This window comes from Pseudoalteromonas sp. G5_S1_14_S5, from assembly GCF_054968605.1.
In genome coordinates, this window is the sequence record NZ_JBQKUM010000033.1 from 1 (window position 1) to 54,158 (window position 54,158).

General features: G+C 40.9%; 39 protein-coding genes and 2 pseudogenes. 18 read left to right on the forward strand and 23 right to left on the reverse strand.

The features are described 5' to 3' along the window. The 4 genes from ACTRWI_RS11520 to ACTRWI_RS11535 all read left to right on the forward strand — a co-directional run. The coding region (locus tag ACTRWI_RS11520; RefSeq protein ID WP_499131489.1) for a PQQ-dependent sugar dehydrogenase at nucleotides 1-1,184 on the forward strand (1,184 nt) is incomplete at its 5' end. A 444-nt stretch (nucleotides 1,185-1,628) separates the two neighbouring features. Continuing rightward, on the forward strand, nucleotides 1,629-1,838 hold the full coding sequence (locus tag ACTRWI_RS11525) for a cold-shock protein (protein ID WP_004737278.1): 210 nt from the start codon (nucleotides 1,629-1,631) through the stop codon (nucleotides 1,836-1,838). A 117-nt stretch (nucleotides 1,839-1,955) separates the two neighbouring features. Beyond that, nucleotides 1,956-2,495 (forward strand): YaeQ family protein, encoded by a 540-nt coding sequence (locus ACTRWI_RS11530; RefSeq protein ID WP_008216241.1) that lies wholly within the window; start codon nucleotides 1,956-1,958, stop codon nucleotides 2,493-2,495. After that, nucleotides 2,488-3,087 (forward strand): hypothetical protein, encoded by a 600-nt coding sequence (locus tag ACTRWI_RS11535; RefSeq protein WP_499131499.1) that lies wholly within the window; start codon nucleotides 2,488-2,490, stop codon nucleotides 3,085-3,087. The genes ACTRWI_RS11530 and ACTRWI_RS11535 overlap by 8 nt, the downstream gene beginning before the upstream one ends. Nucleotides 3,088-3,339: 252 nt before the next feature. On the opposite strand, the gene folE is transcribed toward ACTRWI_RS11535, so the two are convergent. Next, nucleotides 3,340-3,993, reverse strand: a complete 654-nt coding sequence (gene folE, locus ACTRWI_RS11540; protein ID WP_004737232.1) for a GTP cyclohydrolase I FolE — start codon at nucleotides 3,991-3,993, stop codon at nucleotides 3,340-3,342. A 215-nt stretch (nucleotides 3,994-4,208) separates the two neighbouring features. Here folE and moeA point away from each other — a divergent pair, with 215 nt between their 5' ends. The 5 genes from moeA to ACTRWI_RS11565 all read left to right on the forward strand — a co-directional run bounded on the left by moeA (nucleotide 4,209) and on the right by ACTRWI_RS11565 (nucleotide 10,248). Next, a complete protein-coding gene (gene moeA / locus ACTRWI_RS11545; RefSeq protein ID WP_499131504.1) occupies nucleotides 4,209-5,444 on the forward strand; it encodes a molybdopterin molybdotransferase MoeA in 1,236 nt (411 codons plus the stop codon). A gap of 9 nt (nucleotides 5,445-5,453) precedes the next feature. Next, on the forward strand, nucleotides 5,454-6,206 hold the full coding sequence (moeB, locus tag ACTRWI_RS11550; protein WP_499131506.1) for a molybdopterin-synthase adenylyltransferase MoeB: 753 nt from the start codon (nucleotides 5,454-5,456) through the stop codon (nucleotides 6,204-6,206). Nucleotides 6,207-6,406: 200 nt separating this feature from the next. Then, nucleotides 6,407-6,721: a hypothetical protein gene (locus ACTRWI_RS11555; protein ID WP_499131508.1), complete on the forward strand. Its 315-nt coding sequence runs from the start codon at nucleotides 6,407-6,409 to the stop codon at nucleotides 6,719-6,721. 56 nt (nucleotides 6,722-6,777) lie between these two features. Then, entirely contained in the window at nucleotides 6,778-7,626 is an 849-nt protein-coding gene (locus ACTRWI_RS11560; protein ID WP_499131510.1) for a sulfurtransferase, read from the forward strand. 321 nt (nucleotides 7,627-7,947) lie between these two features. Continuing rightward, nucleotides 7,948-10,248 (forward strand): bifunctional diguanylate cyclase/phosphodiesterase, encoded by a 2,301-nt coding sequence (locus tag ACTRWI_RS11565; protein WP_499131512.1) that lies wholly within the window; start codon nucleotides 7,948-7,950, stop codon nucleotides 10,246-10,248. Between the two features lie 79 nt (nucleotides 10,249-10,327). Here the strand turns inward: ACTRWI_RS11565 and ACTRWI_RS11570 are convergent, their stop codons facing one another. Continuing rightward, entirely contained in the window at nucleotides 10,328-11,332 is a 1,005-nt protein-coding gene (locus tag ACTRWI_RS11570; protein ID WP_499131514.1) for a sugar-binding transcriptional regulator, read from the reverse strand. Nucleotides 11,333-11,790: 458 nt separating this feature from the next. Between ACTRWI_RS11570 and tal the strand changes: the two genes are divergently transcribed. Both tal and tkt read left to right on the forward strand, forming a co-directional pair. Beyond that, nucleotides 11,791-12,741 (forward strand): transaldolase, encoded by a 951-nt coding sequence (gene tal, locus ACTRWI_RS11575; RefSeq protein ID WP_499131516.1) that lies wholly within the window; start codon nucleotides 11,791-11,793, stop codon nucleotides 12,739-12,741. Between the two features lie 78 nt (nucleotides 12,742-12,819). After that, entirely contained in the window at nucleotides 12,820-14,826 is a 2,007-nt protein-coding gene (gene tkt, locus ACTRWI_RS11580) for a transketolase (protein ID WP_499131517.1), read from the forward strand. Between the two features lie 802 nt (nucleotides 14,827-15,628). Here the strand turns inward: tkt and ACTRWI_RS11585 are convergent. From ACTRWI_RS11585 to ACTRWI_RS11605, 5 genes and pseudogenes are all read right to left on the reverse strand, one after another. Then, on the reverse strand, nucleotides 15,629-17,062 hold the full coding sequence (locus ACTRWI_RS11585; RefSeq protein ID WP_499131519.1) for a sodium-dependent transporter: 1,434 nt from the start codon (nucleotides 17,060-17,062) through the stop codon (nucleotides 15,629-15,631). Nucleotides 17,063-17,287: 225 nt separating this feature from the next. Beyond that, on the reverse strand, nucleotides 17,288-17,905 hold the full coding sequence (locus ACTRWI_RS11590) for a peroxiredoxin (protein WP_499131520.1): 618 nt from the start codon (nucleotides 17,903-17,905) through the stop codon (nucleotides 17,288-17,290). Beyond that, nucleotides 17,899-18,396, reverse strand: a complete 498-nt coding sequence (tpx, locus tag ACTRWI_RS11595; protein ID WP_499131521.1) for a thiol peroxidase — start codon at nucleotides 18,394-18,396, stop codon at nucleotides 17,899-17,901. The genes ACTRWI_RS11590 and tpx overlap by 7 nt, the downstream gene beginning before the upstream one ends. 215 nt (nucleotides 18,397-18,611) lie before the next feature. Further along, nucleotides 18,612-18,743, reverse strand: a pseudogene (locus tag ACTRWI_RS11600) (cysteine synthase A); the annotation flags it as partial. Nucleotides 18,744-18,799: 56 nt separating this feature from the next. Then, entirely contained in the window at nucleotides 18,800-19,489 is a 690-nt protein-coding gene (locus ACTRWI_RS11605) for an EAL domain-containing protein (protein WP_499131523.1), read from the reverse strand. 231 nt (nucleotides 19,490-19,720) lie between these two features. On the opposite strand from ACTRWI_RS11605, the gene ACTRWI_RS11610 reads away from it, so the two are divergent. Together ACTRWI_RS11610 and ACTRWI_RS11615 are read left to right on the forward strand one after the other, a co-directional pair. Further along, a complete protein-coding gene (locus ACTRWI_RS11610) occupies nucleotides 19,721-20,452 on the forward strand; it encodes a response regulator transcription factor (RefSeq protein WP_499131525.1) in 732 nt (243 codons plus the stop codon). Next, complete coding sequence (locus ACTRWI_RS11615; RefSeq protein WP_499131526.1) at nucleotides 20,449-21,648, forward strand: sensor histidine kinase; 1,200 nt, start codon at nucleotides 20,449-20,451, stop codon at nucleotides 21,646-21,648. Before ACTRWI_RS11610 ends, ACTRWI_RS11615 begins: the two co-directional genes overlap by 4 nt. A gap of 859 nt (nucleotides 21,649-22,507) precedes the next feature. Here ACTRWI_RS11615 and ACTRWI_RS11620 read toward each other — a convergent pair. From ACTRWI_RS11620 to ACTRWI_RS11665, 10 genes are all read right to left on the reverse strand, one after another. Next, nucleotides 22,508-23,734: a type II secretion system F family protein gene (locus ACTRWI_RS11620; protein WP_499131528.1), complete on the reverse strand. Its 1,227-nt coding sequence runs from the start codon at nucleotides 23,732-23,734 to the stop codon at nucleotides 22,508-22,510. Between the two features lie 183 nt (nucleotides 23,735-23,917). Continuing rightward, on the reverse strand, nucleotides 23,918-25,042 hold the full coding sequence (locus ACTRWI_RS11625; protein ID WP_499131530.1) for a hypothetical protein: 1,125 nt from the start codon (nucleotides 25,040-25,042) through the stop codon (nucleotides 23,918-23,920). After that, on the reverse strand, nucleotides 25,026-25,715 hold the full coding sequence (locus ACTRWI_RS11630) for a type II secretion system protein (RefSeq protein WP_499131532.1): 690 nt from the start codon (nucleotides 25,713-25,715) through the stop codon (nucleotides 25,026-25,028). Before ACTRWI_RS11630 ends, ACTRWI_RS11625 begins: the two co-directional genes overlap by 17 nt. A 10-nt stretch (nucleotides 25,716-25,725) precedes the next feature. Beyond that, on the reverse strand, nucleotides 25,726-27,258 hold the full coding sequence (locus ACTRWI_RS11635; RefSeq protein ID WP_499131534.1) for a hypothetical protein: 1,533 nt from the start codon (nucleotides 27,256-27,258) through the stop codon (nucleotides 25,726-25,728). Nucleotide 27,259: 1 nt separating this feature from the next. Beyond that, entirely contained in the window at nucleotides 27,260-28,423 is a 1,164-nt protein-coding gene (locus ACTRWI_RS11640; protein ID WP_499131535.1) for a hypothetical protein, read from the reverse strand. Between the two features lie 12 nt (nucleotides 28,424-28,435). Beyond that, nucleotides 28,436-29,809, reverse strand: a complete 1,374-nt coding sequence (locus ACTRWI_RS11645; RefSeq protein WP_499131537.1) for a GspE/PulE family protein — start codon at nucleotides 29,807-29,809, stop codon at nucleotides 28,436-28,438. A gap of 106 nt (nucleotides 29,810-29,915) precedes the next feature. After that, entirely contained in the window at nucleotides 29,916-30,347 is a 432-nt protein-coding gene (locus ACTRWI_RS11650; protein WP_499131538.1) for a hypothetical protein, read from the reverse strand. A gap of 39 nt (nucleotides 30,348-30,386) precedes the next feature. Beyond that, a complete protein-coding gene (locus ACTRWI_RS11655) occupies nucleotides 30,387-31,385 on the reverse strand; it encodes a pilus assembly FimT family protein (protein ID WP_499131540.1) in 999 nt (332 codons plus the stop codon). 1,594 nt (nucleotides 31,386-32,979) lie between these two features. Continuing rightward, nucleotides 32,980-34,542: a methyl-accepting chemotaxis protein gene (locus ACTRWI_RS11660; protein ID WP_499131542.1), complete on the reverse strand. Its 1,563-nt coding sequence runs from the start codon at nucleotides 34,540-34,542 to the stop codon at nucleotides 32,980-32,982. A 276-nt stretch (nucleotides 34,543-34,818) separates the two neighbouring features. Beyond that, nucleotides 34,819-35,028: an Lrp/AsnC ligand binding domain-containing protein gene (locus tag ACTRWI_RS11665; RefSeq protein ID WP_499131544.1), complete on the reverse strand. Its 210-nt coding sequence runs from the start codon at nucleotides 35,026-35,028 to the stop codon at nucleotides 34,819-34,821. A 50-nt stretch (nucleotides 35,029-35,078) separates the two neighbouring features. Here ACTRWI_RS11665 and ACTRWI_RS11670 point away from each other — a divergent pair, with 50 nt between their 5' ends. The 3 genes from ACTRWI_RS11670 (at nucleotide 35,079) to ACTRWI_RS11680 (ending at nucleotide 39,173) form a co-directional block, all read left to right on the forward strand. Then, a complete protein-coding gene (locus ACTRWI_RS11670; protein WP_499131546.1) occupies nucleotides 35,079-35,576 on the forward strand; it encodes a hypothetical protein in 498 nt (165 codons plus the stop codon). A 503-nt stretch (nucleotides 35,577-36,079) separates the two neighbouring features. After that, on the forward strand, nucleotides 36,080-36,379 hold the full coding sequence (locus tag ACTRWI_RS11675) for a hypothetical protein (RefSeq protein ID WP_499131549.1): 300 nt from the start codon (nucleotides 36,080-36,082) through the stop codon (nucleotides 36,377-36,379). Nucleotides 36,380-36,416: 37 nt separating this feature from the next. Beyond that, nucleotides 36,417-39,173 carry an immune inhibitor A domain-containing protein gene (locus ACTRWI_RS11680; RefSeq protein ID WP_499131551.1) on the forward strand — a complete coding sequence of 919 codons (2,757 nt, stop codon included), beginning with the start codon at nucleotides 36,417-36,419 and terminating at the stop codon, nucleotides 39,171-39,173. 248 nt (nucleotides 39,174-39,421) lie between these two features. On the opposite strand, the gene ACTRWI_RS11685 is transcribed toward ACTRWI_RS11680, so the two are convergent. Then, nucleotides 39,422-40,597, reverse strand: coding sequence for an MFS transporter (locus tag ACTRWI_RS11685; protein ID WP_499131553.1), 1,176 nt, complete (start codon nucleotides 40,595-40,597; stop codon nucleotides 39,422-39,424). A gap of 235 nt (nucleotides 40,598-40,832) precedes the next feature. Here ACTRWI_RS11685 and ACTRWI_RS11690 point away from each other — a divergent pair. After that, nucleotides 40,833-41,723 (forward strand): annotated as a pseudogene (locus ACTRWI_RS11690) (LysR family transcriptional regulator). A 71-nt stretch (nucleotides 41,724-41,794) separates the two neighbouring features. Here ACTRWI_RS11690 and ACTRWI_RS11695 read toward each other — a convergent pair. The 5 genes from ACTRWI_RS11695 to ACTRWI_RS11715 all read right to left on the reverse strand — a co-directional run bounded on the left by ACTRWI_RS11695 (nucleotide 41,795) and on the right by ACTRWI_RS11715 (nucleotide 51,750). Further along, on the reverse strand, nucleotides 41,795-46,696 hold the full coding sequence (locus ACTRWI_RS11695; RefSeq protein WP_499131556.1) for an ATP-binding protein: 4,902 nt from the start codon (nucleotides 46,694-46,696) through the stop codon (nucleotides 41,795-41,797). A gap of 25 nt (nucleotides 46,697-46,721) precedes the next feature. After that, nucleotides 46,722-47,747 (reverse strand): HD-GYP domain-containing protein, encoded by a 1,026-nt coding sequence (locus tag ACTRWI_RS11700; RefSeq protein ID WP_499131558.1) that lies wholly within the window; start codon nucleotides 47,745-47,747, stop codon nucleotides 46,722-46,724. Between the two features lie 1,679 nt (nucleotides 47,748-49,426). Next, nucleotides 49,427-50,020: a hypothetical protein gene (locus tag ACTRWI_RS11705; RefSeq protein WP_499131560.1), complete on the reverse strand. Its 594-nt coding sequence runs from the start codon at nucleotides 50,018-50,020 to the stop codon at nucleotides 49,427-49,429. A gap of 307 nt (nucleotides 50,021-50,327) precedes the next feature. Then, nucleotides 50,328-50,987 (reverse strand): potassium channel family protein, encoded by a 660-nt coding sequence (locus ACTRWI_RS11710; protein ID WP_499131562.1) that lies wholly within the window; start codon nucleotides 50,985-50,987, stop codon nucleotides 50,328-50,330. Nucleotides 50,988-51,369: 382 nt separating this feature from the next. After that, nucleotides 51,370-51,750, reverse strand: a complete 381-nt coding sequence (locus tag ACTRWI_RS11715) for a thiamine phosphate synthase (protein WP_499131563.1) — start codon at nucleotides 51,748-51,750, stop codon at nucleotides 51,370-51,372. Nucleotides 51,751-52,074: 324 nt separating this feature from the next. Here ACTRWI_RS11715 and ACTRWI_RS11720 point away from each other — a divergent pair, with 324 nt between their 5' ends. Next, complete coding sequence (locus tag ACTRWI_RS11720; RefSeq protein WP_499131565.1) at nucleotides 52,075-54,018, forward strand: HAMP domain-containing methyl-accepting chemotaxis protein; 1,944 nt, start codon at nucleotides 52,075-52,077, stop codon at nucleotides 54,016-54,018. Nucleotides 54,019-54,158: the final 140 nt, after the last annotated feature.

A 54,158-nucleotide genomic window follows, 5' to 3' on the forward strand; every position in this document is an offset into this window, starting at 1 on the left:
GTGTGAATAGTCACTTTTCACATACCTTAACTTTCCGCCTGTCGCTGACGCACGCTAGACTAACACTAGATCGCAACAATGAAGGGACTTCAATGAACACTTATCACCGTATTCTCACTTCAGCTTTGGCACTTGCTGTGTCTAGTCCCCTTACCTCAACAACGGCTTTTGCGTGGCAAGCTGAGAAGATCACCGATGGGCTCGTGATTCCATGGGGACTCGCCTATGTTGACGAAGGATCCATGCTAGTCACCGAAAAAGAAGGTGTGATCAAACATGTTGATTTAAAAACGGGTGATCAGAGCACACTTTTTAGACTTCCTAATGTGTGGGCAAAAGGTCAAGGCGGAGCGTTAGATATCACCTTCTCGCTCTTTGAAGAAAACAAACTCTATGTTACTTACAGCAAAAACATCGAGGGCGAAGGTGTAACTACACTCGCTTCTGCTGATTACAAAAATGGTGAAGTGTCTTATTGGCAAGATATATTCGTTTCAGAATCGAGAACCGTCACTGGACGTCACTTTGGCAGTCGCATTACCTTCGATGATAGCCACCTCTACTTTTCGATTGGCGACCGTGGAGAGCGAGATAACGGTCAAAATACCTTAACCCATGCAGGCTCGATATTGCGCTTGAATGCAGACGGAAGCACACCAAGCGACAACCCATTTGTAAACGACGACAAAGTTCTCAACGAGATCTGGAGCTATGGCCACCGAAATCCGCAAGGACTGTTCTACGACTTCCCTACCAAAAAGTTATGGTCGATTGAGCATGGCCCGCGTGGAGGTGATGAAATTAACCTAATAAAAGCGGGAGCCAACTACGGGTGGCCTGTCACATCTCATGGCAAAGAGTATTGGGGGCCAATCAGCGTTGGGGATTCAGAAACCAAAGAAGGCATCGAAGCGCCTAAAAAGGTCTACATTCCTTCCATCGCCCCCGGCAGCTTAGTTGTTTACCAAGGGGATAAGTTCCCAGAGCTCAAAGGAAAACTATTAGCAGGCGCACTTAAACTTACCCATATCAATGTGGTAACGGTCAATGAGCAAGGTGATGCGACTGATGAGCAACGTATTCTAGAAAACCTAGGCGAAAGAATCAGAGACATCGAAACCTCACCAGATGGGGATATTTTCTTTAGCACTGACAATGGCAACCTCTATCGCCTAAAAAGGTAGCAACACCATTAAAACAACCAGCACATATATGAGATGATTTTATAAATAAAGCCGTTAAAAATGGGGCTTCAGGTCAATTTAGCGGCTTTCTTTTCCAAAAGCAGAATATGTAAAAACAGTGCAACCACTCTAATTTTGTCATCAAACTTACCTATGTTTTTCACAAAAACGACAAGAAATCACCATACAACTGTAACTACATGATATTTAAGGAATGCAAAGTTTGACTACCACCAAGTTTCTGCAACCTTTTACTATGGATTCGATTGACTATCCCCTGATTTGATTTAGACTCAATTTCGGCTAGAAAGAAAGTTCTTTGTATATAAACATTTCGTTGGATTACTAGTAACCCCGTTGTGTTGTACGCAATAGCAATAAACTTTTCCACGCTATCAGTGCCACAATTGGCTCACTATAAAAATTAATTTTAGGGATAACATCATGTCTAACACAGTTACTGGTACAGTAAAATGGTTCAACGAAACTAAAGGCTTCGGTTTCATTCAACAAGAAAACGGTCCAGACGTATTTGCACACTTCTCTGCAATCACTGGCGAGGGTTTCAAAACTCTTGCTGAAGGTCAAAAAGTTGAGTTCGTAGTATCTCAAGGTCAAAAAGGCCCACAAGCTGACAGCATCAAAGTACTTTAATTTGGTATTTTAAAACTTTCTAAAAATAGCCAGCCTCTGCTGGCTATTTTTTTACCCGCTATTCAGAGATTTAAGGTAATATTCCCCTTCACTACTTTTACCTAAGACACCGCACCAATGGCTCTCAAACCCACAATCTATAAGTTTCGTATCTCTTTAACTGATATGAACCGCGACTATTACGACTCTTTTAATCTAACGATTGCACAGCATCCTTCTGAAACAGAACAGCGTATGATGGCTCGTATCATGGCGTTTTGTATCAATGCGTCACCGGAGCTTCAATTTACTAAAGGGTTGTCGACTATCGAAGAACCTGATTTGTGGCAGAAGTCTTTAGATGACCAGATCCTTGAGTGGATCGATGTGGGCGAACCTGATGCAGAACGTGTTAAGAAAGCCACTCGCCTGTCAAAATCTGTTCGTGTGTTCAGCTTCAACACTAAATCAAACGTTTGGTGGGAGCAGAACAAAGGTAAATTCGGTTACCTTAAAGCCCAAATTGTTCGTCTGGACAATGATGGTATAGAACAACTGGCTGCAATGACAGAGCGCACCATGGACCTTTCAGTTATGCTGACAGGTAACTCTGCATTCGTGAATAGCGATACACAATCAGCAGAAATTACGTGGGAAGAGCTACAGAGTAATGACTGAGCTTCCAACCAGTAATCAGCGAAAGCTTGAAGAAAACCAACAAGCTAAAACCAAACTTCACGTTTGCTTGAAAGAGTCAGGTTTAGATTCAGTAACTGCGATTGCAATAGGCTTTGAGAAAGAGCTCTCGTCTTTTATCGATGAAAATCACGCTCTGTTTAAACACGCTTGTGAGAATAAGCCTGATAATTCAGCACGTCAGACAATGCTTGGTCTACTGACCAAAGAACATATCGATGCCAGCTATCGTTTTGAGAGTAATAAAGACGCTAGTGAAGCGATGCAAAGTGTCTTCGACAATACGGTAGGCAGCGAGCATGGTGACAAGTTTCAAAACTCTGACTCTCAGCAGTTAAAGTTGGTGACGCATTTATGGTTGTTCATTCAAGGACGACTAGGTATGGATTACAGCCTAGCCAATGATCACGCAGCAGCGACCGCCAAACTGCTGTCTCGCTTATCAAAAAGCACCGACGATGAAATCCGTGTTGAGTTCATGGCGAGTTTCTATGATGGCTTGAACATCTATCAAACAGAGAATAAGCCGTCTGGTTTTATTCATAGTTTAAAGCGATTGTTTAACCTGTCGTAAACAATCCACCAGCTAAAATCAAATTTGCGCTTTGCAGTATGTAGAGCGCATCTATTCCCAACCACCTTTCCCACTATTACCTCTAAGCATGAGGTTCCCTATTACGCTCTTCCCTCGCTTTAGAGAATGACGACATTCACAGCCATTACAATTAACTTTATTACTGGTACAAAAAAGCCCCGCTGAGAGCGAGGCTTAGAATCTTGGTTACCGACTACTGAAACTAAATCGTGCTTACCACATCATAGGCGATTAACGTAGACCGTGTAAGAACTCGTGACGTGTCGCTGGGTTAGATTTGAAGATACCGCCCAGTGCTGTGGTAGTAGTTTCGCTGGTTGCATCCATCACGCCGCGCGATTTCACGCAGTAGTGAACCGCATCCATGGTTACTGCAACATCTTCTGTTTCAAGCAAAGTTTGCAAAGCGACAAGAATTTGCTGAGTCATACGTTCTTGAACTTGTGGACGCTGCGCAAAGAAACGTACGATACGATTGATCTTAGACAGGCCAATGATTTTACCACGAGGGATGTAAGCAACCGCAGTCTTACCATCAATCGTCACTAAATGGTGTTCACAAGTACTGGTCACGGTAATGTCTTTTACACGTACCATTTCACGAACGCCCATCTTGTTTTCAATTACGGTAATTTTAGGGAAATTTGCATAATCTAAACCAGAGAAAATCTCATCCACATACATTTTGGCAATGCGGTGTGGTGTCTCTTCCAGGCTATCATCCGTAAGATCAAGTTCGAGTAGAGTCAGAATCTCACGCATATGGTGTTCGATTCGTTCCTTTTTCTCTTCTCGGCTAACCTGGTTAGGACTCATTGGCGTCTCTAAACCGCGGCTTGCTAGCGCATCTTTAACCAACTTCGCTGATTCGCTAAGACCTGACATTGAACTTCCTCTTTTGTTACCCCTTCTGGATGGCAAACAAGGATACTCGGAATTTTGAATAAATACACCCATATTTTAAGGGAGGTCATTATTTACGGGGGTTAAACTGTGCTAAAGTGACTTCAATTTCGTTGACGAAAAGCGTGTTTTAATCATTATTGAACCACCATTGCCAACCACAAAATCAAAACAATAACGATCAAAGGATTTCAATTATGGGCTGTTGCGACGCTCCGGGCTTAATGCCAATTGAAGAAGCACTAGATAAGCTGCTGTCACCAATTAAACCTATTCAAACGACTCTAACTCTGCCATTAGCAGATGCATTAGGCTACGTTCTTGCTGAAGACATACTCTCCCCTATTTTTGTACCTCCTTTTGATAACTCGGCAATGGACGGTTACGCACTGCGTTTAGCAGATCTAGAGAACGGTAAAGTACTACCATTAGCAGGTAAATCTTTTGCAGGTCAGCCATTTGAAGGCGAATGGCCAAGTAATACCTGTGTTCGTATTATGACAGGCGCGAAAATCCCAGAAGGTTGTGACGCTGTCATCATGCAAGAAAATACTCGCGAAACCGATGCGGGCATTGAAATTAAGCAAGACGACATCAAATTGAACAATAACATTCGCCCTACGGGTGATGACATCAAGCAAGGTGACATCGTTCTTAGCCGCGGTGAGCGTTTAACGCCTCGTGATATTCCAATGATCGCCTCACTAGGCGTGAGCCATGTGACTGTTGCACACAAACCGAAGGTCGCTTTCTTCTCTACTGGCGATGAGCTAAAGCCTTTAGGTCAGCCTCTTGAAGATGGGCAGATCTACGACAGCAACCGCTATGGAATTAAACCGCTGATTGAAGCGTTTGGTTGCGAAGCGATTGACCTTGGCATCATTCCTGATTGTCCTGCAACGCTTAAAGAAACCTTTGTGAAAGCACAAGAATTGGCAGACGTAGTGGTCACTTCTGGCGGCGTAAGTGTCGGCGAAGCGGATTACACCAAAGACATTCTTGAAGAGCTAGGAGAAATCGGCTTTTGGAAACTAGCGATCAAACCAGGCAAACCATTCGCGTTTGGTGAATTAGACAACGCTTGGTTCTGTGGCCTTCCGGGTAACCCAGTGTCTACAATGATGACCATGTACGTGTTAGTTCAACCTATGCTGGCTAAACTTGCCGGTCACACTGCGTGGACAGCACCAGAATCTATTCCAGCCACAACTAAGTCGGCATTTAAAAAAGGCTCTGGCCGTACTGATTATCAACGCGGCATCTACTCGATTGAAAACGGTCAGTTTGTGGTTGAAACAACAGGTAACCAAAGTTCAGGTGCTTTCCGCTCAATGAGCCTAGCGAACTGCTTTGTGGTATTGGAGCGTGAACGTGGCCGTGTAGAAGTCGGCGAAACAGTTCAGATTCAACTGTTTAACTCTACGCTTTACTAACGAGGCTTAATGATGGAAATACTTTCTGACGCAGAGATGCTTCGCTATAACCGCCAAATCATCCTTAAACAGTTTGATTTTGAGGGTCAAGAAGCACTAAAACAGGGTTCGATACTGGTGTTAGGTGCCGGTGGACTGGGCTGCGCTTCAGCTCAATACCTTGCCACCGCTGGTGTTGGAAAGCTAACGCTTATTGATGACGATGTTGTTGAGCTTTCAAACTTACAGCGCCAAGTACTTCACACCGATGCTGACATTGGTAAGAAAAAGGTCGTTTCAGCCGCAGAATCCTTGCAGGTTTTAAACCCACACCTAAAAGTAGAGACCGTCGATTACAGGCTCGATGACAAAGCACTGACGAAACTCATTGAATCTCACTCATTGGTGATCGATGCCAGCGATAACGTTGAGACGCGTAATCAACTTAACCGCTTATGCTACGCATCTAAAACGCCTTTAGTTTCTGGTGCTGCGATTCGCATGGAAGGTCAGATTAGCGTATTCACTTATCAAGATGACAATGCACCTTGCTACCAGTGTTTGAGTGCTCTGTTCGGCAACGCTGCACTTAGCTGTGTCGAAGCTGGTGTGATGGCTCCTGTTGTCGGTATGGTGGGCGCAGCTCAAGCATTGGAAGCGATCAAAGTTATCGCAAAGTTTGGACAGCCAAAACAAGGTAAGCTTCTGATTCTCGACGCTATGTCGCACAGTTGGCGTGAAATGAACTTAATGAAGATGCCGAGTTGTTCGGTGTGTGGTTAAACTCACCACGAGTAAGATAGCTATTTTATAACTCTTCAAGCCCTGACCACTGTCTGGGCTTTTTTAGTTTCCGTTAACCCGCGATGAACCTTTTTATATCGCTCCAAACCAATAACAGTGAAAATTATCTGATTAGAGTTCATTCACTTTACTTCGAATCTAACTTATATTTTCAAGATAACCTTCAAACACTTACTCTCATGAAACAGTTAAAAATAGATCTATTTATCTTAATGTGCGGTGTAGGTGTATTAGTTGCCCTTACCCATTTTCCGCTGACGTCACAGACGGGGCAACGTGTTGAAGCCAAAGTGATTGCGAATACACTCACCCAGTCATTAGATGGACACAGGCGTTATCTTACTGTTCAAACTCAAGACAACAGTGTATTTCGCGTATCCATTGCACCGACCACGGACTGCCCTATTGATTCTATAGTCTCGCTTGATACATTAAGTAACCAAATCACCGGACAAAGCAGCTATCAGTTTATCCACTGTAGAGCCGCACCTTAGTCGCCGATATAACAACAGCTATAGTTATAATTACAACAAGAATGGATACAATAAGAATGAATCAGCCACTCATTTCACCAGAACAACTTCAACAACGTTTGTTAGAGCAAGACAACGTCATCATCCTAGACGCAAGCATCGAATTTCAAATTCCAAGTGAGTCTGAAAAGATCAAAGGACAAATGATTCCTGGAGCAATTCGTTTCGACTACGATAAAGACTTCAGCAACAAACATACCCTACTTCCTCACATGTTCCCTTCCGAAAAACACTTCAACACTCGTGCACGTGAAATCGGTATCAACCAAGACAGCACGATTGTTGTATACGACAACTCGGGGACTTTCGCCTCGCCGCGCGCTTGGTGGATGTTTATGGCGATGGGACATCAGGATGTTTACATCTTAGATGGCGGCTTACCAGCATGGATTGATGCGGGTTACGCAACAGACACATCGTACAGAGCTGAAGTCACGTCGGGCAATTTCGAAGGCAACATTCAAGACAACTACTTTGTGGATGCCAAGCAAGTCCTAAGCTATTCAGAGAGCAAAAGTGCCAATATTCTAGATGCACGATCTCAAGCTCGTTTCGATTCAGAAGTGCCTGAGCCAAGAGCAGGATTACGCAGCGGGCATATTCCAAACTCAGTTTGTCTACCATTCGCACAAGTGCTGAACAACGGTAAGTTGAAACCACAAAGCGAGCTTGTAGAAATATTTTCTAAGTTGGACTTAGCGCCAACTCAACCGATGTTCTTTAGCTGTGGTTCAGGTGTGACTGCCTGCATCATTTTATTAGCCGCAAAATTGGCGGGATACTCGGGTGAAATGGGAGTTTACGATGGCTCATGGACAGAATGGGGCGCGAACGAAAGACTGCCTATCGCCGTAACAAACCAGTAATTCAACTTAGCTCACTGCCACTATTAAAATATGCTCCGTATGCATAATGAGCTTACTCCTAACATGGGTAAGCTCTTTGTTATTATATCGTAAAAGTTCTCGGCTAAACTCCCAGCAATGAACCAACAATAAACTTCGATTAATCAAGCACTAACCATTATTGTTGATATAAATGTTAATTTTTTACTCAAGAATCCCAGTATGTAGTCGTTATACTATTTAGTCATTATCGATGTTTCTTACAAACTTAATACATCATATTGACGCTCAATAGTTTGTCTCGTGCACTCTGTTCAAAGTCGTAACCAATAAAGGCATTCAATGGCGCTATTTAAGAAAAATATCTGGTCGCTGTACGCTCTACTCGTACTTCTCACCTTGATACTTTTCACTGTGCTAGGTGTAACAAAATGGCAAGCAAATAGAGAAGACTTCATCCAACAGCAGCATATTCAAGTCGAACTGTTTTCGAGCTCGGTCAGTTCATTACTCACAAGCCAAGAGACACTCCTAGAAGTCGTTGGGCACCAATTGGCCCAACAGTCTGACTTCACTCGTACCGCCGCAATCCAAATTCGACCAATATTGGATAAACTGCTTGAAACTCATCCAGCGATTGCTGCATTTGGTCTGCTTAACACTCAGGGCGACTACTTGTCTGTTAGCTCAAACCTCAAACTGGCAGACCAAGACAACTTACTTGCGCTTCCACAAACTCGAGACTCCTTTCTAGAAGCGCTTTCAAGTGACAAGATGGTTCTAGGGCGTACCTATTTTCAAAAGTCCTTAGATAGCCTAGTCATTCCGTTAAGCAAATCGATTTCAGTGGATGGTAAAAACATTGATGCCGTAATGACTGCCGGGTTGCGCTTAGATAGCACCATAGTATTTGAGAACAATGCGCATGCCGGTAGTTTCAATACACTCACCTTGCTCAGACAAGACCACTATCGTCAGTACTTTTCGAGTGACATCGAGTCTCTTGATGCTTACCTAAAACCAGTAGACAGCGAACTGCTACAGCGCGTGAGCAAAAACTTTTCAGAGCAAGTCAGCGCGACTGTGAATGAAGCAAAAACGGGAAAAGAGACCTACTCATTTTTTGTCAGTGATAATAAATTCCACTCTCTACTGAGCGCTAAGTACCTACCAGATTATGAGTTTTGGGTTGTTGTTCACACCGACCTTGCACACGTTGATACCGTCTTTATTGAAGAATTTGGCATTCTTTTCATTATTTTTATTTTGATCCAGTGTGGCTTCTACATTTTGGTTAAGTCTATCACCAAGAATGAGCAGCGTGCTCGAAGCCAACTGATCTACCAAGCGAACCACGACCCTCTCACTACCCTGCCAAACCGTTTATACATGCGTAAGAACATCGATAAATGGGTGGCAAGCGAGTCAGAGCAATTCTCACTGCTGTTCATCGATATCGATAACTTTAAATGCGTCAACGATACGCACGGGCATGATTTTGGTGACAAGGTTCTTAAACAAATAGCGTTGCGTTTAATGCGATTCCGCTCTCGATTGAGTCTCTTGGTGCGTGAATCGAGCGACGAGTTTCTGTTTTTAACTCCAATAACCAGTGAGTCTGAAATTAAACGACTCGCAGAGCGTATCATTGAGGTGCTTTCTCAACCCTATGAAGTACAAAACTCTCAGTTCCTTTTGGGTTGTAGCATCGGTATTGCACGTTTCCCTGAACATGGTAAAGATCTTGATAGCCTGCTTCGCTCTGCCGACATCTCAATGTACAAAGCCAAACAGCAACAAAACTCATACAGCATTTTCAATACCGCAATGCAAGATGGTCACCTCTACAAGATGAAGGTCGAACAAAGGCTGCGTATTGCTATCGAGAAGCAAACACTATTCATGGCTTTCCAGCCTTTAGTGCGAACAGATGAGAGTATTGACGGTGTTGAGGCTCTTGTGCGCTGGGTTGATGACGAGTTAGGTTTTGTTCCACCCGATGTGTTTATCCCCGTCGCTGAGAACACTGGCTTAATGCATAAACTCGGCACGTTCATTATCGAATCCAGTATTATGCAAATCGCTCATTTGCATAGAACTACCGAGCAAGAGATCGGGTTATCGATCAACATCTCGGTGCGCCAGTTCTCGCATAAATCGTTCTCTGAACACCTGTTAGCCACGCTTGAGAAATACCAATTATCACCAAGCTATTTGACGCTAGAGATCACTGAAAGCTTGTTCATTGAAGATGTAACATTAGTGAAACCGATTTTTGAGGGCCTCAAAGAGAATCACATTAAGATCTCTTTGGATGATTTCGGTACTGGCTATTCATCATTGAGTATGTTGAAAGCACTGCCTATCGACGAGCTTAAAATCGATAAAAGCTTCATTGAGAATATCGCAGTAGACCAGCAATCGCTAACCATGGTACAAAACATCATTGCTATTGGTAAGAACTTCGGAATGGTGGTGTTAGCAGAAGGTGTCGAATCTAGCGAGCACTTTGCAATCTTAAAGGCTTGTGGCTGTGATTTGATGCAAGGCTACTACTTCTCACGCCCTATCCCATACGAAGAGCTGTTCGAATATCTTGCTCCCGAAGAGTCTAATCAAACACAACTCGATCCTGTGCTTTAGTGGTGCAATGATTCCAAGATTTATCAATACGAAAAAGGAGCCAATATTGGCTCCCTTTTGTCTTGACGACAGACTTGCTCTAACGGCTTTCACTGAACTCAGCATGCTTCATCTGCTCATCTAAGTTCAGCACGGTTAGTGCATTACTTACGCTGGTTGCTATAACATCAACCACGCCGGTTCTTAATGCACCTAACAACGCGAGCGGTTTACTGTTTTCGGCAGCAATCGCAATCACCTCAGCTATTGGGCGAAACTCTTCTAAACCCAAGCCAATTACTCGATCACTCATTACTGTGTTTGCTGCTTTACCGTGTACGTCGAAAAAGTCATAACCTGCGAAGTCACCTACCACACCTTGTAATAAACGAGATTGAACCACTTCGCCGGCGGTAAACCAACCTAGGTCAACCATGTAGCTGTTTTCACTCATGTCACCAATACCCACTAATGCCACATCTGCCTTTCGAGCGAGATCGAGTGTTTGCTTAACTGTGCTGTTTTCCATAAAGGCAGTTTTTTGAGCTTTGTTCTCTGCATAAGCTGGAGCATACAGAGTTTCCGACGAACCACCGTATTTTTTTGCTAGCTGACGGCAGATGTGGTCGGCATTGAACATACCACCTCTTGGGTGAATGCCTCCGATACCACACACGAACTTACAATCACGTGGTGTAATTACACCTGTGTGGTGTGCAACAGACGATACGTTACGACCTTGACCGACGGTTACAACCATACCGTTTTTTAATGTACTGGTTAGATAGTTAGATACTAAGCCGGCAACTTGAAGACGTTGCTGTTCTTCATTCGGTTGATCCAGAGCGACAAGAGCACGCTTAACACCAAAGCGTTCAATTAAGCGTTGCTCGATCTTGGCGCTGAATACAGGGTGGTATTTCACCGTTATCTCAACAATACCTTCATCACGGGCTTGCTTGAGCATACGACCAACCTTTGCACGAGAGATAGAGAACTTTTTCGAGATCTCTTCTTGGGTGGCACCATCCTGATAATAAGCAACCGCGACTTCAGTCAGGAGATCAGTGTTGTCTTCGGAAACATCTTGGATATTCTTGCTCATATATCACTCAACCTATATTTAACAATTATTTTACCGACTTAAAGAACAAATGTCCGAAGACTAAGCAAGTGATACACAAGTTTACACATTGAACATATGTAACAGCAAGGAACATTTGTTCAATGTGTTAGCCATGGTTTTATTGTTGTTTAATTCACCTTGCTCAGCGTATTAAACGTTTGCTTGTATCGCCCATGATTACTAGAGCGAAATATATTTGACTGAAGTCACCATACCGCACTATTTATCGTTGACTTTGGTGCTAGATCGGATAAATATGGCTTCATCATTTACTCATTGAGCGATCAAATGTTCTGTACAAATGTTCGTTCAAAGAAAAATTTAAATTAATGTAAGTTTGGCTCACTGGAAACTCCACTGAGAACTTCATTAGTTAGCTTGCAAATGCCCACATCTCTCTTCTCACGAGATGAAATGCGATAGATAGGATGATCAAAATGAGCAACAAATTAGAGCAACTTCGTGAACTAACGACAGTAGTAGCAGACACTGGTGAAATCGATGCAATCAAAAAGTACCAGCCAGAAGATGCAACAACTAACCCTTCTCTGATTCTTAAAGCGGCTCAAATCGAAGAGTATGCGCCACTTATCGATGCTTCAATCGAATACGCTAAAGCACAAAGCGCTGATAAAGCACAACAAGTACAAGACACTTGTGACATGCTTGCAGTAAACATCGGTAAAGAAATCCTGAAAACAATTCCTGGCCGTATTTCTACAGAGGTTGATGCTCGTCTTTCTTACGACACTGAAGGCAGCGTAGCTAAAGCTCGTCAGCTAGTAAAAATGTACAACGATGCTGGCATCACGAATGATCGCATCCTAATCAAGCTGGCGTCTACTTGGGAAGGTATCCGTGCTGCTGAAATCCTAGAGAAAGAAGGCATCAACTGTAACCTAACGCTTCTATTCTCTTTCGCACAAGCTCGTGCATGTGCTGAAGCTGGCGTATTCCTAATCTCTCCATTTGTTGGTCGTATCATGGATTGGTACAAAGCGAAAGAAGGTCGCGACTTCGAAGCATCTGAAGATCCAGGCGTAATCTCAGTAACTGACATCTACAACTACTACAAAGAGCACGGCTACAACACGGTTGTTATGGGCGCAAGCTTCCGTAACATCGGCGAGATCTTAGAACTTGCTGGTTGTGACCGTCTAACTATCGCTCCTGCTCTTCTGGCTGAACTAGAAGCTGCTGAAGGTGAAGTTGTAGAGAAACTAGTTGACTCTAAAGGCTCTAAAGAGCGCCCAGCTCCAATGACTCACGCTGAGTTCCTATGGGAGCACAACCTAGACGCAATGGCAGTTGAGAAAGTTGCAGAAGGTATCCGCAACTTCGCAGTTGACCAAGGTAAACTAGAAGACATGATCGCAGCTAAGCTGTAATCACATAGAATTAAAAAAGGGGAACGTTTGCGTTCCCCTTTCAATTTCCAATCCAATATTTAAACACTGGTAGTTATTATGGAACGTTCTTCTTTATCTAAAAAACAGCTAGCTAATGCTATTCGTGCTCTGAGCATGGACGGCGTACAACAAGCAAACTCTGGCCACCCAGGCGCACCTATGGGTATGGCTGACATCGCTGAAGTTCTTTGGCGTGATCACCTAAACCACAACCCGTCTAACCCAGAGTGGGCTGACCGCGACCGTTTCGTTCTTTCAAACGGCCATGGCTCTATGCTGATTTACTCTCTGCTTCACCTAGCAGGCTACGAGCTATCAATCGAAGACCTTAAGAACTTCCGTCAACTGCACTCTAAGACGCCAGGTCACCCAGAGTACGGTTACGCACCGGGTATCGAAACCACAACTGGTCCACTAGGCCAAGGTATCACTAACGCTGTTGGTATGGCGCTTGCTGAGAAAACTCTAGCGGCACAATTCAACAAAGAAGGCCACGACATCGTTGACCACTTCACTTATGCATTCATGGGTGACGGCTGTCTGATGGAAGGTATCTCTCACGAAGCATGTTCTCTAGCAGGTACGCTGGGGCTTGGTAAGCTTATCGCTTTCTGGGATGACAACGGCATCTCTATCGATGGTGAAGTTGAAGGTTGGTTCTCTGACGATACTCCTAAGCGTTTTGAAGCTTACGGCTGGCACGTAATCCCAGCAGTAGATGGCCACAACGCTGAAGCAATCAACGCAGCTATCGAAGCGGCTAAAGCGGACCCTCGCCCTACTCTAATCTGTACTAAAACTATCATCGGTTTTGGTTCTCCAAACAAATCTGGTTCACACGACTGTCACGGTGCACCACTAGGCGCTGAAGAAATTGCAGCTACACGTAAAGAACTTGGTTGGGAGCACGGTCCTTTTGAAATTCCGTCGGAAGTTTACGCAGAATGGGATGCGAAAGAAGCAGGCGCAGCTAAGGAAGCAGCGTGGAACGAGAAACTTGCAGCTTATGAAGCAGCACACCCTGAGCTGGCAGCTGAATTCAAACGCCGCGTAAACGGTGAACTTCCTGCACAGTGGGAAGAGAAAGCAAACGCAATCATTGCTGATCTTCAAGCTAACCCAGCAAACATTGCATCACGTAAAGCATCGCAAAACGCACTAGAAGCGTTCGGTGCTATGCTTCCTGAATTCCTAGGCGGCTCTGCTGACCTTGCACCTTCTAACCTAACTATGTGGTCTGGTTCTAAGTCTGTTTCTGCTGAAGATCCAGCAGGTAACTACATCCACTACGGTGTACGTGAATTCGGTATGACAGCGATTATGAACGGTATCGCTCTGCACGGTGGTTTCGTACCATACGGCGCAACGTTCCTAATGTTCATGGAATACGCTCGTAACGCAATGCGTATGGCTGCTCTGATGAAAGTTCAGAACATCCAAGTTTACACGCACGACTCTATCGGTCTTGGCGAAGATGGCCCAACTCACCAACCAGTTGAGCAAATGGCTTCTCTACGTCTAACTCCAAACATGAGCACATGGCGTCCATGTGACCAAGTTGAGTCTGCAGTCGCATGGAAACTGGCTATCGAACGTAAAGACGGCCCAACGTCTCTAATCTTCTCTCGTCAAAATCTTGCACAGCAAGAGCGTAGCGAAGAGCAAGTAGCTAACATTTCGAAGGGTGGTTACATCCTAAAAGATTGTGAAGGTAAGCCAGAGCTAATCCTTATCGCTACAGGTTCTGAAGTTGAGCTAGCGGTTAACGCTGCAGCTGAACTAACAGCTGAAGGTAAGAAGGTACGTGTAGTATCTATGCCTGCAACTGACGCATTCGACAAGCAAGACGCTGAGTACCGTGAATCTGTACTTCCATCTGACGTAACAGCTCGTATCGCTGTAGAAGCTGGCATCGCTGACTTCTGGTACAAGTACGTAGGCTTCGGTGGCAAGATCATCGGTATGACAACATTCGGCGAATCTGCACCAGCAGGTGAGCTATTCAAGATGTTCGGTTTCACTACTGAAAACGTAGTAAACACAGCGAAAGAGCTTCTAGCTTAATCTTGATTCAGTTGTCTCACCTTGAAATAGGTTGATGCATACCAAAAGCCCTACATTTCCATGTGGGGCTTTTTTGTATCTCAGCTTTCACCGTTAAAACGTAAACCTTGCCCCCAAACGAAGTGTATTCTGGTTTAGGTTTTTACTATAAGTGTGTTCATACCCAGCATCGACCGCGAGCCAAGAAAGAACGTCAACCAAGCTCACAATCCCGAAGTTGTTTAAGCCATGCTTATGCGTGTCAGAATAGCTATAAAATGCTTGCAACGACCAACGCTCGTTAATAGAAACAATTGCCCCTGCCGCACTGATAAAGCCCTCATCGTAGTTTTTGGTGGTCTATCTATCAAACGGCCCAAGGATAGTGTCATTTCGGCACGAAGAACGTCTCTGCGGCCTAACCCAATTCTCCCCGCCAGAAGCGTAAAGCTTAACTTAACAGATAAATCAGACAGTGTCGTCGAGGAGCGTGTGATCGCAGAAGAATCGAAACCGACGAAGAATTTCCCATTACATGACTTCTTCTGTTGGGAGGGTTGAACATATTACCTGTGATTGGTGATTTGAATGAGGAGTTTATGAAGAGGCTGTAATGAATCAAAATTCCATCACTATAGAAGATATACCGATGGAACGAGAACATGCGGTAGCGTGCTTTCTATGAATAAGAAACAGCTACCGCTTAATTAGCATAGAACGATTTTAAACAGGGCAATTTTTCGGGTTCAGCTCAGAGTATTTAGATAGAAAGTACTGCCATGGCGTACCGAATCATCTATCATATTTCCAGTCGATGAAGTTTCTACAATTTCCGAGAGAATAGTGCGGCGACTAGGAAGACGGCTATGCCCATTAACATAATTTCGCCCTTACCGATATCAAAACCAGCCTTGATACCCATGAATGAGACCACAGCAATAGCCAAAGGAATAACGTACCGGACGATGTTGTACCATATACAGAAGAGAGGGAAAGGGATATCTCCATGGTTTGTTATTTCACTCTTTAGCTCTTCACGGTTCAGTCTCCATCCTGCAAAGATACAAACTAACATGCCACCTAGAGCCATAAACACTTTATCGGTGAGCAAGTCGAAAATATCAAACGCGCCGGTTTCATATAAGGTTGGCCCAAAGCCGCCCAAAGAAAGTGATGCAAATACACAAAGCGCCATCATTATTATACTTGCGATAAATGCTGCCGTCGTGCGTTTCAGGCCGCGTTCATCAATAAGATAAGAGGTAACAACTTCCAATAAAGAAATTGAAGAAGTTAACGCTGCGACACTTAGGCCAACAAAGAACAAGAGCGCAAGCAACAGGCCTATTGCTCCCCCCATCTCAGAAAATAGTTGCGGTACCACCACAAATACTAATCCTGGCCCTGCTGAAGGTGCTATACCAAATGCGAACATAGCAGGAAACATTGCAACCCCGGCCAGTATCGCAACACAAGTATCCATAGTCGTGACGAGCGCTGCGGTTTGTACTAAGTTTTCTTCCCGTTTTAAGTAGCTACCGTAGGTTAACATGCAGCCCATTCCTAAACTGAGAGAGAAAAAGGCTTGGCCTAATGCTGCGAGAACAACACTGCTATCTACTTTTGAAAAATCGGGACTAAACAAGAATGTCATACCAGCGGAAGATCCAGGTAGCATTAAGCCTTTTATAGATATGATGATCAGAATCATAAATAATAGCGGCATCAGGATCTTTCCAGCTTTTTCAATACCTCCAGAAATACCGCGCGCTACGATAGCGAAGTTAATAAAAAGGTAAAGGCCCATCCAAATTAGTGGCTGAACCGGATCTGAAATAAATGACTCAAAGCTTTCACCAATGAGAACCGGTGTATCAAGTAGACCCGTTGCGACTTTATATACATAGGCGATAGCCCAACCACCAACGACGGGGTAAAAACCCATAATAAGCAAAGAGGTAATAACTCCCATTAGCCCGGTAAAGGTCCAACGTTTATCAATTGACTTAAACGCGCCTACGGCAGAGGTGTTTGTCTTTCTTCCGACGGCAAATTCGGTCAGCATGACACTAAAACCGATGAAAATAACAAAGAATAGATATATAACAACGAAGGCTCCACCGCCACTTTCACCAGCAGTATAAGGAAATTTCCAAATATTCCCTAAGCCAACAGCGGAACCGGCAGCTGCCATAATAAAGCCCAACTTGGAGCCCCACTTTTCTCGAGGTTTGGTTTGAAGGTTAGATATAGACACATTTTCTCCGATTGTCTGTTAGGATGAGACGGCTGAATGCAATAATGAAATATTTAAGACATTCAACGTGAACCTTGTATTAAGCCACAATGTAAAGATACAAACGAGTAAGCAAAGTTAAGGTGCTTAAGAAATGGATTAAAATGAAAAATGGAATATATAGAAAAGAACTGTCTATGGAGTGTAGAAACTTCAGCCAAAAATTGACTGAAGTTTCTATGATGGTTAAACGCTCGCTTTTGCGGTTTCTACGGCTTTAATTAAATCTGGTATAGTTGTAAGTTCTGGAACTCTTTGTATAAAAATGATTTTGTTATTGCGATCAGTCACTATTATACTACGAGTAAGTAAGCCTAACTGTTCGATTTGAGAGCCAGTTTCATAGCCGAACTCATGTTTAACGGAATCCGATAAATAGGTTACCGAATCTAGATCATGCTGCTTGATAAAACGTTGTTGTGCGAATGGGGTATCAGAGCTTACGGCGTAAAAATCGATGCCTGCCAATTCTTTACTGTGTGTATTAATGTAATTTGACAACTCTATCGCTTGTTGGACACAAACGGGCGTGTCTACGGATGCCAATACACTGTAAACCCTAATTGAATCTGTCTGTTCTGTTGTATCAAATTGTTTAAGCGATGATGTAAGCAAATTGACAGATGGCATTTGATCACCAACTTTAATTGGCGTGCCAACAAGGTCAAAGAGTGTGTGTTTTTCTAAAGTCACCGTTTGACCTTGTCCAAACGCTGCTGTTTCTATGGTTGTCGGGAAGTTGTTGGCAAGAGCATGTACTGCCGTCAATGACAACATGATCGTAAAGGCTGTTTTTTTTAACATACAAGAGCCTCCATTGCTGCGCTGTAATCGGGTTCTTGAGTTATTTCAGAGACCAACTGACTGTGTAATATATTACCGGTTTCATCGATAATAACTACCGCTCTGGCTGCCAGACCTTTTAGGGGGCCATCTGTAATCGCTAATCCAAAGTTTTCAAGGAATTCAGGAGAACGAAAGCATGAGCCAACCAAAGTGTCATTTATATTCTCTTGCTCACAGAAACGTGATGTAGCAAAAGGAAGATCAACAGAGATATTAAGCAGTTTTGTGTCAACTTTAGATAATTTGTCATGGAAATTTTTTACACTTTGAGCACAGACAGGCGTGTCTACACTAGGGTAAATATTCAGGACGACTCTAGAGCCTAGCAGCTGTTCAGAATTAATCTCCGACAAGTCGGCAGTGCACAGTGAAAAACTGGGTACTTTATCACCTTTTTCAGGAAATGTTCCGGATAAAGTAAGTGGTTCACCTTGAAAAGTAATAGACATAGTAGTCTCCTTATATCGGGTTTATGGGGTTTAAGCTTTGTGAGTACTCAAACGCAGTGGTTTCAGGGATACCTTTAATTTTGTAAGCATGATTCCTAATAATAAAGGTAACAGCAACATTAAAGAGAAGTCAGAAATTGGGTTTGTAGTAAATACTTTGTTGATAGATATTGCTATCAGTGGAAAGATTAAAAAGCATTGAGATGCAATGAACGTCGACACTTTACACTAAAGCTCGGGTTACGCGATTCAATTTTCGCCAATATACGTCCTTTTGAGACTCGGTTTAGACGAACCAAAGGTGTATTTCCAATAGATTGAGAATTGTCCTGAAATATTGACATTATGCTTTCCTTATATAGAGTTCTCTTAGATGAAAAAATTTAATTACAATGATTCGACCTTAAATATAAGATCGTATATTCTTAGGCCTACCGTATAAGAAGCCTTGAGCTAAGGTACCGAGTCCATTCAGAGTGAGATGCTGATGGTTATCTTCTATACCCTCTACTATGATTCCAGTCGTATTGTCTTTTTTAATCGAATTGAAAATGCTAAGTGCTTTATGAAACTGAGTGAGATCATTAATAACTGATTTGTCGAACTTTATGATATCCCAAGGGATTAAATGACAAATATCTATAAACATACTATTCGGAATGAAGTCATCTAACCAAAATGACAATGATAGTGACTCTTGATATTTTTCTACCTGTTTTTTCAACAATGGAATTTGTGACTTTGAAATATCAAAATCAGTAATCTCAAATGCTAACTTATAGGTAACACCTTGAATTAGTCTTCCAAAGAATTCGTTATCAATAACAAGTGAAGCTGGAATATTGATTGAGAAAAACATATCGCAACTTTCTAACTTATCTAATTCATTGAGTTGGAGCTCTATTAACTTCTTCAAAGAGTTTTTCGGCATACTTTCAAACAAATTCTCTTTTGACATGGATAATAAGCTAACATCTACATTACTTAAGCATTCAAAACCAATAACTTTTAAACTTTGTTGGTTTACAATTGGTTGAAAAAGGAAATCAAAATTAACATCATTTCCGGATATTGTAGTCGAGAAGTTTGCCATTCTGTATGCTCATTGAATTTGATATACTTCATAATTCATCAAGACAGCCCTCTAAAACACCAAGCAAATGTAAGGCACTTTAAGCAAGACCAAGATCACCTGCTTTCTTATTGATAAATCTTAAAATATGCTTCAAAATCACAGTATAAATATTTAAGTAAAGTTAATTACAAAAATAGACATGTGTACATTAATAAATTTACTATAATCATAACTGAGAAAATGAATAAAATGAGAAAATTAAATGCTATGGGAAAAATACTTATTATCGAAGATGATCAGCAGTTAAAAGATATGCTAGTCTATTTTTTAGCAGATATAGAAGGTTATAATGTACTCACACTTTCTACTGGTGAAGGGGCTCTTAACACCATCCTTGAAACTCGCCCTTCTCTAGTGTTGTTAGATATACAGCTTCCAAATGAGAATGGCCTGAATATCTTATCTGATCTAAGGTCAAAAGGTGAAATGCTCCCTGTTATTGTTATGACGGCGAATGATAATGAGTTAACTGAGACCAATGCCTTATCACTCGGTGCAAACGATTATATCACTAAACCAATCCGCACAGCGGCTCTGAGAGAGAGGATAAAAAGGCAGTTATCCGCGAGCTCTCTCGAGGATACTTATACTCAATCTACAACCGTTGTCTTAGCGCCATTGGAGCAAGAGGTAACCATGTATCTCAAAAAACAGTGTTTGGTTCATAAAAATATTGAAATGAAACTATTACCATCAGACATCGAGGTTTTGATGTCACTGACGAAAAATGACTTCCCTAAACCGATTAGAGACATTTTCTACGACATTCATGGTTTTGAATGTCCAGTGGATGATCGGTCGGTTTATATGCGCATTTCATCATTGAGAAAAAGACTCTCCAATCAATGGCCAGATTTAGAGTTAATCAAAAATCATCGTGCAAAGGGTTTCTTCCTAAGTCATAGGATTCTAGTTAAATGAAAACTTTTGTTATTCAGATTATTAGCTCACTTTTGTTAGGCTTTATAGCGAGTAATTTATTTTCAGTAATTTTTCTTAGCAGTTACAGGGAAGAGCTTGAAAATCAAGCCAATAGACATAGAGTCGAGATGGTAGTAGACGGTTTCCTCGCGGATAAAAGAACGAGTTCAAGTGCTGAACCAGTTTGGAGTTTGCAATGCCATGCCGATAATGTGAAACCGACTATAGTTAATGCTGATGATGACTCAGAAGTCTTTTCACTCACTGTTGACTATCATGAAGGGAAGTTGAGCGCAGTCTTCAATGAAGATGCTTTCGAACATGAACCAATCAATCGAAAGCTATATTGGCTCAGTTTGTTCGAAGGTATTATTCAAGTTGTGTTTAGTGTTACCATCTTATTGTATAACCTCCGCACATGGACTAACAATATCCAGTCTTTACATTGGCTTTCAACTCAATACGCGAAGGGAAACTTTCTAGCTAAAATAGAAGTTGATGGCCCAATCGAAGTCGCAACACTCATACAAAATCAACTCAATATGGCGCGAGAGATTAGGTCCTCTATTACTCAGCAAAAGCTAGTTTTTGCTTCACTGCCACATGATATCAGAACGCCGCTTTCCGCAATTCAACTTACATGTGACATGTTGGTCGAAGAGAGAAAATCTACACCATTTTTACTTGATCGACTCGACATACAGGTAAATAGCTTGAATCGATTATGCGAATCTTCTCTTCATCTATTGAAAGTTTTCAATCGAGAACTTGCGTTAGAGCGTCAGCAAGTAAACTTTCAAGAAATATTGACTCCAGTTGTTGAATCGTTAGATAAAAAGATGTGTTTTACTTATACAGGCACAAACAAATTGATCCATACTGATGTGAAGTTAGTAACCACTCTTTTATTGAATATCTTAAGCAATGCTTGCCGTTATGCAGAATCTAGTGTCCACATTCGACTTCAATCATATCCAAGGTTTGACATTGTCAGAATTATTAATGATGGACCTAAATATGATAAAAAATTAGTTGAAAGATTTAATAATGGCCTACTCAATATGGATGGTTTAACAAAAGATGGGTTTGGTTTTGGACTTATTTTAATTCACGAATTAGTTAAATATCTAAATGGTACGGCACTAATTAATCACAACACCAATGGTGCAGAGATGGTATTAATTATGAAATTGTGACACTTGATTCCATAGCACACTTTAAACGTTGACGAATACAGGGGGAATCAGGTGATATCAGTGGAACATCGAATAAATCGATAAAGCCTTAAAAAGTATGGAAAGGCAAAGAGAGAGGGACTTGATCATCAAGGCGTTTCGAATCACTGCATAAGAGTATCGAAAGCCTTTACCATACATGCCATGATGGCTTTTGCATTTTCATACATCTATGGCTGCGTCATAGATTCAGAAATTAATCAAACCACGTTTAAACAGAGCCATGTTGTATTTCGCCCGCTAAATCGTGTGATTTGTACTTTGCCCATGTCACTATCGTTCTAATCATCACTGAGGATCAAATAGCAGCTCTTGGAAAAATTCAACAAATTTAAGCACCACTTCCTTTCCAGTTGTCCTCATCATCAAACCTGAGACCTGACTCATAAATAACAAGATGCTGAATCGATCCTTGGGTTTTCGTTTTTAAACTTACATCTACGTCTTCGGCTCGATGACAAATAGAACTGTAATGTTGGCAGCGGAATTGGAGGTCAACAGGTTAAAAACAGCCCCATAAACCCAACAAAGCGTGAACCGGCGTTGGAAAATACGCTTTACCATCAAAACAGTTGTGATTGATAAATGACTGGAAAACGAGACGTACCACAATTGTTTTGGATGCATTACTTCCACTAGCTTATCGTTCCTCATCACCCCAAAAGCTAGAAGAGACGCGGTATATTCAGGCTCTATTTTACTATTTCTAGTTAGTTGTTTTATAGAAAGGTTTCAACATCAGCCGACAAACTTAATTGAATGTAGCAAACCAGACCGTAAGCTTTGGATTGAGTTCCATCAATTCTCGTAGCGAAGTCTATCAAAACTTGGATATAGCCATTAATATTCCATCAAATTGAGGAATAACAATAGACAGTATTACTGGTGTAGCAAAAATATAAATCATAAGATCACCAATAAGCCCGCTGAAGCCTGCGAAGGTCTTCAGTTGTTCCACAACAGATGATTCAATGCTTGTACCTATATTGTATAAACACTTTATTAACGAGTCTCTACCGCCTTTTTCGCTCCTTAATATAGCAACATGTATACCTTTTAAAAGCTGAGCTTGTTCAAACGCATCACCGATAGTCATATAACTATTTTGTACTGTGTCTTTAAAAATGGATAACTTTTTTAATAAAAATTTGTCCGTAGTTTGCTCATAAACCAAACTGATAGCCTCTGCCTCTGATAACCCACAACTAAGTGAAATATGAATATTTTTTATTAAAGAAGCGACTTCAAGTTTATAAATTAAAGAGCCACTATATGGTAATTTATACCAAATCATCCGTGTAAAAACGCCATAACTGTGTAATTTTGCCAAGCACAACTTGTGGCAACAAAGACTTACAATCAATAAAAGTGGAACATATTCCACAATATAAGTAGTGAAATTCTCAACAAAGTGGAATACCATCTTACTCCTTTCCGGTATGTTGTCATAATTATTACCACTGATATTTAACATGACTTTTTTCTGTAGGGGAGATAGATACCCTATCATCACAGCCATTGTGATACTTAAAATAATCAACATCATGAACGGATAAATAGAAAGCGATATCCATTGCCCTCTGATCTTACGTATTGTTTTATATTGTTTTATAATTTCCGGCAGCATTTGTTCTAATCTTCCCGAATACATTGCTGCTGATATTGCTGATGCCAATCTTTTATTAACACCGGCTTTAAATAAAGCAACAGAAATATCGTTGCCTTTAGATAAAAGAGAAGCCCCTAGCGATGCAGAATACCTTATTCCCGTGCTCAATCTTTCATCATCTGATACATACTGTAAGGCCTCACCAAATGCTAGACCATAAGTAACATAGGCGAACACCTCTTCAGTAAATTTCATGCTGTCTGATAACGAAAGATTATTGCTAAAAGATAAAGAATAATCTTTCCTTATATTTAATAATACATACCCTTTTGATTCTATTTTCTGGATTGCTGACTCTTTAGAATTAGCGAAAACAGAGCCGGTGATTTTGTTATCGAAGTCCGATATTGCTTTGTATTTAAATAAATTCTCTTTCATTTAAGGTACCAACTATTGGTAAAAATTATTAAATATCACACTATTTAACAATATCATTCAATTCCTTAACATGATATATCTAATATCAAGTTAAGGAATGAATTAAAGATAAGTTATAATAAAATTCATTATCACTATTAATGGAGATAGTGAATTTTTTAAATTGCTATGAAGCCATTTTAGTTACCTGATTCTTATTGAAGTACTCTCAGCCTTAGCAGAATATTTACCAACCGATGCGGTGCCACTTATCGTATATCTACCACCGTGTTGGCCACGGAATCTTGCTGTAAAATTCAATGTCTGTGTCTCACTATCACAAAATCCACGTGTCCAAGTTAAATCATAATATCCACTCCATTGTTCATCTAACGTGTATTGCGCTCGGCAAAAGTCGAGATCGGGATCAGGAGGGGACAATTTAATAACTGCATACACATCGCTCCATGCTGAGAAACGCAGACTCAATTGGGATTTTTTACTCTCACTTACATAAAACGAAATATTTTCTGTGTCAATTACGACACCTGAGTTATTTTCTGCAATAACTGAAAGAGTATAATTTCCTAATAGCGGAGGTAATGAAGGAGTAAATTCAAAATTTTCCTCACCCATCAGATTTTTAAAATTGATATTACCGCTTTGAATAGTTGTACCATTACTATCTTTTATAATCTTCCAATTTAGTCTCGTTTTTGATGGCTGGTAACTTGAGTCGATATATAAAATTGAACCATTAACTACGATCTGGGAGGTCCGGTCAAACGAAAGTTTGTTTAATTTCAGAGTCAATCTGGGGTCTATACTCCCACTTACATAAAATGGAATACTTACTGTGTTACTTTCAAAACCGGAATTATTTTCTGCAGTAGCTGAAAGTGTATAATCTCCTGATAACGAAGGTAGAGAAGGACTAAATTCAAAATCACTCTCACCAATCAAATTTTCAAAATTGATATTTCCTCTTTTAATAATTGTATCATTACTATCTTTTATAATTTCCCAATTTAGACTGATGTTTGATGTCTGGTGACTTGAGTCGTTATATAAAATTGAACCATCAACTTCCAGCTGGGAGGTCTGGTCAAACTCAAGCTGGTTTAAAAAAAAACTTTTGATAAAGAATATTATATCTGGGTCTTGAGTGTCTCCATCGATATTACGATTATTCAAGCTAATCGCTTCTTCTATCTTAGATATTTCTATCTTTGAATGTTTGTATAACACTAAATTAAATTCGGCCTGTTCTGCATGTGAAATGAACGTTATAAAAAAGAGTGATAAAAGAAGTTTACGTAAAATCATCATCACCTCCTGGTTCTCCGTCAACCCCTACAGAACCACACACATTATTCTGAACCACAAATTTATTACCCCAACTGTCGTAGGTGTCTATTGGGTCAATAAACTTAACGCCTAAATTATTGTCATAAAGTTGACTGACGTCTGTTAATTTTGGATTTACTTGCATTTGATTATAGGCATCTAATGCTGATTGACAAATTTTTATCTTATTCTTTGTTTTGAACCTATCGGTAGTAAGTATCATATAATCAGTAAAAGCGTAGTATTCATCATCACCAAGAATGGTAATTTTTACGTTTGAAGTTACGCTATCAAAAGTACCGTTAAAGCCTTTTTTTATAACGGCAACCACGACATCTTTTTCAACAACCTCACTATTGTATTCGATGCTGATGAGCTGATCAGACATAGATGATATCAAAACCATGTCATTATCAAACTCATCTTTCCCCCAATTATTGTTGACACCAACCGATGGTGTTTTAAGTTCACCCAGTTCGGACGGAAAACCTCCCGTTCTGTTATAGTGTTCTATGATCGAAGTCCTAATTAGCTCGATATTGTTAATTTCCTTTTGAACTTTGATTGTATCAAAATAATAATCAGACATCTGCAACTGTTGAGATGAGATAAAGCCCATAATAACAAGTGAAATCATTAATGCTGGAAAATGCATACGGGTTCCGTTACTTAGCCTTTGTGATATGTTGGACTCTTTCTTCACTAGGAAAATCGACTCTTGCAACAATTAGAGTATCAGAAAAGTTACGCTCATTTTTAGACATTCCAAGTAATGTTTTATCCATAATACTGAATTCTTTTGGCATGCCGGAACCTAAAACATCCACATCCATACTTTTATCCCCACTGATTAAACTGTAACTCCCATTGAATAAAATCACTCGCGCATTGAATTTAGATACAGATTTAAGGGGTTTCTGTAAAGTAACGACATTGGTATCCACAGGACGAGAAGGTTCATAAAATTGACGAGACCATTTAACCGTGTCTGTTGTATAAACACTACTGTTTGAATAATTGATATTCAAATGAACTATTCTGTTTAGATAATCAATTTTAGGTGTTAACGTTATGTATCTACCAGCTTCATCTTCAAGGTATTCTGGTCTACCTTCCTGTAGAGTGACAGAGTTAACATTACTGTTTGTGCTCGAGTCTCGTGTCACCTCACCGGGCAACCAATAGCCTATCTGGCGAATATTACTAATCTCACTTGTTATTCCATTAAAGATGTTGATACTCGGTGAGGCTACCGAGTTTAATATCTTTACCTTTTCAAGGGCTGAAAATGCTGTGTCAATGGATGTAGCCGTACCCAATTCAGGGTTTCCTGAAAAAAGTTTGTTCCACGATGCACTTAACGTTTTATCAGCGGCGCCGATGTCTGAGCCTGCAAAAGCCGTTAAACCGTCTATAACCACCGTTGCATTAGCGCCCATTTCTTTTATAGCTTGATTATTCATCTTGTAAATCTTCATTCTTAACCACGCTGAAGAAGTCGATTCATTGATAATCTTTTCAATAATATTTCCAAACCTTCTAATGCTGTTTGGTTTCGCTGTTATACTAAAAGTACCCGTCAACTCGTCAATAAAAATTTTAGAATCTACGCCGAGCAGACTACCCAAATTATTTTTTACATTTGAGTACACATTGACATTATCGCTTTCTATATTGGTAAACTTTCCCTCAAGTCTAATGTAGTCTCTTACCGTCAATATACCATCTTTTATCTCTATATCTATATTCAGAGATTTTTCAATTGCTTTAACTACTGATTTTATGTCATTATTCAGCTTTATGTGTCTCACTTGGCTATCTAAAAGTGTTTCGGAATCTCCGACTAGCTCATAAACCACACCCTTATTAAGGATCAACGAGAGGGATTCTACTGCATCTTGTAATGAAGACTGCCTGAGCTCGAAATTAATATTTTTTGTGTCCGTGTTTATTTCATTCAGATCATTATTTTCCGTAAGCAGCCTATAGGTGATTCTAAAACGATTTTTATGGAAATTATTATCTTTAAAAATCGAATATTCATCATTTAACACACTTGTCATATTTTTTTTTGACATCAATTTTGTGTCAACGAAATAGTCATCTGGATAAACCTCACTGTTGGAGCAACCAGAACAAAGCAAAGATACTATAGATATTAATAGTATGGACCTGCATTTATTAGTTATATGTTTCATCTTATATTGCTACTCTGTACACTTGTTCTGTTGATTTATCATCTATCGTAAGGATATCAAAGCTTTCGAGCTTTAATGTTAGATAGCTATTGAACTTAATTGTATGACCAACACCTAACCTAAGTAGCTTTGTTTGATTTTTATGTTGTACCTTAATAATTGCAACATCATCAATGATCATCTTTAGCTCAATTTTAAGATCGCGAGTAGTTGTGTTATAAACATTCAGACTTTTCTTGCTATCTAACTTATCTGTGTCTGATATATTTTCAAATTGCTTGAAGAACAAAGCCAACAAATTTTCGTGGTTTTTTTTCGTATTAATACTATTGAACTCTATTGCTGATTTCAGCTCACCTACAGAAGTCTGAAATTTACTTACTTCGAATTTAGTTAACTTGGTTACTTCATCTATTTTCTCTAGTCGGCCTTGTAAAACCCTATCGCTATCAGATAATTTTCCATCGATTGAGTTTTCAAAATTTCTTATTTTAATCTCAAGCTCATTTTTTATAATATATGTATTGTAAGCCGAGACTGATGCAAAAATTGAAATAACTAAGAAAAATATTAAATTTAGATCAAATTGTTTGTTTAAGGCATTCGTTACTTGACATATTCTACTAAATGACTTCAATTTTTCATACTTATTATTTATAAAAAGTAGCTCATCGTTTATCTTAATTTTTTCTATGTCAAGTGATTCAATCATAATGTCCGATAGTATGATAGACGACTCATTATTAGACAGATTAAACTTTATCAACCTCTTTATATAGATCTCAGCATCATAAACATTGTCACCAACCTTATTATATTGTCTCAAAAATCCGTCTTTAATTGTAACGACACAAGAATAGGCGTGTAAGTATACGATACAGACACAGTCTCTATATTGTTGAGCTATTTTTTTTCCAATACTGAAAACAGGGGTCAAGTTCCTATTTTCAGTAAAATCTACCGAGCACCTCAAATCTAACTCGATAATTTGCAACTCTTTATCATTAAGGTATACAATTGAATGCTTTTCATAAAAGCCATACTCTTCTATTTTCTTTCTTATTAAACTGTTTAACTCCTTTTTAGACATCCCATCTGGTCTTTTTATTATGTGAGATTTGTAACCATCAGGAATTAAAACAAGAGTATTTCTATCAATCTTCATGAATAAAACCATCTAACCTATTTTAATATCATATTCAAGTTTCAATTCATTGCCAGTATTTACGAGCTCCTGAAATATGGCAAGTGTCAGGTTACTATTAAAGGAATTCAAATTGTCCACACCAAGTTCAATAAGTCTGTTATTTATTGTGCTTAAACTATTTGTATGAAGCGTACAAAACACCAAATGACCAGTGTTAGCAGCTTCTATCGCTCTTGCTGCCGTCTCACTATCACGAATTTCACCAATTAGAATAATATCAGGGGCTTGACGTAGGGAAGCCCTAATCGTTTTTGCAAATGTCTGACCAGACCGTTCGTTTACCTGAACTTGGTTAAAATCCTTACGCCTAATCTCAACTGGATCTTCAATAGTGATTATGTTATTGCTTCTAGGGTTGAACTCATCCAGCATAGCATACAAGGTGGTTGTCTTGCCTGAACCTGTCGAACCAACAATTAACACAATACCTTTTTTACCAGCTATACTTTTCATGATTGAAATTTCGGATGCATTATCAAAACCCAGTTTAGAGAGTTTGGTTTTGTTGCTGTTATTAAGAACACGAATTACCATCTGACGGCCTTGAACATTAGTAATCGTACTAACCCTTAATTGAATATTATAAGCATCATTGAATATCGATTTATTCAAAGATCCATCTTGATGGCCAAACAAAGCAGAAGCGTCCATACCCGATTCTAGCTGGATAGACCTTATTATTGATTGTATGTAGCTTGTTTTCAGTGAAACTCTATATTGCTTAACTTTGTTCTTTATAAAATATACACAAGATGTACTATCATTATTTTCGGTTCTAAATATTATGTCTGAGGCAGAATCTTGAATGGCCCATGTTGTAATTAATGATATAACCTCTTTGATTCTTTCATTAAAGACCTCTCCGTTTTTTGAAAATTCTTTTATCTGATTTTTAAATTGAACATTCAGGTCGTATTTTTTAAATCTCAGTTTTTCAAGTTGCATTCTTGTGATGGCATAGAATTTGCTGATATAACCAATGTTTTTATAATATTGCCTTGTTTTCTCAAGTGCGTCTAAGTCATAGACATTTGATGTGTATATTATGACCTTGTTTTTATCAAATCTTGAAATGATTTGGTTTCTTGCCATAGAAGTCTGAATTGATAAATCATTAGAGACAGTCAATTGAAGTTCAGGCTTCCTTTCGAAACCTACAAAGTAATCATTTTCCTTTATAAAATACTCAATGACTTCTTCTTCAGGTTTAATTTCATACTTAATCAACACATCAATGATGTTTTTTTTTTCAATTTCTGAAATGTCTTTTAACATCTCATACTCTTGTTTAGTAATTAGTTTTCCTTCTTTTATTTTTCCCTCGAATTGTGGTGTGTAATACATGCTATATCCTACGTCGATTATGAGATAACCTTGCAAAACAGTTTCAAAGAAGAATTCATTTCAATCTTTCATTAAAACTGTGCTAGTAAATAAATCATTTAACTTTTCATCGTTCACTAGCAAAGTTTCGCAAACCACTTTCTGATATAATTTTAACTATCATTTGTTCATCTACAGCATTGCTTGTTTTAATTCTCAAGTAAAACATGGGGTAGCCATCAACAACAACTCTGTGCACCTTGATGGTTAGCTCCGAATATTCATTGAACACGGATACTGGAATTGGTTTTACTATGTTTAATTTAATGGCGTCATCAAGATAGTCGCCATCCAAGTTTGAGTCCTCTATGCCCGAAAAAGATTCGTATCTATATGCTGACACTGTGTTTGAGAGATCGACTATATATTTAGACAGTGTCTCTAACTTGGCTTTGTCAACAGCAGGCCACAGGTTAGTGCTAATAACTGCTGATATTATTGTAGTTATCACAACAGAAATTAGCAGCTGTGGGAGCGAGTACCCTTTTCCTTTTTTCATTGTGGAATTTGGATTATATGGGCGCATTAGATTTTTGTATTAGCCATCGCCATTGCTACCCAAGATAACGGTAGACTGATTTTGACCGGCCGTTGTGGTCACACTTTGCGGCACTTCACTTTTAAATTGAGAAATAAACTTCTGATCGTGCCATTCGTTCATACCGCTTTCCAATGATTCGTTATATGACAGACCTCTATCAACTAGGTAAATATGTATATAACATTTATCAGCACCCTCTTCATTACAACTATCATCATAATGCACTTTACCAGCTGAAACACCGTCTCCACCATCGATTTTGCTATCAAGAGCTTTGCCCAGGAGTGCAATTTTTTGCATACCGCTTGGATTAGGAACGATTGTACTAGGTTTATGACCAGAAAGTAGATTATCATCAAAATCCGATTGAACAAAAGTAACACCATCTACTACACTCACAACATCACTAACCTTTTTCAATACAACATATTCACTGGTTTTTTTATCACCCGGAGCTCCCTTTATAGCGACAGCAAATGTTGCATTTGAATCAGGATTGTCACCTGGCAATGCCGGAAAGACACTATCCCATGTTGCAAAATCGGCGGCTAATATATAGTCATCACCTTTAACCACTTGTTCAAAACCGGTATCTTCTATTGTTGCAAGTTCATAACCATTTGAACCTGTATATCTTGGATACAGATCTAGAGATAAAGCATACTGGTGATTACCATTATTTGCATCTGCACCCTTCCATGTACTACGAATCGCATAAGTCACTTCTCTTCCTGTGTCTGGGATTAATTCTTGCAGGAGCTTCCGGTGGGTATCCGTTAAATAAGTTGTACGACCGGAATCACTTGCGAGGACGACGTTCACAGCTTCTGAAATCCGATCGACCGTTTCGATTTCGGCAGTAATTCTTGATTTGTCAACAGCTGACCAGTAATTGGTTGTCGCAACACCAGTTAGTACAGCCCCAACAGCGGTTGCTGTTAGCATTTGTGGTAAAGAATAACCTTTTTGCTTCTTTTTAACGTTATTGAACATCATTGCTTAACTCCTTTTCTTAGGTCAAATAAACTTAAGCTCTAACTAGCAAGCAATCAATTAAGCAACATTAAGCAACATTAAGCCAATTTAGCTTACATTTACTTGCAATGCATCAAGGGCGATTACAAAGTATACTTTATTAATCTTCAAATGTTATGGACTCCATCAGTGTATATTCAAATAAAAATGCCCTATACAAATTATAAAAACTCTTACTTGTTAAGCTTTCGTTACCATCAATCAATATTTGCATGGCTTATCTACCAATCTAAATTTTAATCACTGGAAAATAAAGCTAATCTAAGTACTAAGATTAATTCATACAAGCTTGTTTCTCGAAATTTTGAAACACATTATTCAAGCAGACCAGTAATTAAAATTTAGCTTTTTAACCAATTTTTTAAATTTGAGTAGTTTTTATGACTTGTTGTCAAAAACCATATTTGCGCCGCTTGCGCCGTAATCGACTACATAGACTGCTCTTATTAAAACAATTTATGTTTGTAATCACTGCAAAAGAGAATTACGTATTCGTTTTTTTTCTCTCTAATAGATAATTTTCGCCCTATTTCTGATAATAAGTGCGACATTTATTGATAGTTGTATAAGAGTAAACAAACTAATGAAAGTAGTACGCTCTTTTCGCCAAATAAACAGCATTACTACCATGTAGTATCAGTAGTTGATATACGGAAAAAGATACAATATTTCTGCTCTATTGGATCCGTAAATTTCAGTTTCTGAAATATCTAAAACCGTTCAGTACCATCGCTATGTGGTGTATTGGGAGCTTAACCGCGGCAGCAAAAAATTAGTCATTATTGTCCAACCGAAGCTCAGGTATTCTCAATCAAAAACACACATCAGAGTGTAAATACAGAATACCAAATGAGCGTGTTGATTTTATCCGCCTCCTTTTCGAAGCGGATTGGAGTCTATTGCATATTTCCAGAGTATTAGCGAGAGTCGGTACCGCTTTAAGCCATGAGTAGATCTACCGATTTGTTGCGCGGGATAAACGCTTGGGAGCCAATTTATATTACCACTCGAGGTAAGATCACAAGCGTTATTGACGCGGTAGAAAAGAGAAAGCGCTGGCGAACAAGATTGCTGTTTCTATCGATGATAGGCCAAGCATCATCGACTGTAAGGAGTGATTGGTGATTGAGCAATTGACACCGCATTCTTTAAACATGGCACTGGTGCCATAATGACAATTTTAGAGCGTACAACACGATTTTACGTGGTCAAGAAATTATCATCGAAGTCGGCAGATGACGTCACCAAAAACACTATAGACCTACTCATGCCTTATGAGGAGCACGTGCATACCATTACGGCAGATAACGGGAGATAGTTTGCAGACCATGATACCATCGGAAAAAGCGTTGGATACAGGTGAAATGTTGTCGATCTCACCCTGGATGAGGAGGCGATGGCCAAGTGTTTTTTACAAGAACTCTCTTTACGCTTTCATGCTCATTACGTTTATCTTGTACAGCAGTCAACAAAAAGCCTCACTAAATACTGAGGCTTAAAGATACATTTTATTCAAGTTTGACATTTTTAATAGATATTAAAACTTAATTCGTCGCTACCTTTCTTCAAAACGTTTAGCTAACTGATAGAACTCGTTTACTTGTCCTTTAAGTTCTGTCGAATGATCCTTTACTGAATGAGTAGCAACTAAATTCTGTTCTGCAGTCGATGCGATAGATTGCATGTGAAGATTCACCTCACTCGACAGTGTGCGTTGCTTATGGGCTGAGTTTTCTACCGACTGCATCAACTCGTTCATAGATTGCATCAAGTTTTCAACTTCAGATAAACGCTCTGCGCTCACCTTAGCCACATCACCGCACGCATCGGTCTGCTCTTTGTTCGCCAGAATATCTTTCTGCCACCCTTCAATGGTTATGAGCATGATTTCGATGCTCTCTTTTATTTGTACTGTTGCGTTCGAGGTACGCCCTGACAGCGCACGTACTTCATCAGCCACTACGGCAAAGCCTCGGCCTTGCTCACCCGCTCTCGCCGCTTCTATTGCTGCGTTGAGCGCCAGCAGGTTGGTTTGCTCCGCGATGCCACCAATCTCTTCCATTATCTTACTAACACTTTGCGCTTGATCGCTCAGTTGGTAAGTAGTTTGTGTCGCTTTCTCAGCTTGTAAGGCTAGATTCTCAAGATTTCTGTGAGTTTGGTTAATGCTCTCTTTAGCACCAGCACACGTCTCTAGAGTCACATCGACAATCTGATGCGCTTCTTCTGTACGAGACGAGACTTCATTCGCCGTTAATTCAACCTCTTCGGTAGCCTCATGTACTTGCAGAATGTCTTTTGTTTGCTGATCTAGCGCTTCAGACACTTCAAATGACGTAGCATTAAGGTTATCAGCCAAATCTTGTAATGGCTTCGCTGAATCTGTCATTCGGCCTAGTACAGTACGTATGCGAGCAGACAACAGTTTTAAGTGGAAATCAGCCACAGAAAACTTGCTGTTTCCTGAATAAACAAGGCGACTCACACTGTCGAACTTTGATTGCAGTTTTTTCAACTGTAGAGGAGTATCGATGAGTTCTTGGCGGAACAACAGCGCAAGAGCAGAAACAGGTAATAGGCTCAAAAGCCATTGGGACACTTGCCCTACTTCGACAAGGTTTGAAATCAGTGGTGCAGCAAGCGAGCCCAGCAACACAGCATAACGAACACTATCACTTAACTGCAGCGACCATTGACGACCAGATTTTTCAGCCTTCAATAAACCTTGGTATGCTTTATCGGCAACTTGTACCCATTCGTTTTTAGGCTTTACACGTACAGATTGGTAACCACTCACCTTTCCATTATCGTAAATTGGCGTGACATAAGCATCTACCCAGTAAAAACCACCGGATTTAGTTTTGTTTTTTACGATACCACGCCACGCTTTACCTTGCTTAAGGCTCAACCACATATCGGCAAAAGCAGCCTTAGGCATATCATCATGCCTCACAATATTGTGGTGTTGCCCTAGCAATTCTTGTTGGCTGTACTCTGCGATACGACAAAAAGCATCATTACTGTAAGTAATCACGCCTTTAAGGTCCGTCGTTGACACAAGTTGTTCGTGCTCGCTGAGTAACGTTTCACGAGATGGAGAAGATGAACTGACAATCATTGTTATTAACTTTTGTTAATTATTATTTTAGGCGAGGAATATATACAACTATTAAACTTATGACAAAATGTGAACGTCACATTTTGTGTAAATACCTGCTATTTATACGAATTTAAGCTAGTTGGCTCACATATATGTCAGTTACTGTTGATTCTCCTTCTCTTATCATGACTCTTCTAACTTCACTTCAGTGCTGAATTTCACCGTTCTCATAGATGCTGAAGTGTGGAACTTACGAATGTTAAGATCTTTGCGTAGTACTCGCTCAACGAAATCCTAGTAGGCCTGGATGTCTTTAACAGTCACAATAAGCATAAAATTATAGATACCTGAGATCTGATAACACTGTGTAACTTCTGCAACCTTCGAAATAGAATGGCTAACAATTTGATAAATATCGCCCCTATCTCGCTCCATTTCGACAGACACGACCAAAGTCATCTTATGACCAGCAAGCTCAGGGTTGATAATAGATACATCGCACACGATTACCTCCTCCTATCTCAAACGTTTTACACGCTTTAAACACGCAGGCGGTGAGAGTCGGTGGCAGGTTAGTACTGGCATGGCTACTGAATATCGGTTGGGCTATCGAACAGCTGAAAAACTTTGCAGTGATATTCATGGTCATCTCTGACCTATTGCTGTTACTTAAAACGCTGAAGGTTCTTGGTATAGAGAAGCTCATGAACATGTTGCGACCATTTCTGAGACTACTAGGCATTAGCAAAGATTCTACGAATCTAACCATCATTGGTATCACACTAGGCCTTTCATTTGGTGGCGGTCTATTGATAAATGAAGCAAAGAAAGAGCATATCTCCGCAAGAGATGAATTTACCGCAATCATGTTGCTCAACCTACTTCACAGCTTAATTAAAGATACCTTGCTGATTGGCGCCGATTTCTACTCCATATTTTGGGGAAGGATCGTGTTCTCTATTCTCATCGTTGCTTTGATATCAAACGCCATTAAACGCATGAATCCGACGATTTGTGAGCGTTACTTTTATCGGGATGTTTCGCAATCATGAGCGTAGAACTTTCATCTTAAAACGCATGACAAAAGAGCCGACTGCAAGGCTCTTTTAACCGTCGAAGAAATAATTTTCAATAGCATTTCGTTAACACTCCCCCTTCTCAAACTCACCAATTCCTGATAACTCACCTAAATACTGATATTTTTGGTAAAAATATTTCACATTGCCGAATTAACCAAATGGTCAATTATTAAATTCACTCTTTATTAAACCGCAATAACGTCCGTAACTATATCATTATCTCCCACCCCTTATATCACTTAGCATACATTGATTACCCCTTATTCCACTGTTGTTATTTGATATTAAATTAATCAGTTATAAATGCACAAAAAACGCTTAAAAAACTGACAATTAAATAAATAGTAAGGCCTTTTCAATATTAACTCTTAATGTTGAAAACGGAACGGACAATGACTTGTAAAGAATATTTATTTGATCGGTTAATTTTATAAATATATTTTGTTACATAATAAAAGCTAATGGCTCTACTATTTATGCCTCTGAAAACAATGACCTTAATGGTTCTTTTATTTACCTCACTGTCACAGGCTTCCACTATTGAGAATGATGAATCATTACTTAATTCATTGATAGAAAGAGGCGTTATTTGTCCTGGCTTAAGTTATGAGGACAACCAAGAGGCTTTGCGTATCTATTTCAATGCAAAAGCCCAAAAGAGCCACCAGTTTAATTCAAAAAAATATAGCGAGATAGAAAACAAACGTCAGGAAAATAAAACACCAACAGAGTGTATAAAACCAAATCGGACAATCGATCCAAATAAGGCTAGTTGATACAAACATCGACATGGAAAAATAAAAAGGAAATACAATGAAAATAATGAGACAAACATTGCTCGCTTCAGCAATGCTTACTCTATTCAGCGTCAGTAGCTATGCCAAAACACCGATAGATCTTGGTGTTGTTAATGAAGATAAGTTAATAGAAATGTTAGTAAGACAAGGCTTAGTTGACCAAGATGCAACCGACGCGGTAAAGCAGGATGCACTAGACCGTTACCTAAAAAATAAGCTTAACTCTGGTTTTAAAGGTGATGCTCAATTCGGCAAAAAAGCCATGGAGCTGAGAGCCAAGATTCTCAAGGCCATCGAAAAAGAATCCGGCGTTAAAAAAGCGAGTGTTTTTGCACTTGAAGTCGGTACTAAGCGTACCGACAAAGTGCTCGCGCTGCTTGTCGACTTTCCCGACTTAAACTGGGATGACAACAGGTTAACCAAAGAGCACACCCAAATGCTCTACGAGAGCTACAATCCTGAACACTACCAAGAGCTGTTGTTTTCAGACACAGGCTATACTGGACCAAATGGCGAAAACTTGATCTCAATGCGCCAGTATTATCAAAGTGAATCGGGCGACAGTTACAGTGTGGCTGGTCAGGCAGCAGGTTGGTATCGTGCTTCTAAACCTGCCGCTTTCTATGGTGGTAACTCCCCGACCACAGACAATGATCTGAACGCCCAAGAGCTGGTTCGTGAAGCCCTTGACCAGTTAGCTCAAGATCCTAGTATCAACCTTGCTAATTACGACATTGAAGATCGTTACGATTACGATGGCGACGGAAATTTCCGTGAGCCAGATGGCGTAATTGATCACCTAATGGTGTTCCATGCCTCTGTAGGTGAAGAAGCCGGTGGCGGTGTGTTAGGTCCTAATGCAATTTGGTCTCACCGATTCAACCTTGGACGCACACATGTGCTAGAAGGCACCTCGAGCTCGCTTCCAGACCGTTTTAATGGCCAGTACGCAGCATTTGATTACACGATTCAACCGATAGATGCCGCAGCCGGTGTTTGTGCGCACGAATATGGCCATGACTTAGGTCTGCCAGACGAGTACGACACGCAATACACAGGCAAAGGTGAGCCAGTCTCTTATTGGTCAATTATGTCTTCAGGCAGTTGGGCTGGTCAAATCGGGGGGACACAACCGACTGCATTCAGCTCGTGGGCAAAACACTTCTTACAAAAGTCGATTGGTGGTCGCTGGATTAACGATGATCAAATCTCAATTGATGACCTGGAAGACAATCCACAAATTTACACCTTGTTCCAGACGACAGATAACGACCGTCCGAACATGATTAAGGTCGACCTTCCAGAGAAACAAATCGAAGGTTTGAAACCGTTCGAGGGTGAGTACTCGTTCCACTCTCAAAAAGGCGACGACCTGAAAAATAGCATGAGTCGTAAGTTGGAAATCCCGGCTGGCGACTCTGCAATACTTTCCTTCAAAGCTTGGTACCAAATCGAGAAAGACTATGACTTTGCTCGTGTCCTTGTGAACGGACAAGCCATCGCAGGCAACATCACATCTATGGATGACCCCTACAATACAGGCCTAGTTCCAGCAGTTGGTGGCGAGTCTGATGGTTGGATTGATGCTGAGTTTGATGTTTCTCAATGGGCAGGCCAAGAAATCGAGCTGTCGTTCGAGTACATCACCGATGGCGGCTTAGCCATGGAAGGTTTCTACCTAGACAACCTTAGCCTTGTTGTTGACGGTGACATGGTTGCGATAGATGACGGCGAAGATAACACTAGCTTTGCACTTAATGGCTTCAAATTGAGCAATGGCTTCCATCAGGCTCAACAATACTACCTACTGCAATGGCGTAGTCATATGGACGTGGATAAAGGACTGGCGAATATCAAGCGCATGGGTCAACTTATGTCGTTCGATCCAGGCCTTATCATTTGGTATGTCGATGAGTCACTCACTGATAACTGGGTAGGCAAACACCCGGGTGAAGGCTGGTTGGGTGTAGTCGATGCAGACCAAAATGCCATGATTTGGCAAAACTCCGGAAAAGTCGCTCAAACACGCTATCAAGTTCGTGATGCTGCCTTCTCACTGAAAGACCATACTCCAATGCGCCTTGTGAACAGTGACAATGATGTGCTTCAGGACACAAGCCTACTGGGTACAGCAAGCTTCTCTGATGACCAAGACTACACATCACCACAAGCTCCTGATTCAGGCCGTATTTTGACTAAATTTGGTTTGGTAGTAGACATTGTTAACCAGAGCGCTGACAACGAATATGGTGTGGTACGTCTATCGAAAGTAAGCCAACACAACATTGCACCAAAAGCGAACTTCGAACTCAATACAGATGGATTGAGCGTCTCAGCTCGTAACTTAAGTTCGGATCAAGATGGCGAAATCATCAGCTACCTATGGAACTTCGGCAACGGCGTTACAAGCAGTGAAGTCGCGCCAACGTGGACATACCAAGAAGCCGGCGAATACACCGTCAGCTTAACAGTAGTCGACGACAAAGGTGCTAATGCATCGTTTATCTCAATCGTTAATGTTGATGTTCCAAACGCGCTTCCTGAAGCAAGTGCGAAGTACATTCACTTAGGTCGTTGGGTCACCATGTGGTCAACAAGCTCAGACAGTGATGGTCGAATTGTCGATACAGAGTGGACTTTACCAAATGGAAAAGTGAAACGAGGTCGTACATTCACTTCTATCTTCCCTTCATACGAAAAGCATGAAGTGAAGCTAAGAATCATCGATGACCAAGGCGGGATCACGACTAAGACCATTATGGTCGACCTATAAGTCGCTTCTAGCTCAAATCATTGAAATAAGTACGTAGACAATAACGTGCGTACTGATAAACCAACTTAAGTACTGTTGTCTGTGGCATGAGTCAGGACTGCAGTTTTAAGAAAACGTTATTATTTAAGCCGTAAGCAAAAGCCCTACCGTCATTGGTAGGGCTTTTTATTTATCTCGGCTTTGAACAAGCTATACAGAGAGCCTATTCTGCTCAAGGGCACAATCTCAACCAAACAGGTGACAACTCGTCACACTAGCTGATTTTGAATGCGTGATTTACGTGTGCTAAATGCAAATAATAAGATAACGGCTAGCACAAAAGGTAGTACGTAAATATTGAGGTTTTGCCAACCCGCTGTCGATTCCAACCAACCAGAAAGCAACGCAGTCACTGTCACACAGCTAAATACAACAAACTCATTGAAAGCTTGCGCCTTCGCTTTGTTCTGGGGCTGATAAGATTGACTGAACAAACCAGTTGCCGCGATAAACATGAAGTTCCAGCCTACCCCTAATAAAACCAGAGCTCCTCTAAAGTGCCAAATCGACTCACCATGGATGTTGATAGCGATACAAAAAACAAACAGTATCCCGCCAGCCAAAATCATCATTCTCGAACCAAATTTCTCGATGAGCGATCCAGTAAAAAATGCAGGGACAAACATACCCAATACGTGCCACTCAATCACACCCGCCGCTTTGGTAAAGTCGAAACCACAGCCAATCATTGCCAATGGTGTAGCCGTCATGAGAATGTTCATCACCGCATAGGCGACCATTGCTGCAAAGACGGCTCCGACAAAATTCGGAGCCTTGACGATTGCACTCAAAGGATCAGATTTTGGTGTCTGGTTGCTAAACGACACTTTAGGGAATTGAATGGTTTGTAAGATAACGAGTGCTAAAATGTTTAAGCCAATTAATGAAGCGAAAGCCCCAATGTACAGACCATCTTGCGACCATTGCTGAGACATAATCGCTAAGTTTGGCCCGAGTACCGCAGCAAGAACACCACCAGCCATTGAAATCGAGATTGCACGGTGTCGTACATTTTCATCACATACTTCAATAGCCGCGAAGCGATAAAGTGTTCCGAAGCCAATACCAATACCCAATAAAAAGGTCGCAAAACAGAACAGATAGAAATTTTGTTGTAATAACGCGTAAGTCGCTAGGCTCGCACCCGTAATTCCGACGAGATTACCGATACTAAAGCCTCGCTTTCGGCCTAATTTACCTGAAATCAAAGAAGCGGGAATGGTGGCTGCCATCAACCCCAAAAACTGCAATGCGACAGGTAAAGTAATCATACTGGCAGTGGGCGCAATCTGTTTTCCTATCAAGCCAATCACGGAAATCAGTAAGATATTCCCTGTCATTAATAAGGCTTGACACAGTGACAGTAGCCAAACATTTCTATTCATCTTCGTTCCTAAATATGAGCGCGGCTGATCACTAGACCAAATTACCAACAAAGTCTCAACACTTAGTTACAAAAAATGAAACTCACCTGCTACCAATATATTGCTTTGCTGCAATCTTCTCTTGAATCTTCACGATATCGAATACATCTCTGCCTATATTTTCAATTCCTTCTGGATTTGCAATTATCATAAATGGAGATAATAATTTTCCGTTAGTCGGCATTAAGAGGCGAGTATGATCAATCCACTTTGGCTCAACACATTTAAGACTCAGGTAGAAGTCGGTCATTTCACCCAAACGGCTGAAAAGTTGTACATGACTCAACCAGGTGTTAGCCAACACATCAAAAAACTTGAACAAGCATGTGGCTGTGAACTGCTATCTCGCGAAAATAAGAGCTTCGACCTGACCGAGCAAGGTCGGATTATTTACCGCTATGTACTCAAACTGGAGAAAGACCAAGAAGACCTTTTCGAGTCGCTCAGTTTTGATACCCCTTACTTTGGGCAGTGTCACCTGTCTTATTCAGGCTCACTATCTTTGCGCTTATATCCCAAGCTTCTTGAACTGCAGCAGAAATACCCAGACCTAAGCATTAATCTAGAGGCAGCCCCGAATAGGAAGATATGGAATGACTTGCTACAAGGCAAGACCGATGTCGGCATCGTGAGACACTCACCAAACGACAGCTACTACCAAAGCTAAGTTATCGGCAAAGAAGCCTTGTGCCTTATCGTGCACCACAGCCATGCCGACCTTGAGATAACGCCACAAACCCTGCACGAGATTGGTCTGATAGCTCACCCAGATTCTGCGCATTACCTCTCTTTATACTTTGACCTGTGTGGTGATAAAGAACTCGCGAACATCAACATAAATGAGATACCGAAATCAGGCTACATCAACCAACTTCATCAGATACTGCTGCCTGTATCAAAAGGGTTAGGTTTTACCGTATTACCGGCAGGTGCTGTGGAGCATTTTGCTGAAAGAGATAAATTGCACGTCGTACCGCCAAAAGTAGAAGTTGAAGAAACGCTGTACTTAGTCCAGAAAAGAAACCGCAAGCTCCCTTATCGATACAATACCGTGATTGATTTAATTAAACAGAATGTCAGCAATTAAGTTAGTACACAGATAAAAAAGCCTTTAACCACGATAGTTAAAGGCTTTGACGACAAGAAATGGTTTTAATTCTATGGCTGTGAAGCGCTGAGTACCTCGGTCGCACCTTCAAAATCGTAGCTCTCTAGCAATCTCAGCACCTCTTTTAGAACACTCGAGTCAGGATGTTCAATGATTAACTCCGAAACGTATTGCGTCGCATCGTTATCGTAAGCCTCGAGAAGAGACAACAGCTTAGTGATTTGCTCAGTAGCAACCTCAGAAGAGTCCGAAGTATCATCTACACCTCTATCAGCCGTGGCTGCGCATGGTTTACCAAAATCACGCTCGACCGCGACTATCAACTCCCTTAAGCCAACTTCGCTTTGCTCAAGATCTTGCTCCACGCATGCCCTATTGTGAGCTCTACTTTCTAAGTCACTGAGCAATTCAGCGAGCCTCTGCCCGCCAATTGAAGCCGCCATACTTTTTAGGGTGTGTAGATTCCGCTCTAACGTTACCCACTCTTCTTGCGCTAGGTTATCGAAGGCTTCAGATAGCATCGATGGCGCCCCTTGGCAGAACCTATCGAACACCTTATTTTGCAAGGCTATGTTGTTATTGGTGAGTTGCTCAAATCGAGCTTTTGAGAAAATAGGTAAGTCAGAGTTATCAGAAATCGATTCATCAACCAGAGCAGGTTCAGGTGCTTTACCTTCAATCAACACCTCAGGCACGATGTATTTAGAAATCAAAGAGGTCGCTTTATCAATGATGATCGGCTTGTCCAAAAAATCCGTTACGCCTGCGTCTCTTGCTCTTTGTTTCGCATCGGTAAACACGTTGGCCGACATCGCGATAATAGGCACTGTAGTATTAAATTCTCGGATCAGTCTTGTGGCCTCAAATCCATCCATGATTGGCATCTGTAGATCCATAAAGATCATTTCGTAGTCGTTGTCCTTAGCTAATGCCAGTGCCTCTTTGCCGTTTTCAGCAAGGTCGGCGTCTAACTTAGAGCGACTAAAGAAAGCTAACGCAAGATCTTGGTTAAGTTCATTATCCTCCACTAGGAGTATCTTCTGGTCTTTGAACTCTATCTGGTAATCCAGTTGTAACTCTTGAGCTTTGAATTGAGCTAACTCTTCATTAGTAGTTCGAGCAAAGCTTACGACAAAAGAAAACTCACTGCCTTGCCCAAACTCACTCTCAACCGTAATTTCGCTGCCCATTGCATTCACGAGCTTCTGGCTGATATTGAGCCCTAAGCCTGTCCCACCAAATCGACGTGTCGTTGTGGTATCTTCTTGGCTAAATGCTTGGAATAACTTATGAAGGTTGTCGTCAGAAATGCCGATTCCGGTATCCGCGACACAAACCCTCATCGTCAAATCACGCTTGTTTGAGTCCACAATATCGACCGTCAAAGAAACACTGCCTTTTTCCGTAAACTTAATCGCGTTGCCAATAAGGTTAAGTATCACTTGGAACAATCTCAGTGGGTCACCGAGTAAAGGAGTATCGAGTTTTGGGTCAATCGACATCGATAAGTTAAGCTGTTTTTCATTCGCTTTTGACTCCATTAGCTCGATCACATCTTTGAAAGTCGCCGAGGCATTAAATGGAATATTATCGATAAACAACTGACCCGCTTCTATCTTAGACAAGTCTAAAATATCGTTGATGATGCTTAACAGAGAGTGCCCAGAACGGTGCACTTTTTCGATATAGTTGCGAGCTGTAGGGTTAGAGATTTCTCCAATAGCTAGATAAGATAAGCCAATGATAGCGTTCATTGGCGTTCTAATTTCGTGGCTCATGTTCGCCAAAAACTCTGATTTAGCCTGACTTGCGAGGTTTGCTCTCTCTTTCTCCTCTGCCAATTGCTCATTTAGAAGTTTCATTTCAGAAATATCGAATGCCCAAAATAGCGTTGCGATTTCACCATCAAGCTCAAACAAGTAGTAGCTGACAAGTGCGACAAAACGAGTGCCATCTGACTTTTTAAGCACTAACTCTTTGTTCACTACTTTTCCGTTCAGCTTAAGCTCTTTATGAATGTCATCACGAACCTCAAGAGAGTCGTGAATAGCAATCACATCGATAGACGAGAGTTCTTTTTTTTCAACATCAAACAAGCGTTTCGCTGTGTCATTGGCATAACGAACCTGATCCTCAAAAACTACTACTGCTGCGATTGGAGAACTATTTAACATACTATAGAGCTGGTCTTGCGCCTTTTTGAGTGCCTCTGTCGCTTCATTAGCTATGCTAATCTGCTTAGCGAGTTTTCGGTTCCAGAAAACAATCAGTAAAACAATCACTAATGAAAAGGCGGAGATGGTGTAAACTAATTCGTAATCGACCCTTTCTATCGCTTTTGGTGCAGCCCACTTCGCTGAGATCTTTTGGTGTTCTTCAGCGGAGAGCTTATCAATCGCTTTATTCAAAATAGAATAAAGCAGTGGCTCAGATTTAGTCACATGAAATGTTGGTGATAGGTAAAAGTCCAGCCGCCCGATAATCCCAATGTCTCGGTGACCATATGAATCAATGAGATAGTTTAAGACATCAACCGTGTCGATCATTCCATCTAAGCTCTGATCATCAAGTAGATTCAAGCCCTCAGCGGTTGAGTCAACAAATACCCACTCGACGTTTGGATACTTCTCTACTATTGCCTCAGTATTCGCCGCATTTTTTAGGATACCGATTTTCCACCCAGTCGCTTCTTCAAGTACTAAGCTGCTCACCTCGCGTCTTGATGCAAGTGCCAAGCGACTCGAGAATAGGCTATTTGCCGCTTTGACATTTTCTCCCAAGGAGCGATTTTCTTGCGCCGCAGAGACAAGTTCTACCTCTTGATGATCAACCAAGCTTCGAGTTTCAGACCAATTCCCCACATCAACATGCTCAATATTCAAACCTGTTTTCTGCTCGATGAGTTTCAGGTAATCATCAATCATACCTATGTACTCGCCAGTACTAGAGAGTGCCTCATACGGAAGTGAATTAGGATCGATACCGATTCGCACCGTTGAATTGTTTTTAAGCCACTCTCTCTCACTTTCGCTTAGGTTTAAGATCTCTCCCGTTAAATTATTGGCTTGGTATATCTCCGCGATATAGCGCTTAGCCGGTTCACCAAATGAATTAAACTGTTCTATATCAGGGAAATAGATATAGTTTCGTGCTTGAGATTGAGTGTCGAAATAAAAGGTCATGGAACCCGAGTTAGTAATACCACCATTAGTTTGGTAGCTAGCAACTTTGGTCACCGATGCAAAATGAGAGGTATTTCGCTTCTTTCCAAAATCATCGACAAGATTGCCGATAAACCAAGTCTCTATTGGGTGATTAGTGTTATCCGCTTGGGCTGTGATAACTTGGAATGAATTTTCTGCAGCGAAAATTTTAAATAACTCCGGTAGAGCGTCAAAGCGATCATTGACGATGAAATAAGCCGATGCTTTAGCAATAATACTCGCTTTCTTAAGCACTAAACTGAGATCGCTATGAATATGGGTCTCTATAATTTCATTCAGACCATTATTAACTTGCTTTAGCTTTCCGACTGCCACATTAAATTGGTTTCTAAGCTCCTCGCTTTTAAAGTCAACATAAATTGGATACTCAGTTTGATATTCCTCATGCAGACGAAGCTCTGACATTTCAATAAAGCGAGTATTGGTAATAAACCACTCCAATACTCGCCTTTCAATCATCAATATATCGACGGTTTGCGCTCTTAGCCGTGCGAAAGCAGACTCCATTGTGCTGATATCATCAACTCGCTCAATATCGACCTCACTAGAAAGCATCGCTATCGAATTTTTGATCGGTGAAGTGCCATCAAACAGGAGTGCGCCCAATGACAAGCCTTTCTGAGATTTGAGGTTGAGTTGACGTCTCTCTAATGACACAGGGACAAATTCAATATTAATGACACTATCACTTAAAAAGTGAGCATCCGGATCGTTAGCCTGAATACCGGAAACAAAAGAGATTGAATTGATATTATCGATCGCTTTTTGAGCAGCACTGGGCGGTAAAGTGACAATGTCACCCAGCTTGTAGCCCATATCATTCAGAGCACGTTGTATGATGTCGTGTTGCAAGCCAACAGAAGTGCTATCCGGATACATATAAGGTGGAATACCAAATCCCAAAACCCCCTTAAGGGGCACTCGATAAGGAGAGCTATCTAACCACTTTGATAAAACCTGATTTTTTTTATGTACATCAAAGGTTTTGATCTGTTTGTTGAGCAAAGTCTGTAACTGGACTTCGTCTCTACGTACTAACATTGTGGCCTGTACTGTCTTCCAATGTTCTAATACATAATCAACTGTTAGATCATAAAAATTTATTTGATTAGCAATCTCCATGGTAGTGATCGGTTCAGCAATAAGACCTTGAACATAACCTTCTTCCAATGCTTTCACAGCATCGATAACGCTATCAAAATTAATTCGCTCAATAGAATTCAACTGAATACCAGCTTTTCCTAAATCTATGTTTTCATTAACTATAGCAATGCTTCGCTTGTGGTTAGGTCTCAAGCTCCTCGCTATTTTATTATCAAAAGGCGCTATCATTGCAACTTGATAAGGGATATACGGGTCACTCGCGAGAAAGCGCTCCCCATCACTTGGATCAAACTGTTGGAATGGGAAAACATCGCCTCGCCCCTCAAGTAGCGCAACTTGGGCCTCAATGCGCGAGCTCACGCTAATGAACCGCACATCAACGCCAAACCGTTCTGCAAGATCCTGTGTCCAATCTTTAATAATGCCCGACACCTTCCCATTGTCGTCAAGGAAAGAGTATGGGTAATGGTTAGTAAGGGCAATGAAAGTCACCGTTGGCTTGTTGTCTAACCATAGGTCTAGCTCCGCATCGGTCACTTCAGCGGCGTAAGCACTGCCAACAAACAACAGCCAGGATAGCAGCAACATAGAGAATGAAATTGCTGAACATTTTAGCATCGACATGAAAGCACTATATCTATTGGAGAGATTACTCATCTTTGAACTTTTCTTTAATCGCTAAAATCTTAGGTAGATTTTCAAACAGCAACTCAACGATTCTAGGATCAAAGTGTTTGCCTTTTTGTTCTTCAAACAAGGCCAGTGCTTCATCAACGCTCCAAGCCTTTTTATAAGGCCTTTCTGCTGTCAACGCATCAAATACATCCGCAACCGCTGCAATGCGCCCTACCAGAGGGATCTCCTCACCTGCGATTTGATTTGGGTAGCCACTGCCATCCCATTTTTCATGGTGATACTGCGCGACTTGAATAGCCATTCTCATCAATTTGGAATCACTTTGTCTGCCGAGTATCTCTACACCGTATTCGACGTGCTTTTGCATGGTTGCCCATTCGTCAGCGTCCAACTTCCCCGGTTTAAGTAACACACTGTCAGGGATACCTATCTTGCCAATATCATGCATGGGTGCTGCGTCTCGTAGCGTTTCGGCGTCTTCGTCTGTCATACCCAGTGCCTTCGCCAATATTTCACAATAGTGGCTCATGCGCATAACATGCATGCCCGTTTCATTGTCTTTGAATTCAGCTGCCCTACCCAAAATATTCAGAGTCTCTAATTTACCAAGATTGATCTCTTGGGTTTTCTCTTTGACCTGACTAAACAACGCTCGCTGCTGGTCATACAAAGCAATGTGAGTCTTCACACGTTGCAGCGTAATTTCAGGCGTAATCGGCTTAGTCAGGTAATCAACGGCCCCTAGAGATAGCCCTTTCACCTCGGCTTCAGGGTCTATTTTGGCGGTCACAAAGATAATGGGAATATGCGCGGTATTCGGCTGTGCTTTTAGTTGTCGACACACTTCATATCCGTCAATATCAGGCATCATGATATCGAGGAGAATGAGGTCTGGCTGAGGAACCATCTTAGCTATTTTGATACCGATGGTGCCGTTGATCGCGACCTTAACTTGATAGATATCTTTGAGTATCGCCGTCAACACATCCAAATTACTTGGAGTGTCATCCACGACTAGCACTATTGGTTTACGACTCATTGATACCTCGTATAAAAATCAAACAGTTATAACCCAAGTGTAGAACGTTTTTGGAATGCAAGACACAAAAAATAGCAAATGATTTTAAAAAGTGAAGAGCTGCTCTTCGGGTGACATCAAACTAACACTCTAGTTAAAACAACACGCCAATACAACGCCGATTAAGTAGTTATAAATCAAAGGCAAACCATAAATACAGCATTACAACTTGGTTGATTATCTAAAAAAGAGCTCCTCATATGGGTGCTCTTTTCGCTTGCTATAGGCTTACTAACGACCTGAGTTTTACATACAAACACGGGCACCATCGAACTCACGGATTTCAACTGGGATCTCGTAGATTGACTCCATCACTGACCTTTAGACCACCTCAGAAACCTTACCGGATTTCACTACTTGACCTTTTTTCATCGCTACGATGTTGTCTGAATAGCAAGAGGCAAAGTTGATTTTGTGAATCACAATAACGATCGCTTTATTGAACTCATGTGCTAAGCGACGCAGCGTTTCGAAAGCTGGATAGATCTCATTTAAGAAAAATGGAGTCGGATTTGCAGGAACACAGATCTAAATAAGCTATATATCAAAGGCCTCGCAAAATGAGCGCCTTGGAATTTACAATGTAAAACTTTTATAGAACAGTTACTTAGTTATCACCTCTTGTATAAAAACACCCAAAAGCATAAGAAGAGAACGTTTGTTCAGAAAACATGACCAGTGCCACCGCACTAAAAAGAGTAACTTACCGATAACTCTTCCCTTTGCGGCTAAATAACGATGATATTTCAATCAAAATTATTTTTAGATTTCATAAAAAATAGGGTTGTAATTTAAAAAACTAGGCGTATAGTTCGCAATCTGGCTCTAATATATAGAGCTGTTAATGCTAAAGTAAGTCCAAGTTCCACAAAGACAGTTCTCGATACCTCGTTACACCATCTCTGCGTCAGCTTTCACCTAGATAGTCATTCAATAGCTTTTAAATTCGATCCTAACTACCGATCTATCGTCATTCGCTTTCTTATGCGCGAACTCAGATTAGATCGTTCAATTAAATACAAATGTAATAAACACAAGGCAAAGTTATGTCACGAAGAACAACAAGACAAACCCATTGGTACCAACTCTCACGCGAGAAATCATTCAACAAACTAAAAGGTAGTAAATGCTCAAGATCAAAATAGACTTACACAAAGAACAACTTTCATGGGTCGCCGAGATTAGACAGCTCAATAGCGATATACTTCACCGCCACATATTGCCACAGCTACAACACAACAGTTATCTCATAGACTTTGAATTTAACGAAAGAGACAGCACCGGAACTATCATTTCGCGCAACGGAAACACCCTAGGACATTTCACAATCCTATAGCTTTTCCCCTAAAGCAACAGAAAGAAACACCGTTAGTCCCACAGATGTCACCCTCAATTTGCTCTAGCAGAATAAAATAGAGTAGAACTGGAACAGAATAGAAACCTAGCCCTTTTTGCATTTCACTCGCGGCTTACGCTAGCTAGGTTATCGTGTTTTCATTGAATTGGCGCTTGTATGAAAAAGCGTAGAGATTTGAAAGCGTTATCTTGAATAATCGCTTCTGATGAAAGCCAGTTTCTATTTCAATTAGCTCTTCTTGAAATCAATTAAGATTGAACCTTGAATCACCGATGACACATTATCATTGCGTTAACGGCATAGACCTTAACTTTTGATCAAGCGTATATAGATGTTCTGCAGCTTGCATGTGTTGAGGGTAATCGCTGAACTTATCGCGATTTTCCTCAGTCATCTTACATGTTTCATCCACCAGCATTAACTTCCAGTACAGCTTTGTGGTGTGCAGCATAGCCAATAAAGGTTTGAATACTTCTGTTTCATAGGCCTGAATTAACTCTTCAATCAACTCTTCACGCTCGCCTTCACTTGAGATCGAGGCATTAGTCGCTTCCAATACCTTTTGATACTTTGGATTTAACTTCAGCTTGTCCATCACGCTTTGATTGTCTTTAGCTAACTCAATCAACTTTAATCGAATGATATTCACCCAATTCGTTTGGCTAATCACGCCCTCATTAACATTGGAAAAGTCTTCACGAATTTGGCGTTCAATGTCTTTCTGAGCGTTTTTTAAAACAGTGCGTACTTTTTGAAAAGGTAGCTGAAACTCCTTACTTAGCTCGATGATCAGTTTATGAAAACCACCATTTGGAAGGTGTAAGTTTTCCTTAAACGTCGCCATTGCAGCTTCTTGCTGCTCTGTAAGGTGGGTCATTCTCTTTCCTTTTCTGTATAACTTCGGTGCCGGCTCAAGATCATAACATTATTAGTCGCTATTTTTCGGCTAGTTCAAACGTTAATACCTTATTTCTACCAATCCTTTCTCATTCGACTACTTTTCAAACCAAATGGCATCAAAAAAGGCGAAAGCGTGACTTACTACCTGGATGGTCAGTTGGTATCACAAACAAAGATTGCGGAACTAGAAAAATACAAGCGACTGCTTCATAAAACTTGATCAACGAGCAGCATTAAAAAGCCCAGCGTTACTAAGCAATTACCGGGCTTTTTTGTATAAGCTTTTAATCTGAATGAGACTGTGCTAACCGAATACTGACTAAACTCGCCACCATAATCGCTAAATAGAAGCTGCCGATGATAGATTCCATAAATACAAAGAACTGAGCAACAGGCAAGGCTGGAGAAATATCGCCGTAGCCTACCGTTGTCAGTGTAATAAAGCTGAAATACATCGCATTAAACAAGTTAGTTAGCCAAATTTGCTCTTCTAAACCATTAAACGCGTTAGGAAAGATCTCGATAATCAACAAGTAGATAGTCGACCACGCAAAGCCCAACAATAAATAAATACAGATAGAGCCAATGATGTGATTGGGCGTGACCGTTTTCGCTTGCATCACTTGCCTTAAAGCGGAGTAGATATGCGAAAACAGAAACATGGTTAGTGCCGTTAGCGTCACTATCGACAAATTGTAGCCTTCTAGGAAGGAGAAAACACCAGACACCGATGTAGTAATCAGCAACAAACCATACCAAGAGCGATGCAACGACCGCTCTTTATGAATACCGACAATCGAAACCGCCAAGGTAATAATGATCAAGAATAGAATCGTCTTTTGGCCTTGAGGATAAAATTGCTGCATCACTGCGCAACCAAAAAACAACATTAATAGTGCGTAAAATAGGAAGTAGAAATTGTCGTCTTCCGAGACTGCTTTCATCTATTTGTCCTCTTCTTTTTGCTCCAAGCCTAAGTAAGAGACCATTGTCTAGTACGACAAACAAGCCTACGGTGCCGGACGTCGTCATTCTACCTAACGCACCGAGCAGAATCACCAAAATTGGAATATGAGAACCACGACTCAGTCATTTAACAAAAAGATCAAAATCTTTCTTATCAACGATTGAGCATGAGGGGGATTAAGCTCCTTTCGCTCTTATGCTGTTTATCCATGATAATCCAATTGTTCCTTATTTAAGATAGTAGATCAAACATAAACTCACATAGGCTTACTAACCAGTAAAAGTTGATTAAACCTACCAATAAACAGACGGTCAGTCGCTATTAAGCATGTGACCTGTAAGTATTAGTCTCGAGCCCATTTATTGAACTAGAGGCTCAGATTTAACGCAAGCACGCAAATGGTTGCGCTGATATTCACCACCAATGCCTGTCAAATTCCGATATTGAGTTAGTAAGCCGTGATAGGAATCATTGCTATATGCAAACGAGCTTAAAATAACACAACGTAAAACACTTTTTCTTACGTAATCATACACTCCCGTAAAGGTTGCAGGCATATCCGATTGCCCTAAATGCAAACCATCGGCATCCACTGCTAATGCTACATCAACTCGAGCATTAATGATCAATGGTACACCTGTTCTAACGGCTTGCGCACGCTCGATGAACGCTCTCACATCTCCGTGCTTCTCTCTTACTTGAACCATAGTAACGCCACCAGCGACCGCTTTTTCAACCACAAACTTAAGCGTTTCTAAATCTTATTGGTCGTCAGTAACCAAGTAGAGCTTGTAAGGGTTCATACCGTTCCTTTTAAATCGATTTCTATCATTGATGTTCTGCTATTTTACCGATAAATCGCCTGATATGCATGAGAGTTAATACGAAAATCTCTGCGTTGCACGAACAGAGCAAATACGCAACCCGTTGAAATCATATCGAAAAACCTGAACTTTTTAACCAAAGCGTTACTTATTACACAAACTATTCACTTTGAGCATGCCCGATACACAGTTTTATGGAATACTCCGAAATGAAGGAATCAGGTAAATATAGGGATAGTTATGCGCCACCTTTCTATAGCGCTTAAGATCAAGCTGGGGTTTGCCATCTGCTTGCTCTTTTTCGTCATTTCAGGCCTTGTGAGTTACAAAGGCATTCAAACCTTGTCGAACGGCTTTAGCGAGTACAGCGAACTCAGCCATAAAGCGACTCAGTCGGGCAACATTCAAATGCACTTTCTTCAGATGCGTTTAGCCTCTGAACGTTACATAGAGTCTTTGGATGAGCAATACCAAGATAATTATCAATCCAGCAAACTGGCGATCGATGATCTGCTCAACAACTTAATCGATAACACTACTAATACTGATAGCCTATCAAGCTTACAACTGGTTCAAGAAAGTGTTGCCGCCTTTGATACTGCCTATGGCTCAATGAGGCAGAGCCAGCTGATGATCGACCAACTAGTGAATGTTGAGATGGTCAAAAGAGAGACTAACGCGCTAAAAGCCGCACAGAGCTTGTTGTATGAGTCATACAATAACAACGATCCAAATGCGAGCTTGTACGCGGGTATGCTCATGGAGAACTTTCTCGCAGCTAAGATCGCGGCGATTAGCTACTCGAACAACAACGACCTCAAAACCTACGAAGCGGGTAAAGACATCTTTGAATATGCACTACCAGGTATCGAAGGTGATATTGAGTCTTTAAAGTCTTCTCCTTACCAAAACGAACTGATTGAAGACTTCTCTAACCAGCGTGAAGCCTATGCGAAAGGCTTTGAACAAGTTCATCAACAAATGCTAGAGAACACTCAAAGAACCGCTACCCTCTCCTCGATTGGTGACAGCTTAGCGATCGCTGTGGCTGATGCTCAGAGCATTCTAGAACAACAGAAACAAGCGCTAACACCAGAGCTGCATGCCAGTGAAACACGTTCGATTCAAATCATCATCTTGCTTACGGGTGTCGCGTTAGTTATCGGCATGACTAGCGCCGTGTTAGTGACTCGCTCTATTACCAAAGGTATCGCACAAGTTAAACAGATCACCAATGAGCTTTCTCAAGGCAACCTGAATATTGAGGTTAACATTGAGAGCAAAAACGAGATTGGTGAACTGCTAACTAACATGGAGATCACCATTGAATCTCTGCGCGATATCGTAAGCCAAGTGAACCACTCTAGTGTGCGTATTGGTGACATGTCTAAATCACTCAATCAAGTGACTAACAACAGCTCGACCAACGCAACGCAGTTAAACTGTGAGATGATGAACATCTCAACCGCAGTCGACCAACTGGCTTCAAGTACATCTGAAATTGCTTCAAGTGCTAACCACGCTTCTCAAGTTGCCAACCAAGCAACCGAGAATGTCGCGATGGGCCTCAAAGAAGTAGACAAAACACTGCATGAAATTGGAAGCGCCGATGAAAGCATGCAGGTAAGCAGCCAGAAAGTGACCGACCTACATAAAGAGTCGATGAACATTGGTGCCATACTAGAAGTAATCAAAGGCGTATCAGAGCAGACTAACCTTCTCGCGCTTAATGCGGCAATTGAAGCCGCTCGTGCAGGTGAACAAGGTCGCGGATTTGCCGTAGTAGCGGATGAGGTCAGAACGCTCGCTAAACGTACTCAAGATTCTGCTAGCCAGATTGATGAACTTATCACCTCGCTGCAACGTGGCGCTAAAGATGCGTTAGAGTCGATCAAAGAGAGTCACAGTACGGTTTCAGACGCTTCTACGCAGGCGCAGCAAGCTTCTCAGAACTTACATGTGATAAATCAACACATCCAAGACCTGAACCAAGCCAACAGCCAAATCGCAGTGTCGGTTGATGAGCAGGATCGTCTTACCAAATCACTGGGTGAAAATGCGCAAGGTGCGAATACCATCGCGCAAAGTAACCAAGAGTCAGTCAGCAGCATTTCAGGTGCAGCGAGCGACTTAACCGAGGTTGCTCATCACCTAGAAAGCCAAGTGAACCGATTTAGAACCTAGTCAGCTAGCTAGAAAACTAGTCTATTCACGGCGGACACGGTTCCAAACCAATAATAAAAAGCCCCCAACACATAAGTGTCGGGGGCTTTCTATAACTAAAGCGTTTTAAGTTAGGCTTCTAATACCAATCACAGTAAGTA

What these genes read in the sequence shown, in the direction of transcription:
- ACTRWI_RS11525 (WP_004737278.1), top strand. Translation starts at nt 1,629, where the DNA reads ATGTCTAACACAGTTACTGGTACAGTAAAATGGTTCAACGAAACTAAA.
- ACTRWI_RS11530 (WP_008216241.1), top strand. Translation starts at nt 1,956, where the DNA reads ATGGCTCTCAAACCCACAATCTATAAGTTTCGTATCTCTTTAACTGAT.
- ACTRWI_RS11535 (WP_499131499.1), top strand. Translation starts at nt 2,488, where the DNA reads ATGACTGAGCTTCCAACCAGTAATCAGCGAAAGCTTGAAGAAAACCAA.
- folE (WP_004737232.1), bottom strand. Translation starts at nt 3,993, where the DNA reads ATGTCAGGTCTTAGCGAATCAGCGAAGTTGGTTAAAGATGCGCTAGCA.
- moeA (WP_499131504.1), top strand. Translation starts at nt 4,209, where the DNA reads ATGGGCTGTTGCGACGCTCCGGGCTTAATGCCAATTGAAGAAGCACTA.
- moeB (WP_499131506.1), top strand. Translation starts at nt 5,454, where the DNA reads ATGATGGAAATACTTTCTGACGCAGAGATGCTTCGCTATAACCGCCAA.
- ACTRWI_RS11555 (WP_499131508.1), top strand. Translation starts at nt 6,407, where the DNA reads ATGAAACAGTTAAAAATAGATCTATTTATCTTAATGTGCGGTGTAGGT.
- ACTRWI_RS11560 (WP_499131510.1), top strand. Translation starts at nt 6,778, where the DNA reads ATGAATCAGCCACTCATTTCACCAGAACAACTTCAACAACGTTTGTTA.
- ACTRWI_RS11565 (WP_499131512.1), top strand. Translation starts at nt 7,948, where the DNA reads ATGGCGCTATTTAAGAAAAATATCTGGTCGCTGTACGCTCTACTCGTA.
- ACTRWI_RS11570 (WP_499131514.1), bottom strand. Translation starts at nt 11,332, where the DNA reads ATGAGCAAGAATATCCAAGATGTTTCCGAAGACAACACTGATCTCCTG.
- tal (WP_499131516.1), top strand. Translation starts at nt 11,791, where the DNA reads ATGAGCAACAAATTAGAGCAACTTCGTGAACTAACGACAGTAGTAGCA.
- tkt (WP_499131517.1), top strand. Translation starts at nt 12,820, where the DNA reads ATGGAACGTTCTTCTTTATCTAAAAAACAGCTAGCTAATGCTATTCGT.
- ACTRWI_RS11590 (WP_499131520.1), bottom strand. Translation starts at nt 17,905, where the DNA reads ATGTTAAAAAAAACAGCCTTTACGATCATGTTGTCATTGACGGCAGTA.
- tpx (WP_499131521.1), bottom strand. Translation starts at nt 18,396, where the DNA reads ATGTCTATTACTTTTCAAGGTGAACCACTTACTTTATCCGGAACATTT.
- ACTRWI_RS11605 (WP_499131523.1), bottom strand. Translation starts at nt 19,489, where the DNA reads ATGGCAAACTTCTCGACTACAATATCCGGAAATGATGTTAATTTTGAT.
- ACTRWI_RS11610 (WP_499131525.1), top strand. Translation starts at nt 19,721, where the DNA reads ATGAGAAAATTAAATGCTATGGGAAAAATACTTATTATCGAAGATGAT.
- ACTRWI_RS11615 (WP_499131526.1), top strand. Translation starts at nt 20,449, where the DNA reads ATGAAAACTTTTGTTATTCAGATTATTAGCTCACTTTTGTTAGGCTTT.
- ACTRWI_RS11620 (WP_499131528.1), bottom strand. Translation starts at nt 23,734, where the DNA reads ATGAAAGAGAATTTATTTAAATACAAAGCAATATCGGACTTCGATAAC.
- ACTRWI_RS11625 (WP_499131530.1), bottom strand. Translation starts at nt 25,042, where the DNA reads ATGATGATTTTACGTAAACTTCTTTTATCACTCTTTTTTATAACGTTC.
- ACTRWI_RS11630 (WP_499131532.1), bottom strand. Translation starts at nt 25,715, where the DNA reads ATGCATTTTCCAGCATTAATGATTTCACTTGTTATTATGGGCTTTATC.
- ACTRWI_RS11635 (WP_499131534.1), bottom strand. Translation starts at nt 27,258, where the DNA reads ATGAAACATATAACTAATAAATGCAGGTCCATACTATTAATATCTATA.
- ACTRWI_RS11640 (WP_499131535.1), bottom strand. Translation starts at nt 28,423, where the DNA reads ATGAAGATTGATAGAAATACTCTTGTTTTAATTCCTGATGGTTACAAA.
- ACTRWI_RS11645 (WP_499131537.1), bottom strand. Translation starts at nt 29,809, where the DNA reads ATGTATTACACACCACAATTCGAGGGAAAAATAAAAGAAGGAAAACTA.
- ACTRWI_RS11650 (WP_499131538.1), bottom strand. Translation starts at nt 30,347, where the DNA reads ATGAAAAAAGGAAAAGGGTACTCGCTCCCACAGCTGCTAATTTCTGTT.
- ACTRWI_RS11655 (WP_499131540.1), bottom strand. Translation starts at nt 31,385, where the DNA reads ATGATGTTCAATAACGTTAAAAAGAAGCAAAAAGGTTATTCTTTACCA.
- ACTRWI_RS11660 (WP_499131542.1), bottom strand. Translation starts at nt 34,542, where the DNA reads ATGATTGTCAGTTCATCTTCTCCATCTCGTGAAACGTTACTCAGCGAG.
- ACTRWI_RS11675 (WP_499131549.1), top strand. Translation starts at nt 36,080, where the DNA reads ATGCCTCTGAAAACAATGACCTTAATGGTTCTTTTATTTACCTCACTG.
- ACTRWI_RS11680 (WP_499131551.1), top strand. Translation starts at nt 36,417, where the DNA reads ATGAAAATAATGAGACAAACATTGCTCGCTTCAGCAATGCTTACTCTA.
- ACTRWI_RS11685 (WP_499131553.1), bottom strand. Translation starts at nt 40,597, where the DNA reads ATGAATAGAAATGTTTGGCTACTGTCACTGTGTCAAGCCTTATTAATG.
- ACTRWI_RS11695 (WP_499131556.1), bottom strand. Translation starts at nt 46,696, where the DNA reads ATGTCGATGCTAAAATGTTCAGCAATTTCATTCTCTATGTTGCTGCTA.
- ACTRWI_RS11700 (WP_499131558.1), bottom strand. Translation starts at nt 47,747, where the DNA reads ATGAGTCGTAAACCAATAGTGCTAGTCGTGGATGACACTCCAAGTAAT.
- ACTRWI_RS11705 (WP_499131560.1), bottom strand. Translation starts at nt 50,020, where the DNA reads ATGACCCACCTTACAGAGCAGCAAGAAGCTGCAATGGCGACGTTTAAG.
- ACTRWI_RS11710 (WP_499131562.1), bottom strand. Translation starts at nt 50,987, where the DNA reads ATGAAAGCAGTCTCGGAAGACGACAATTTCTACTTCCTATTTTACGCA.
- ACTRWI_RS11720 (WP_499131565.1), top strand. Translation starts at nt 52,075, where the DNA reads ATGCGCCACCTTTCTATAGCGCTTAAGATCAAGCTGGGGTTTGCCATC.